The sequence below is a fragment of the Enterobacter sp. Tr-810 genome (assembly GCF_011752765.1).
Lineage (GTDB): Bacteria > Pseudomonadota > Gammaproteobacteria > Enterobacterales > Enterobacteriaceae > Enterobacter > Enterobacter soli.
In genome coordinates, this window is the sequence record NZ_VWWW01000002.1 from 568,177 (window position 1) to 625,847 (window position 57,671).

Consider the following 57,671-nt stretch of genomic DNA (forward strand, 5'->3'; position numbering starts at 1 on the left):
TCCTGGAATTCATCGACGAGGATATGTTTCCACGGACTCACAAAGCGGCCTTTTTCCAGAATGATAATGGCCTGATGGATAAGCCCTGAAAAATCGACCGCATTTTCGTCTTTCAGCGCCGTTTTCCAGGCTTTCAGCAGCGGAGCCATCAGCTTGACCCGTTTGGTGAAGATCGCGCGGATCTCTTCCGGGGCGCTTTCAATCATTTCCGCCTGAGAGCCGCCGTGCATCCGTAAAAGGCTCACCCAGCGGTCGAGGCGCGAACCCAGGCGACGCGCCAGTTTTTCATCCTGCCAGAAACTGCCTTCCGGTACGTCCCAGTTAAGTTCTTCTTCCAGCCACTGACGCCAGCCTTTTGCCTGCGCTTTTTTCTCGCTGCACTGCTGCTGCCAGGTCTTAATAAACAGCGACTGGCGGGCCTGGGTGTCGTTCTCAAGTTTGCTGATTGAAGGAACTTTTTTGCTCCCCTGCTGGATAATGTGTAACGCGAGGGCATGGAAGGTTCTGGCGGTAATATCCTGTGTGTGCAGACGCTCCTGGATGCGCTCATCCATCTCCTGCGCAGCTTTGCGACCAAACGCCAGCAGCAAAATCTGGTCGGCCACCGCTTCGCCTGTGGTCATGAGCCAGCCCGCTCGCGCCACCAGCACTGACGTTTTACCGCTCCCTGCTCCGGCAAGCACCAGCAGAGAGTGTTCGCCATTGACTACCGCGCGCGCCTGGGCCGGGTTTAGCGGCGAGGATTCTATATTGCTGAAGAAATCGGCGTACTGCGCGAGCATGGTATCCGTCCATGCCTGGTTATGGGCAAGGCGACTTTTATCGATATCGGTAAGCCATGCCTGACACTGCCGCCAGGCATCGCGGCAATTCTCAAACTCATCCAGACGGGAAACCGGCAACGGCAGTGCTGTAAGTGCGACTTTGATTTTTTGCTGCAAACCGGCGGTTTGCTGGCGCGTAAGCCATTTTTGTTGCGCATTGCTTTGCGCAATATCATCAAGAACCTGCTGCAACACCTGCGCTGCAACGGTGCTCATCTCATCGCTCCACTGGCGCCACAGGCTATTCAGATGATGGTGGAAGCGTTGCGTTTCCGCCCATTCCGTGCCGTGAAGGCGTACCACCTTTTCGGCAGGCAACACAAACTCCAGCTCGCCCCAGACCAGCCCGCGTTTGCAGTGAATCGCTAAAAGCTGATTAAACGGAATAAGATATTCGTGGCGTTCGCCAGAGACTTTTACCCCTGCATTCAGAAGGACAACCTTGTCGTAAGGATGTTGAGCCAGGCGCTTGCCCAGTGAAGTTGCTTTCAGTTCCATGTCCTGCCTGATCCACGAAGAGATAATTTACCTGACAGTTTAACTGCCAGTTTTAAGGTGCTCCAGCCTAAAAAAACGTTACAATCACTTAGCGTTAATCATATCGAAAGGAACTGAGGGTTTATGCGTACCGTTCTGAATATTCTTAATTTTGTCCTTGGCGGTTTTGCCACCACTCTTTCCTGGCTTGTTGCCACACTGGTGAGCATCGTGCTCATCTTTACCCTTCCGCTGACGCGCTCCTGCTGGGAAATCACCCGGCTGTCGCTTTTTCCTTATGGTAACGAGGCTGTACACGTCGACGAGCTCAACCCGGAAAGTAAAAACGTGCTGATGAACACCGGCGGGACGGTGCTGAACATCCTGTGGCTGATTTTCTTTGGCTGGTGGCTGTGTCTGATGCACATCTTCGCCGGTATTGCGCAGTGCATCACGATTATTGGCATTCCTGTCGGGATCGCGAATTTCAAAATCGCTGCCATCGCGCTGTGGCCAGTTGGGCGCAGGGTTGTTCCAGTTGAAGTGGCGCAAGCCGCGCGTGAAGCCAATGCCCGTCGTCGTTTTCAGTAATTAAGGACTGGCCGCGCTCATGCTAAGCCCATTGATTCGCCGCTACACATGGAACAGTACCTGGCTGTATAACGTCAGGATTTTTATCGCACTTTGCGGGACGGTCGCGCTGCCATGGTGGTTAAACGACGTTAAGCTCACTATCCCGCTGACCCTGGGCGTGGTCGCAGGAGCACTGGCAGACCTCGACGATCGCCTGGCCGGGCGGCTGCGTAATCTGGTTATCACCCTTATTTGTTTTTTCATTGCCTCCGCATCCGTTGAGCTGCTGTTCCCGTGGCCATGGCTATTTGCGTTAGGCCTGACGCTTTCAACCAGCGGATTTATTCTTCTGGGCGGGCTTGGCCAGCGCTATGCCACTATTGCGTTTGGCGCGTTGCTGATTGCTATCTATACCATGCTGGGCGTATCGCTCTACGACCAATGGTATCAGCAACCCGTCCTGCTGTTGCTTGGCGCTATCTGGTATAACCTGCTGACGCTTACCGGACATCTCATTTTCCCGGTTCGTGCCTTGCAGGATAACCTCGCCCGCAGCTATGAACAGCTGGCGCATTATCTGGAACTGAAATCCCGCTTATTTGACCCGGATATAGAAGAAGAAAGCCAGGCACCGCTTTACGATCTGGCGCTGGCAAACGGTCAGCTGGTCGCAACCTTAAACCAGACAAAAGCCAGCCTTCTCACACGCTTACGCGGCGATCGTGGTCAGCGCGGAACGCGTCGAACCTTACACTACTATTTTGCCGCCCAGGACATTCACGAGCGCGCCAGTTCGTCACACGTGCAATATGCTGCCCTGAGGGAAAAATTCCGCTACAGCGATGTGATGTTCCGTTTTCAGCGGCTGCTCTCAATGCAATCCCAGGCATGTCAGCAACTGGCTCGCTCCATTTTGCTGCGCACACCGTATCAGCATGACCCACGCTTTGAACGCGTGTTCAGCCATCTCGATGCCGCCCTTGATCGCGTGCAGGCCAGCGGTACATCTCCGGATCAGATAAAAGCCCTGGGTTTCTTACTCAATAACCTGCGAGCGATAGACGCTCAGCTGGCCACCATTGAGTCTGAACAAGCCATGGCGATGCCGAATAATGACGCAGATAACCAGCTTGCTGATGACAGTGTCCACGGCTTTAGCGATATGTGGTTACGGCTGAGCCGGAACTTTACGCCTGAATCGGCTCTGTTCCGCCACGCCGTGCGGATGTCGCTGGTGTTGTGCGTCGGTTACGCGTTTATCCAGATAACCGGGTTACATCATGGCTACTGGATCTTGCTGACCAGCCTGTTTGTTTGCCAGCCGAACTATAACGCCACTCGCCACCGGCTCGCGCTGCGTATTATCGGCACGCTGGTGGGTGTCGCCATCGGTCTTCCGGTACTTTACTTTGTCCCGTCTATCGAAGGGCAGCTTGTCCTTATCGTGATTACCGGCGTGTTGTTCTTTGCATTTCGTAATGTGCAGTATGCGCACGCCACGATGTTTATCACCTTACTGGTCTTGCTGTGCTTTAACCTGCTTGGTGAAGGATTTGAGGTCGCCCTCCCCCGCGTTATTGATACGCTTATCGGCTGTGCCATTGCCTGGGCTGCGGTCAGTTTTATCTGGCCGGACTGGCGTTTTCGCAATCTGCCGCGCGTGCTGGACAGGGCAATGAATGCCAACTGCCGATACCTGGATGCCATTCTTGAGCAATATCACCAGGGTCGTGATAACCGTCTGGCTTATCGCATCGCCCGCCGTGATGCGCATAACAGCGATGCGGAGCTGGCGTCGGTGGTATCGAACATGTCAACGGAACCGGGTGCCACGGCGGAAATCCGCGAAACCGCCTTTCGTCTGCTGTGCCTGAACCATACGTTCACCAGCTATATATCTACGTTGGGCGCTCACCGCGAAAAGTTAACCAACCCGGGTATTCTGGCGTTGCTGGATGATGCCGTTTGCTATGTCGACGATGCACTTCACCACCGACCAGCCGATGAACCCCGTGTTCGCCAGGCTCTGGATGAACTCGCCCAGCGTATTGCCCATCTTGATCCTGGTACCGACAGCAAAGCACCGCTGGTTCTTCAGCAAGTTGGCCTGCTTATCGCCCTGCTGCCGGAAATTTGTCGCCTGCAACAACTGATTGCTACATGGCGGAACGATTCTCCGCAGACTCTGGCAACGCGTTAAACCATTCCGTAAGCTCCTGGCGAATTTCCGCCGGGAGCGCCGCTTCATGCAACCCTTCTATTGCCCCCTCAAGCGCAAAGAGCACTTTAATCCCGAGTTGTTTGTTTTGCGCCCTGATTTTCAGCCAGCTCACTTTTGCCCCCAGCTCCCGTAACATTTCTTCGTTAGTGATCCCGACTTCAAAAAGCAGAACCTCAATCTGGAAGGTGAGATTGGGCAGGTCTTTAAGCCGGTTGCGCTGATACCGCTGATATCGCTCCCGCCTGGCGGCCTCAAGCGCAAAAGAAGAAAGCTGGAGTAATGTCCCCCTGTCCTGCCACAGTCCGTCATCAACCCGGAAGTAGTTAAGCAGCACAGGCCGACCCCGCTTCAGAAGGGTCAAGAAAGAGGAGGCGTGTTTCACATAGTAGGTCGCGCTTTGCTCACAGGCACGCAGATAAAGCTCCCCATCAGACACCATGGCAAAAACGGCGTTATCCACCGCCAGGGTATAACCACCAAATAGCGCGCGGTGATGAATATCACCCAGTTCCGAAAGGTATTCTTGAGATTGATAAATCCGTTCATAAGATATCTTTTTCATGATATTTCCCTTAAAAATCATACTGTAAAGAGGCTATTTCTTACTAACGGATCCGTTAGCAGGAAAATAGGCAACTTATTGCCAGTGAGCAAGATGAATTTTCTTTAGGGGCCGATCATGAGCAAAATTTGCGAGTCGCTTTCCGAAAATGAGGTTGATCTTTATGCATACAGGGGTTACTGTATATTCATACAGTAACTACAGGGCTGGAATGAATATGTACACTTCAGGCTACGCAAATCGCTCAACATCTCTCTCTTCTACCGCAGGCAATGTCGCGCAGAAATCCGTCGGGAGCGTATCGACAGGTCTTATCAGTGAAGTGGTTTATCGTGAAGACCAGCCCCTGTTGACGCAACTCTTATTACTGCCTTTATTACAGCAGCTTGGCCAGCAGTCACGCTGGCAGCTCTGGCTGACGCCGCAACAAAAACTGAGCCGTGAATGGGTTCAGTCCGCAGGATTGCCGCTGACCAAGGTTATGCAGATTAACCAGCTCTCGCCTTGCGATACGGTCGAGTCGATGATCCGTGCATTACGTACCGGAAATTACAGCGTAGTGATCGGATGGTTGCCAGACGAACTGACAGAAGAAGAACATTTCCGACTGACTGAAGCAGCCGAGGAAGGTAACGCTATAGGTTTCATTATGCGTCCGGTTCGTCCAGATTCTTACCGCAGAGGACAACTTTCTGGGCTAAAAATTCACTCAAATTTGTATCACTGAGTAAATTTAAGACTTTTCCTGGAATTTTTTTTGACCACAAGATGCGGAAATAGTTCCACGGTCTAAATCTGCGGCAAGGCTTGTCTGGTGCGGTTCCCGTTAATTTTACTGCATAAATTCCGTACAAAAAATGTTAAATAATAGGTATACGGAACTTTTTTTTTCATATGCCTGACGGAGTTCACACTTGTAAGTTTCTAGCTACGTTGTAGACTTTACATCGCCAGGGGTGCTCGGCCTAAGCCGAAGATATCGGTAGATTTATATTTGACCACGCCCCCCGGTGAAGGATTTAACCGTGATTTCTCGTCGGAGATCTTCATGGCAAATTTTGGATGATAACGAGGCGCAAAAAATGAAAAAGACAGCTATCGCGATTGCAGTGGCACTGGCTGGCTTCGCTACCGTAGCGCAGGCCGCTCCGAAAGATAATACCTGGTATGCAGGTGGTAAACTGGGCTGGTCTCAGTTCCATGACACCGGCTGGTACAACAGCAAACTGAACAACGATGGCCCTACTCATGAGAGCCAGCTTGGTGCAGGTGCGTTCGGTGGCTATCAGGTTAACCCGTATGTTGGTTTTGAAATGGGTTACGACTGGTTAGGTCGTATGCCATACAAAGGCGACACCGTAAATGGCGCTTTCAAAGCTCAGGGCGTACAGCTGACTGCTAAACTGGGTTACCCAGTAACTGACGATCTGGACGTGTACACCCGTCTGGGCGGCATGGTATGGCGTGCTGATTCCAGCAACAACCAGGTTGGCAGCGATCACGACACTGGCGTTTCTCCAGTATTCGCAGGTGGTGTTGAGTGGGCTATGACCCGTGACATCGCTACCCGTCTGGAATACCAGTGGGTTAACAACATCGGCGACGGCAACACCGTTGGTGTTCGTCCAGACAACGGCATGCTGAGCGTAGGTGTTTCCTACCGTTTCGGTCAGCAGGAAGAAGCTGCGCCAATCGTAGCTCCAGCTCCGGCTCCAGCTCCAGAAGTACAGACCAAACACTTCACTCTGAAGTCTGACGTTCTGTTCAACTTCAACAAAGCGACCCTGAAACCAGAAGGTCAGCAGGCACTGGATCAGCTGTACACCCAGCTGAGCAACCTGGATCCTAAAGACGGTTCAGTAGTGGTTCTGGGCTTCACCGACCGTATCGGTTCTGACGCTTACAACCAGCAGCTGTCTGAAAAACGTGCTCAGTCTGTTGTTGATTACCTGGTATCTAAAGGTATCCCAGCTAACAAGATCTCTCCACGTGGTATGGGCGAATCTAACCCAGTTACCGGTTCTACCTGTGACAACGTGAAAGCTCGCGCTGCACTGATCGACTGCCTGGCACCAGATCGTCGCGTTGAGATCGAAGTTAAAGGCATCAAAGACGTCGTAACTCAGCCAGCGGCATAAGTTATCGTCTTAAGAAAAAACCCCGCAATGCGGGGTTTTTTATTGTCTGAAGAAATACAGAATCTTATTTTTTACCCAGAAGCGCCTGTAGATCGTTTTTCAGCGTCGACATCTGGTTCGCGTACTTCTCTTTGTGCTCAGCATCTTCAATCAGCTGCACTACCGTTTCCGATAACGTCTTTCCACGCCGTTGTGCAAGGCCTGCCAGGCGCTGCCAGACGATAAATTCCAGATCGATAGATTTCTTGCGGGTATGCTGATGCTCGGCATTAAAATGCCGCTTGCGACGCGCACGAATAGTTTGCTTCATCCGGTTTAACAGCGCTGGATTGATGTGTTTCGCTATCCAGTTATTAACCTGTACCGGTTCGTTTTCGAGGGTCAGCAACATATCTACGGCTTCTTGCGCCGCGCTGGCTTCGAGGTAGCAGGTGATCAACTCGCCTTCACGATGTTTTTTGACCAGGTACTTCCATTTCCAGCCGCTTTCGAGATTTTCCAGTTGTTGATATTTCATTGCGATCTCAGTGTTACCACGTAACTCTGTTCAGAATATCAGTTTTTTGGCAATCTGCTGAAAAGAAATCATATCCTGTGCATCATTACAGGAGATTCCCCCGCGGAAATCCCCAATCCTGCTTGGGCAGAGCCTTCTGCTTACGGTATACTCCACGGTTTTACATCTGACTAAAAAACATCAACTTTGACCATTACGAAACTTGCATGGCGTGACCTTGTTCCCGATACAGAAAGCTATCAGGAGCTCTTTGCACAGCCAGAACTCGCAAAAGAACACGAATTTATACTTAGCGATACACAACCGCGTTTGCATTATGCGCTGGAGCAGGTGTTAAGCCCGTGGGCAACATCTCCTTTCATGCTGCTCAAAGCCCCGGAAGAAGCCGAGTATTTGACGCTTCTGGGTGATGCCATGCGCCAGTTGCAGCCAGAAACAGATGCTGTTTTTGGCGGCCAGTATCGTATCGCGGGTCATAACATTACTTTTGAACCGGCACAGCAGGCTGACGATCGTTTTGCCGCAAAAGGCGAAGTGATCACCGCCAACTGGGTCGAAGCGGAACAGCTTTTTGGCTGCCTTCGTCAGTTTAATGGTGAGCTGTCGCTTCAACCGGGGCTTGTCCATCGCGCTAATGGCGGTGTCCTGATCATCGCCCTGAGAACCCTGCTCTCCCAGCCGCTGCTGTGGATGCGCCTGAAAACAATTGTGAACCAGCAACGCTTTGACTGGGTGAGCTACGACGAATCCCGTCCTCTCCCTGTCGCAGTGCCGTCAATGCCATTGTCATTGACCGTGGTGCTGACCGGCGACCGTGAATCGCTGGCAGACTTCCAGGAGATGGAGCCAGAGCTGGCAAGCCTGGCCGTTTATAGTGAGTACGAAGACAATATCCAGATTGCCGATGCCGATGATATGGCACAGTGGTGTCAGTGGGTAATGGCGGTTGCTGAGCGCTATGAATTGCCTGTCCCGGCGGCTGACGCCTGGCCTGGTCTGATCCGCGAAGCAGTACGCTATACCGGCGATCAGGAAACCTTACCGCTCTGTCCACTCTGGATCAGCAAACAGCTACGTGAAGTGGGTGTGATAAGCGGTGACGGCGCGTTTTCCGGTGAACAGCTCGCCCAGATGCTTGCGCAGCGTGAATGGCGTGAAGGTTATCTCGCTGACCGGATGCAGGATGAAATTCTGCTGGAGCAGATCCTGGTGGAAACCGAGGGCGAGCGTATTGGGCAAATCAACGCCTTGTCCGTTATCGAGTTCCCGGGGCATCCACGTGCATTTGGCGAACCTTCTCGTATCAGCTGCGTCGTGCACATTGGCGACGGTGAATTTACTGACATTGAGCGTAAAGCTGAGCTCGGCGGCAATATCCATGCTAAAGGCATGATGATCATGCAGGCATTTTTGATGTCTGAGTTGCAGCTGGAGCAGCAAATCCCCTTCTCCGCCTCACTCACGTTTGAGCAATCCTACAGCGAAGTCGATGGTGATAGCGCCTCGATGGCAGAGCTGTGTGCCTTAATCAGCGCCCTGGCAGAAGTTCCGATTAATCAGAACATCGCCATTACCGGTTCCGTTGATCAGTTTGGGCGCGCTCAGCCAGTAGGCGGGCTGAATGAGAAAATCGAAGGCTTCTTCTCTATTTGCCAGCAACGCGGTTTGAATGGCAAACAGGGTGTTATTATCCCGGCGCCTAACGCACGCCATCTGAGCCTGAGCCAGGCGCTTCTGGACGCGGTGGAACAGGAACAATTTACGCTCTGGGCCATCGAAGGAATTGAGGATGCGCTACCCTTACTGACAAATCTGGTATGGGATGGCGAAGGTCAAACAACCCTGATGCAAACTATCCAGGAACGTATTGCTCAGGCGACACAGCAGGATGCTCGTCACCGTTATCCGTGGCCGTTACGCTGGTTGAGTTGGTTTAGTCCGAACTGATCGGACTTGTTCAGCGTACACGTGTTAGCTATCCTGCGTGCTTCACTAAAATAAGGCTTACTGAGAACATGGTAGATAAACGCGAATCCTATACAAAAGAAGACCTTCTTGCCTCTGGTCGCGGTGAACTGTTTGGCGCTAAAGGCCCACAGTTACCGGCCCCGAACATGCTGATGATGGACCGTGTCGTGAAAATGACCGAAACCGGCGGCAACTTCGATAAGGGTTACGTAGAAGCAGAACTCGATATCAACCCAGATCTGTGGTTCTTCGGTTGCCACTTTATTGGCGATCCGGTAATGCCTGGCTGCCTGGGCCTTGATGCTATGTGGCAGCTGGTTGGGTTCTACCTGGGCTGGCTCGGCGGCGAAGGCAAAGGCCGCGCGCTGGGCGTTGGCGAAGTGAAATTCACTGGTCAGGTTCTGCCTTCTGCGAAGAAAGTGACCTATCGCATTCACTTCAAGCGCATTGTTAACCGTCGTCTGATTATGGGCCTGGCGGATGGCGAAGTGCTGGTAGATGGTCGTCTGATCTATACCGCAAACGATCTGAAAGTGGGCCTGTTCCAGGACACTTCAGCGTTCTGATTGCTGATTTAAGCAACCCCAGAAAGGCGAAACCTCCGCAATGCGGAGGTTTCTTTATTTAAAGAGACGGTATCAAGCGATAAGTACCCTGTCGCCGATGGCTTCTCGCCAGCCTCCCAGCCATTGTGACCTTTGATTTATCGTCTGATAAGGACACATTTCTTTAGAGCGTCCGGCGATTCCAGCCTGATAACCACGTTGATGAGCCCGTTCCAGGCGATCTCGTTTCTGTCTCTTCATGCCTCGTTTCCCTCATTCTTTTGTCTGGTGGAAAGAAAACAGTGATTGCAAAGTGTGCAAGCACAGATAACGAATACCCCGAATAAGCCTCAGCGTCAATGTTCGAAATTCATACGGGTGTCATATTTGTGAGCTACGCGGAAGATCATTTGTACAAAAAGTGTGACCCGGCACAAGTAACAACCTGATGTCAAAACGAAAAAAAAGCCGCAATCAGAACCAGACTGATGGCGGCTTTTTACTATGAATTTTACTTATGGAAGCCGGGAAATCTCTCTGGCGATGCTGGCCGACTCTTGCGCCCAACCCTGGCCCAGGACTTTCACCATTTCATCGTATCCATCTTTTTGCTGCTTCATTTCAAGATGGAAAGGACGCTTAATCAGCTGGCCCTGATGGTTCAGCAGCCATTCACCGCTGATCACTACCGTACCGTCGTAACGGCCGTGGAAGCCCGTCACAGTGACGTTAAGGGTATCCTGGTCAGTACCGAGAGGTTGCGAGGCAACAACCCACCCCGGAAGCTGGCTTCCGAGGTTGGCCACCAGCGTGTTTCTCAGCTGCTGATCCAGCGGGCTGGCCCACAGATTGTTTGTCGCGATGACATACTTAACATCGCTCGTCTGGTAGACCACGCCGTTACCGGCAAGATAATCAGGCACGTTAACCTGCTCAACCCACAACAGGCGGTTTCCCTGGCTGGCGGTGCTTTGTCCGCCGGCCTGAGTCGCAACAGGCAGCTGATAGTAACTCTTGTTCTCTACACCGGAACTGCACGCCGTTAAAAGCAGAGCGCCAACCATCAATAGCCACTTATTCATTCTTTTGCCCTCTTCGGCTCAGGATCCTTTTTATCTTTTGCTTCAAACACCAGCGCGTTGCTCTTCTCGTTGAGCGTTTTCAGAACCGGCTGAAGTTCACGCAATACCTGATCAAGACGTTGCATATCTGCCACCATCTTGTTGTAAGCCGCAGAACCCGGCTGGAAGCCCTGCATACTGCGATTAAGTTCGCGCAGTGTTTTCTGCATATCCTGCGGCAGCTGCTGCATGGACTGGCTTGCGGTGATCTTATTGATGTTATCCAGCGTGGTTTGCAGTCGGCGCATCGTCGCCTGGCTTTCGCTGAGCGAGTTTGTTGCAGCTTCGAGCATTGGATTCAGTGGCAGATTATTAATCTTATCCAGTGTTTCCATCAGGCGCTGCTGGATCTGAGCCAGGCCGCTACTGACGGTTGGAATGATCTTGTAACCACCAAATTCACGGATACCCGTTATCGCAGGCGCTTTCGGATAGAAGTCCATATCCACATACAGCGCACCCGTCACCAGGTTACCGGTTTTCAGCGAGCCACGCAGACCGCGCTCCATCAACGCGTTAATGTGCGCCGCAATATCCTGATCCTCACCTATCTGATTGAGCAGACGTTCAGGTTCAATACGGATCAGCACCGGGATGCGGTAATCGTCATCCAGAACCTGACGCAGCCCTGGGACAAAGAATGGCACCTGACCTACGGTTCCCATACGAATGCCACGGAACTCAACAGGCGCGCCTGGCTGGAGGCCACGCACCGAATCTTTAAAGAACATCAGGAAGTCGATATGGTCGGTATAGAGCGCATCCTGAATGCTTTTCTGGTCGTCAAAGAGGCGGAAAGCTGTTTTCTCCGCAACCGGCTGACCAAGATCCAGCCCTTCCGGCACATCAAAACTGACGCCCCCACCAAACAAGGTGGTCAGCGAACCCATTTCAACACGCATCCCCGCTGAGGTAAGATCAACGGCGATCCCACTGTCTTTCCAGAACCGGACGTTGCTGGTGACTAAGCGATCGTTAGGCGCATTGATAAACAACTGATAGCTGATAGTCCTTTTTTGCGGATCAAAGGTACTCGTTTCAACGGAACCAACGCGATAGCCACGGAACAGCACCGGATCGCCGGCTGTGAGCTGGCCCGCTTTTTTGCTGTCGAGTATGACGCGGATCCCTTTTGCATCAGGTGGCGCGAGTGGAGGTGAATCCAGCAATTGATACTTTCCTGGTGGGTTCCCTTTTGTCCCTGGCTGCAACTCAATATAGGCACCAGATAAGAGTGTGCCTAAACCGCTGATCCCTTCACGTCCAACCTGCGGCTTAACGACCCAGAAGACGGAATCACTGTGCATCAGCTTTTCCATGCCAGAATTCAGACGCGCTTTAATCTCTACATGCGTCAGGTCATCGGTCAGGGTCGCACTTTCAACGACACCCACATCAACACTACGGCTCTTGATGGTGGTTTTTCCCCCTTCAATACCCTCTGCATTGGTGGTGATGAGCGTCACTTCCGGTCCCTGATGGCTGTAATGGTAAAACAGTATCCATGCACCGATCAGCGCAGTCACAATGGGGAAAATCCACACCGGCGACCAGTTTTTGACCTTCTGCACTTTAGCCTCTCCACTCTTATTTTCCATGCTCTTACTCTTCCTCATGGCTTGACTCGGGCTCACGATCCCACGATAAACGAGGGTCGAAGGTCATGGCCGCAAACATTGTCATAATAACGACCAACGCAAACATCAGCGCTCCCATAGCGGGATAAATATTCATCAGCCCCCCCATCCGCACTAACGCGGAAAGAACGGCGATGACAAACACATCAATCATTGACCAGCGTCCGACAAACTCGACAACTTCATAAATCAAGTGCATTCGCTCACTGTCACGCCTGCCGTGCCCTTTTGCATCCCAACAGAGCCAGGCTATCGCAATCATTTTTAACGTCGGCACCATGATACTGGCGATAAAAATAACCAGCGCCACCGGATAAGACCCCTCACCCCACAGCAATACGACCCCCGCCATAATGGTGGAAGGCATTTTATCGCCGAGCAAATCGGTGATCATGATGGGCAAAATATTGGCAGGCAGATAAAGCATGATCGACGTAACCAGCAGCGCCATCGTCCACTGAAGGCTGTTTTTACGCCGTGCATATCCTTTTGTTTCGCAACGCGGGCACGTGTCGAGATCGGCAGGCAGCACCGCGGTACAGCATGAGCAGGAGCGCAGTCCCTGACGAATACCCGGCACACCCACTTTTACCGTCTGCGCAAGCGTAGGTGCAGGGGCAATGTCATCCCACGCCCAGCGCCGGTCTACGCACTGAAACGCACGTAATTGCAGCACACAGTAAAGGCACCAGGGAATAAAGCTGCTCCCGATACCTACATCACCATAGGCCATCAGCTTCACGAAACTCACCAGAATACCGGCCAGGAAAATCTCGGCCATCCCCCAGCTTTTTAGTTGAAAAAGGATACGGGCAAGTTTGATTTTAAGGGGCGTGGGCATCCGGACACGGTTGACCAGCAGCAGGATCACGACCAGACAAGAGGCCGGGACAATCTGCACAAACAGAAGAAAAAAGGTCCCGAGGCTGGCGTAATCTTCCGAGAACATCACACCTGGGATTTCAAGAAGGTCAACCTGGCTGGTTATCCCTCCCACCTTCATATAAATGAAGGGGAAGAGATTAGACAGCACAAGCATAAACAGCGCGGCCAGGGCATAGGCAGTAGGACGCTGCCTGGGCGCGTCCCACTCTGTCGTTAACGTTGCACCGCAACGCGGGCAAGTTGCCTTATGTCCGTGACCCAGCACAGGCAGCGCAACGAGCATATCGCATTGTGAGCATAATATATGCCTGTCGGCATGGTGCTGGTCACACATATTTTATCCCTGTTTATGCGCCGTTTTTCAGAGACTCAAGGTACTCCCAGCGCTCAAATGCTTCTTCCAGTTCCTGCTCGGCACTGGAAAGGTCAGCCAATATTTTCTGAGTATAGTCGTGAGACTGCGTAAAGAATGAAGCATCAGCAACCTGAATTTGCAGTGCTTCAAGTGCAGCTTCCAGCTCCTCAAGACGCTTAGGCAGGCCTTCCAGCTCGCGTTGCAGGTTATAGCTTAGTTTAGCCGATGCTTTCTTAGCTGTTTCTGCTTTTGTTACAGTAGGTTCCGGGCCATTTTTGGACTTTGCTTGTTTTTGCGCCAGCGATTGCGTTTGCTGCCCACGTGCGTCGTGATAACCACCCACATACTGACCAATACGGCCTTCACCTTCGAAGATCCAGCACTCGGTCACGGTGTTATCGACGAACTGACGATCGTGGCTCACAAGCATCACCGTGCCCTGATATCCATCAATCAGCTCTTCCAGTAATTCCAGCGTTTCGACATCCAGATCGTTCGTCGGTTCATCGAGAATCAACAGGTTACTTGGCTTCAGGAACAAACGCGCCAACAGCAGGCGATTTCGCTCACCGCCGGACAGCGCGCGCACTGGCGTCATCGCACGTTTAGGATGGAACAGGAAGTCCTGCAAATACCCCAGGACGTGGCGTGGTTTGCCGTTAACCATCACCTCTTGCTTGCCTTCTGCCAGGTTATCCATCACCGTTCTGTCCGGATCCAGCTCCGCACGGTGCTGGTCGAAGTAAGCCACTTCGAGCTTGGTTCCGCAGTGAACGCGACCGCTGTCGGCCTGCAACTGACCCAGCATCAGCTTAAGCAGCGTGGTTTTACCACAACCGTTCGGGCCGATAAGGGCAATTTTGTCGCCGCGTTGTACCTGGGCAGAAAAGTCTTTCACCAGCACTTTGCCGTCAACCTGGTAATTAACATCTTCCATTTCAAAGACGATTTTACCCGAGCGGGCGGCCTCTTCGACCTGCATCTTCGCACTGCCCATCACTTCACGACGGGCGCTGCGCTCGTTACGCATCGCTTTCAGGGCACGCACGCGGCCTTCGTTACGGGTACGACGCGCCTTGATGCCCTGACGGATCCAGACCTCTTCCTGCGCAAGCTTGCGATCGAACTCGGCATTTTGCAGCTCTTCGACGCGCAGGTTTTCTTCTTTTTCCAGCAGATAGGTATCGTAATCGCCTGGGTAAGTCACCAGCTTGCCGCGATCGAGATCGACAATACGGGTTGCCATATTGCGGATAAACGAACGGTCGTGCGAGATGAAGATAATGGTGCCGTTAAAGGTTTTCAGGAACCCTTCCAGCCAGTCGATTGCTTCGATATCCAGGTGGTTGGTCGGTTCGTCCAGCAGCAGCACTTTTGGGCCACTGACCAGCGCACGGCCCAGTGCCGCTTTACGCAGCCAGCCACCGGAAAGTGACGCCAGCTCCATATCAGCATCCAGACCTAATTGATCCAGCACTTCAGTGATACGGCTTTCAAGCTGCCACAGGCCGTGATGATCCAGCAGCTCTTGCAGGCGAGCCATCTCATTGAGATTTTTTTCACTGGGATCGGTCATCACCAGATGTGAAATTTCGTGATAGCCCTTCAGATATTCAGCCTGCTCAGAAATCCCTTCCGCAACGAAATCGTAAACAGTACCTGCCACGTTACGCGGTGGATCCTGCTGCAAACGGGAAACAATCAGATCCTGTTCGTAAACAATACGCCCGTCATCCAGGCCCTGTTCACGGTTGAGGATCTTCATCAGCGTCGATTTACCCGCGCCATTACGGCCGACCAGACAAACGCGCTCGTTATCTTCGATGTGCAGCTCTGTATCATCGAGAAGTGGCGCATCGCTGAAGGACAGCCAGGCGCCGTGCATGCTAATAAGTGACATTTATTTTTCCTTTAGACCGCGGAGATCAGCCAGCAGTTATGAATTTGACGGTTACGGGCAAAGTCCTGAGACAGCGTTTTTTGGCTGATTTCTTGTGCTTTCAGTCCCAGAGCGGTCAGGCCGTCGTGATCCATGCGGAATCCGCGTTTGTTGTTCGAGAACATAATGGTGCCGCCTTTACGCAGCAGACGTTTCAGGTCGGTCATCAGGCGCAGGTGATCGCGTTGAACATCAAAGCTATCCTCCATGCGCTTGGAGTTGGAGAAGGTCGGTGGATCGATAAAGATCAGGTCGAACTGTTCATCCGTATCACGCAGCCAGCCCAGCACATCGGCCTGCATCAGACGATGCTGGCGACCGGTTAGCCCGTTCAGGCGCAGGTTACGTTCCGCCCACTCCAGATAGGTACGGGACATATCTACCGTGGTGGTGCTACGCGCACCGCCAAGCCCTGCGTGCACGCTGGCGCTGCCGGTGTAGGAGAACAGGTTCAGGAAGTCTTTGCCTTTGCTCATCTGCCCTAACATACGACGGGCAATACGGTGGTCAAGGAACAGGCCGGTATCAAGATAGTCAGTCAGGTTAACCCACAGGCGCGCGTTATATTCGCCCACTTCGATGAAGTCGCCCTTCTCACCCATCTTCTGATACTGGTTTTTACCTTTCTGACGCTCGCGGGTTTTCAGTACCAGTTTGTTTGGCGCAATCCCCAGCACCCCGATGGTGGCGGCAATCACGTCCAGCATACGCTGGCGGGCTTTTTGCGCATCGATGGTCTTCGGTGGCGCATATTCCTGCACCACCACCCAGTCGCCGTAACGGTCGACTGCGACGTTGTATTCTGGCAAATCGGCATCATACAGGCGGTAACACTCAATACCTTCCTGCTTCGCCCATTTTTCAAATTTTTTCAGATTCTTGCGCAGACGGTTGGCGTAATCTTCCGCCACACCAGAAGGCTTGCTGTCTGCGGCTTTCTCGGCCAGATGGTAGTTTTTCTGCACGCAATCCAGCGGGCCGTTTTTCGCTTTAAACTGGCGATCGGCACGCAATTGCAGGCAGCTCAGCAGTTCTGGCGAGGCGCTAAACAGCGACAGGTTCCAGCCGCCGAAATAGTCTTTCATATTGCGGCCCAGCAGGCTGTGCAGCGCAATCAGTGCAGGTTCGCTGTCAAGACGCTCACCGTATGGCGGGTTGCTGATAACCGTACCGTACGGGCCTTTCGGCAGCGGATTGGTCAGGTTAGCAACGTCTTTCACTTCAAAGGTCACCAGGTCACCGATACCCGCGCGACGGGCGTTGCTGCGCGCACGCTCAATGACGCGGGCGTCGCTGTCCGAGCCGTAGAAATGGGAAGTGTAGTCAGCCAGGCCTTTACGCGCACGCGTCTGGGCTTCGGCCTTCACCTCTTTCCAGATTTCTTCATCGTGCTGCGCCCAACCTTTGAATCCCCAATGGCCGCGGTGCAGCCCCGGCGCACGGTCGGTTGCCAGCATCGCGGCTTCAATCAGCAGCGTACCGGAACCACACATCGGGTCGAGCAGCGGTGTGCCTGGCTGCCAGCCGGAGCGCATCACAATAGCGGCGGCCAACGTTTCTTTGATCGGTGCCATACCGGTGCGATCGCGATAGCCGCGAAGGTGCAGACCCGCCCCGCTCAGATCGAGAGAAATGCTGGCGGTATCACCATTGAGCCACACGTTGATACGCAGATCGGGATTTTCACGATCGACGTTCGGGCGTTCCTTATTTTTACGCGTGAAGCAGTCCACGATGGCGTCTTTCACGCGCAGCGCGCCGTACTGGCTGTTGCGGATCTCATCGTTCACGCCGTTGAAGTGCACCGCAAAGGTCGCATCAGGGGTGAAGATCTCTGTCCAGTCGATCATCTGTACACCGGTATAGAGGTCAAGGTCGCTGTAGACCTTGCACTCTTTCATCGGCAGCATGATGCGCGACGCCAGACGGCTCCACATCAGGCTCTGGTAAATAAGCCGTGTGTCGCCCTCAAAATGGACACCACCCTGAACTACCTGGCACTCCTGTGCGCCGAGGGCTTCCAGTTCAGTTTTTAACAGCTCTTCCAGCCCGCGGGCCGTACTGGCAAACAGAGAATTCATATCGTCACTTTTACTCATAGAAAATTGTCGCGCATTATAGCTAATATGGCGTGTATGTCATAAAGTTGAAGGCTTATTTTCATTTCAGGGAGTGTGCAGTGGCGACCTTATCCAGGCTTTTTATCCATCCGGTGAAATCGATGCGCGGCATTGGCGTTTCTCACGCGCTGGCCGACATGAGCGGATTTGCCTTCGATCGTATTTTTATGGTCACCGAGCCTGACGGTACATTTATTACTGCACGCCAGTTCCCACAAATGGTTCGTTTTACCCCTTCACCTCTGCATGACGGTTTACACCTGACCGCACCAGACGGCTCAAGCGTCGTCATCCGGTTCAGTGATTTTGCGCCTGTTGATGCCCCAACGGAAGTGTGGGGGAATCATTTTACCGCGCGTATCGCCCCGGATGAAATAAACCGCTGGCTCAGTGCTTTCTTCTCGCGTGATGTGCAGCTGCGCTGGGTCGGGCCTGAGCTGACGCGCCGGGTCAAACGCCACGACGCCGTCCCGCTCTCCTTCGCCGATGGTTTCCCGTTTTTGCTGACCAACGAAGCATCGCTTCGGGATTTGCAGAGCCGCTGCAAAGCCAGCGTCCAGATGGAGCAGTTCCGCCCAAATCTGGTTGTTACTGGTACAGAGGCCTGGGAAGAAGACACCTGGAAAGTGATCCGTATCGGAAGCGTGATTTTTGATGTGGTGAAACCCTGTAGCCGCTGCATCTTTACCACCGTTAGCCCGGAAAAAGGACAAAAACACCCGTCCGGCGAGCCGCTGAAAACTCTTCAGTCGTTCCGCACCGCGCAGGATAATGGCGATGTTGATTTCGGGCAGAACTTAATCCCGCGCTCCAGCGGTGTGATCCGCGTGGGCGATGAGGTAGAAGTTCTCGCGCGCGGGCCGGGCAAAGTATATGGCTCGGGCCAGGAAGAAGAGTTTGTTGATATCGAGATGGAACCCACTTCAGTGGTGGAGATCCAGTGGCAAGGGCAAGTCATCCGGGGCAACAACCAGCAGGTATTACTTGAACAGCTAGAACAAGCAGGAATACGTGTTCCCTACTCGTGCCGCGCCGGGATTTGCGGATGTTGTCGCATCAGGCTGGTAGAAGGTGAAGTGAGTGCACTGAAGAAAACGGCTATTGGGGATGATGGCACTATCTTGTGTTGCAGCTGTATTCCGAAAACATCAATACAGCTGAAAGCTTAAACAGCCTGCTCGAGGCTGAAGGTATCAACACGCAGTTGCGGTTTCAGCCTGTCGTTCATCACTTTAATTGCGTCACCCAACTGCATCACCCGCCCGGCGATTGTCACGCCGGGTTGTGCCAGTAAACAGAGCGCGGCATTTTCGCCAGGCTCGACCACCAGCAAACTCACCTCTTCGGCGGTATCACTCAGATTGACGCTGGCGGCGTCCCCGGTGACCGGCTCCCAGTTCATGCCATGTGCCTGAAAATGCCAGCTTTTTGGCATCTGTGGCTTCAGAAAACGGATTGCGACCAGCGCGTTTAATACCAGCTCAGCACGCTGCTCTTTAGAGAGTTCCAGGTCGCGGCATTTCTCTTCAAACGAGAAATAAAGTGCGGCATCGTCAACGCAAAAGCCTGACGGCGCGAAAGCATCAGGGGTCAGCATTCGGCGGGCAAAACGCGAACGAAACAACATACCATTGGCTAAATCGAGCATCATGCGGTCATGCTCATCGCAAAAATACCAGCGCCAGTTATCGTCAGGTTTAATTCGCATTTTTCTCTCCCGTCCCCAAACACCCTGTTCTAAAAATGTCCTGATTGTGGCTTCGTTTATAACATCAATAATAAAAGACCATAATGTTTAAATAAGCAACAATGACGGAATATAAAACAACCAGGGCTGGAAATAAAGCCCTGGTTGTCTGATAAGGGAGAAAAGATTAGATGTGAGTAACGATTTCTTTAATCAACGGCGGGCCTTTAAAAATAAAGCCAGAATAAATTTGCACGATGGTCGCGCCCGCCGCTATCTTCTCGCGTGCGGCGATGACAGAGTCGATACCGCCCACACCAATAATCGGTAGACGCCCATTTAATTCGGCAGACAAGGCACGAATAATTTCAGTGCTTTTTAATTGTACTGGACGGCCACTTAAACCACCTGCTTCGTCACAGTTTTTCATTCCCTGAACCAGAGAACGATCGAGCGTGGTATTGGTTGCAATAACACCATCAATATTATGGCGAACTAAACTGTCAGCAACCTGGATCAATTCTTCGGCAGAAAGATCCGGAGCGATCTTAACCGCGACCGGAACATATTTATGGTGGATCGCCTGCAACGCATTTTGCTTATTTTTAATGGCGCTGAGCAGATCATCAAGCGCCTCGCCATATTGTAAAGAACGCAGCCCCGGGGTATTTGGTGAAGAAATGTTCACCGCGATATAACCGGCGTAGGCATAGACTTTTTCCATACAAATCAGATAGTCATCTTTACCTTGTTCAACTGGCGTATCTTTATTTTTGCCAATATTGATACCTAATACACCGTCGAAATGCGATTTTTTGACGTTCTCAACCAGATGATCAACACCCAGGTTGTTAAAGCCCATACGGTTGATCAGCCCCTCGGCATCGACCAGGCGGAACAGGCGCGGCTTATCATTACCCGGCTGCGGGCGCGGCGTCACCGTCCCGATTTCGATGGAACCAAATCCCATCGCACCGAGGGCATCGATACACTCGCCATTTTTGTCCAGCCCGGCCGCCAGGCCCAGTGGATTCTTGAAGGTCAGTCCCATGCACTGCACAGGTTTTTCCGGCACGTTCTGACGCACCAGTGCTTCCAGTGGTGTACCGGTAATACGGCGTAATTGCTGGAATGTAAATTCATGAGCGCGCTCAGGATCGAGCTGGAAAAGGGCTTTACGAACGAAGGGGTAGTACATGAACTCTCCTGGATTCCCGGTGTGCAAACCGGGAGGGGATTATGTGCGATCCTGCCCGGAAAGGGAATTGACCTGCGGCAAAAAAATCGCGCAAAACGCAATCGTTTCCCTCGCAGCACACTTCTTATGCAGTTTATGGCTTTTAAATTGCGGATAAATCATTTAGTGGAATAACCCCTCGGTGTCACACTCCTGAAAATTGTTATGAATGTTAGATAAAAGCAAACAATTAGTTATAAGGAGCAAACATGCGCGTCATTACCCTGGCAGGAAGTCCACGTTTCCCTTCTCGTTCCAGCGCGTTACTGGAATATGCCCGCGAAAAGCTGAATAGCCTGGATATCGAAGTCTGCCACTGGAATCTGCACAACTTCGCCCCGGAAGACCTGCTTTACGCCCGCTTTGACAGCCCGGCGCTCAAAACCCTGACCGAGCAGCTCAAAGGCGCAGACGGCTTAATTGTGGCAACCCCTGTTTATAAAGCCTCTTTTTCTGGCGCCCTGAAAACGTTACTCGACCTGCTGCCTGAACGCGCGCTGGACGGCAAAGTGGTGCTGCCCCTGGCGACGGGCGGTACGGTTGCACATTTGCTGGCGGTGGATTACGCCCTGAAACCGGTACTGAGTGCGTTAAAAGCACAGGAGATCCTGCACGGCGTCTTTGCTGATGATTCGCAGGTTATCGACTATCAGCATAAACCGCACTTCACGCCGAATCTGCAAACCCGCCTGGACAGCGCGCTGGAAACTTTCTGGCAGGCCCTGCACCGCCGCGACGTTCAGGTACCTGCGTTTAACCAGCCGCAAGGAGTTGCTCATGTTTAAACATCTCACCCGCATTGGGTTGGCCGGATTACTGACCCTTTCTGCGCTGGCTCACGCGGCAGAAACCGCGCCAGAGAGCCTGCGCATTGGTTATCAGAAAGGCAGCGTCAGTATGGTTTTAGCGAAAAGCCACCAGCTGCTGGAAAAACGCTTCCCGAACACAACCTTCTCCTGGGTGGAATTCCCGGCCGGGCCACAGATGCTGGAAGCCCTTAACGTGGGCAGTATCGATCTGGGCAGTACCGGCGATATTCCGCCTATTTTCGCGCAGGCTGCCGGTGCAGACCTGGTGTATGTCGGTGTAGAGCCGCCCAAGCCAAAAGCGGAAGTGATCCTGGTGCCAGAAAATAGCGCCATTAAGAACGTTGCTGAACTTAAAGGCCATAAAGTGGCGTTCCAGAAAGGTTCCAGCTCGCACAACCTGCTGCTGCGCGCATTGCAGGAGGCCGGGCTTAAATTCACCGATATTCAACCGGTTTATCTGACTCCTGCCGATGCCCGCGCGGCCTTCCAGCAGGGCAACGTTGATGCATGGGCTATCTGGGATCCGTACTATTCAGCGGCGTTACTTCAGGGCGGCGTACGGGTGCTGAAAGACGGCAGCACGCTGAAACAGACCGGATCGTTCTATCTTGCCGCGCGTCCGTATGCGGAAAAGAACGGTGCCTTTATTCAGGGTGTTCTCGACACCTTTACTCAGGCGGATGCACTGACCCAAAGCCAGCGCCAGGAAAGTATCACGTTGCTGGCCAAAACCATGGGATTACCTGAACCGGTTATTGCCAGCTACCTGGATCACCGTCCGCCCACCACCATTACGCCTGTCGACGCACACGTGGCGGCACTCCAGCAACAAACCGCCGATCTCTTTTATCAAAACCGCCTTGTTCCAAAACAGGTGAATATCCGCGAACGCATCTGGCAACCTACAGCACAAGGAACGAAATCATGAGTCTGAATCTTTTCTGGTTTTTACCCACCCACGGTGATGGACACTATCTTGGCACAGAAGAGGGTTCCCGCCCGGTCGATCACGGTTATTTACAGCAGATAGCCCAGGCGGCAGACCGCATCGGTTTTACCGGCGTACTGATCCCTACAGGGCGCTCCTGTGAAGATGCCTGGCTGGTGGCCGCGTCGATGATCCCGGTGACCCAGCGTTTAAAATTCCTGGTCGCGCTGCGTCCGAGCGTGGTCTCTCCTACCGTGGCAGCACGTCAGGCCGCCACGCTGGACAGACTTTCCAACGGACGCGCCCTGTTTAACCTTGTGACCGGAAGCGATCCGCAGGAACTGGCAGGTGATGGCGTTTTTCTGGATCACACTGAACGTTATGAAGCCTCGGCAGAATTTACCCACGTGTGGCGACGCCTGCTGGAAGGGGATACCGTCACCTATGAAGGCAAACATGTTCACGTTCGGGATGCGAAACTCTACTTCCCGCCGGTGCAACAGCCGCGCCCGCCGCTCTATTTTGGCGGTTCATCCGACGTGGCGCAGGATCTGGCCGCCGAACAGGTTGATCTCTATTTGACCTGGGGCGAACCACCTGAACTGGTAAAAGAAAAAATAGCCCAGGTGCGCGCCAAAGCGGCGGCGCATGGTCGCAAAGTGCGTTTTGGTATTCGCCTGCACGTGATTGTGCGCGAAACGAATGCCGAAGCCTGGCAGGCGGCCGACCATCTGATCTCGCATCTGGATGAGGACACCATCGCCAGAGCGCAGGCAGCCTTTGCCAGAACGGATTCCGTGGGCCAGCAGCGGATGGCGTCATTGCATAACGGCAAGCGCGAGAATCTGGAGATTAGCCCCAATCTGTGGGCGGGTGTGGGTCTGGTTCGCGGTGGCGCTGGTACTGCGCTGGTGGGCGATGGCCCGACCGTCGCGGCACGCATCAACGAATATGCTGAGCTGGGTATCGACAGCTTTATTCTCTCTGGTTATCCGCATCTGGAAGAGGCGTACAAAGTGGGCGAACTGTTATTCCCGCATCTGGATGTCGCCATCCCGGAAATTCCACAGCCTCGTCCGCTCCAGCTTCAGGGCGAAGCGGTCGCCAATGAGTTTATTCCGCGAAAAGCCGCGCAAAGCTAAGGAGCGCCAATGTCTGTCACCGCACAAAAATGGCTGCTGCGTGCCGCCCCCTGGTTTTTGCCCATTGGCATTGTCGCTATCTGGCAACTGGCCTCGTCAACCGGCTGGCTGTCGAGCCGCATTTTGCCCTCCCCGGAGGGCGTCGTGGAAGCGTTCTGGTCACTCAGCGTGAGTGGCGAGCTATGGCAACACCTGGCTATCAGCTCCTGGCGTGCGGTGATTGGCTTTTCGATTGGCGGGAGCATTGGCCTGACGCTTGGGCTTATCAGCGGGCTGTCTCGCTGGGGTGAGCGTTTGCTGGACACCTCAATCCAAATGCTGCGTAACGTGCCGCATCTGGCGTTGATCCCGCTGGTTATTTTGTGGTTTGGCATTGATGAAAGTGCCAAGATTTTCCTTGTGGCGCTGGGGACGCTGTTCCCGATTTACATTAATACCTGGCACGGGATCCGCAATATTGATCGCGGGCTGGTGGAGATGGCGCGCAGCTACGGATTATCCGGCTTTGCCCTGTTTATCCATGTAATCCTGCCAGGCGCCCTGCCCTCCATTATGGTGGGCGTGCGCTTTGCGCTCGGCCTGATGTGGCTGACGCTGATTGTGGCGGAAACCATCTCGGCCAACTCCGGTATCGGCTACCTGGCGATGAACGCCCGTGAATTTCTTCAAACCGACGTGGTGGTCGTTGCCATCATCCTTTATGCCCTGCTCGGCAAACTTGCCGACGTCAGCGCCCAGTGGCTTGAACGTAGCTGGCTGCGCTGGAATCCGGCTTATACATCTCAGGAGGCAAACGCATGAATACCGCCAGACTGAACCAGGGAACGCCGCTGTTGCTCAACGGTGTGACGAAACGCTACGGTGAGAACACTATTCTTAACGCACTGGATCTGCATATTCCCGCTGGGCAATTTGTGGCGGTTGTGGGGCGCAGCGGCGGCGGGAAAAGTACGTTGCTACGGCTGTTAGCCGGGCTGGAAACGCCAAACGGCGGAGAGCTGTTGGCCGGAAATACCCCACTTGCCGACATTCAGGATGATACCCGGATGATGTTCCAGGACGCGCGTCTGCTGCCGTGGAAAACGGTTATCGACAACGTCGGGCTGGGTCTGAAAGGCAACTGGCGGGACGAGGCCAGACAGGCGCTGGCCGCCGTTGGGCTGGAAAATCGCGCGGGGGAGTGGCCGGCGGCATTGTCCGGCGGGCAGAAACAGCGCGTGGCGCTTGCACGGGCACTGATTCACCGCCCCGGCCTGTTGCTGCTGGATGAACCGCTCGGCGCACTGGATGCCCTGACGCGTATCGAAATGCAGGATTTGATTGTCTCTTTATGGCAGGAGCACGGATTTACGGTATTGCTGGTAACGCATGACGTCAGCGAAGCCGTGGCGATGGCTGACCGTGTGCTGCTGATAGAAGAGGGAAAAATTGGGCTGGATCTGACGGTGGATATTCCGCGCCCACGTCGCGTGGGATCGGCAAAACTGGCAGAGCTGGAAGCGGAAGTGCTGGAGCGGGTGATGAAGCGTGGGGTGAGTGAGCGGGTATTGATTAAGGCTAATGCCTGATGCCCTCACCCCGGCCCTCTCCCACGGGGAGAGGGAGAAAACACTAAAAACGGCAACCGAGGTTGCCGTTTTGCTTTTACCTGCCCACCGGGCAATTTTTTATCACGCTAAGGCTTTAGCAATCTTCTCGTAAAGATCGCCAGACAGGTTTTCCAGCCCTTTCAGCTGCTCCAGCGCGGCACGCATCTTCGCCTGACGCTTCGCATCGTAGCGTTTCAGGCGGATCAGCGGCTCAATCAGACGTGACGCCACCTGCGGGTTACGGCTGTTCAGCTCGGTCAGCATCTCAACCATAAACTGATAACCGCTGCCGTCTTCAGCGTGGAAGGCTGCCGGGTTGCTGCTGGCGAACGCACCAATCAGAGAACGGACGCGGTTCGGGTTGCTCATGGTGAATGAGCGGTGTTTCAGCAGGCTGCGTACGGTGTTCAGTGCATCTGACGCCGGGCTCGTGGACTGAAGAATGAACCATTTGTCCATCACCAGGCCATCCTGATGCCACTTATCGTCGTATTCCTGCATCAGCGCATCACGGCACGGCAGTTCTGCAGCAACGCTTGCCGCCAGGGCAGCCAGTGCATCAGTCATGTTGTCGGCGTCATGGTACTGTTTACTCACCAGCGTGTTCGCCAGTTCGACTTCACCAAAGGCCAGGTAGCGCAGGCAGGTATTACGCAGCGAACGCTTGCCAATGTCGGCATGTTCCACACGGTACTCCGCCAGTTTATTCGCGTTGTAAACCGCCAGGAATTCGTCAGCCAGTTCTGCGGCCAGCGTGCGGGTCAACGCCTCACGAACGGCCACGATCGCAATCGGATCGATAATCTCGAACAGCTCAGCAATTTCCCCTGCCGACGGTAACGTCAGAATTTCCGCTGCAAGCGCCGGGTCAATCTTCTCGTCCAGCAGAACCGCGCGGAAGGCATCGGCCACATGCACCGGCAGCGATAACGGCTGGCCCTGCTGATGGCGATTCACGTTCAGCTTGATGTAAGTTGCCAGCAAGCTTTGCGCCGCATCCCAGCGGGAGAAGTCGTTGCGCGCATGACGCATCAGGAACGTCAGCTGCTGATCGCTCCATTTATATTCCAGCTTCACCGGTGCGGAGAATTCACACAGCAGCGCCGGAACAGGCTGGAAGTAGACGTTATCGAAGATAAAGGTCTGCTCAGGCTGCGTCACATTCAGTACGGAATGCACCGGGTGACCGCCCTTCTGCAATGGGATCACTTTGCCTTCGTTGTCATACAGTTCAATGCTGAATGGAATATGCAGCGGATGCTTCTCTTCCTGCTCAGCCGTCGGCGGCGTGCGCTGGCTGATGGTCAGCGTGTACTGCTCGGTTTCCGGGTTGTAATCATCTTTAACGGTCACAATCGGCGTACCGGCCTGGCTGTACCAGCGGCGGAAATGGGACAGATCGACGTTAGAAGCATCTTCCATCGCCTGGACAAAATCGTCGCACGTGGCGGCGCTGCCGTCGTGGCGTTCGAAGTAGAGCTGCATCCCTTTCTGGAAGTTCTCTTCACCCAGCAGGGTGTGGATCATACGGATAATTTCAGAACCTTTCTCATACACCGTCAGGGTGTAGAAGTTGTTCATTTCAATCACTTTATCCGGACGAATCGGGTGCGCCATTGGGCTGGCATCTTCTGCAAATTGCAGGCCGCGCATGGTGCGCACGTTGTTGATGCGATTAACCGCGCGTGACCCCAGGTCAGAGCTGAACTCCTGATCGCGGAAGACGGTTAAGCCCTCTTTCAGGCTCAACTGGAACCAGTCGCGGCAGGTGACACGGTTACCGGTCCAGTTGTGGAAGTACTCGTGACCAATCACGCGTTCAATATCGAGATAATCTTTATCGGTTGCGGTATCGGTACGCGCCAGCACGTATTTGGAGTTAAAGATGTTCAGACCTTTATTCTCCATCGCGCCCATATTAAAGAAGTCGACGGCAACAATCATATAGATGTCGAGATCGTATTCGAGGCCAAAGCGCTCTTCGTCCCACTTCATCGAATTGATAAGCGACGTCATCGCCCACGGCGCACGGTCGAGATTACCGCGGTCAACAAACAGTTCCAGCGCCACATCGCGGCCGGAACGGGTTTTAAAGGTATCGCGCAGGACGTCGAAATCCCCCGCTACCAGCGCAAACAGGTAGCATGGTTTTGGGAACGGATCCTGCCACTGTACCCAGTGACGGCCATTTTCCAGCTCGCCTTCGCCCACACGGTTACCGTTCGAGAGCAGGAAAGGATAAAGGGTTTTATCGGCAATAATTTTGGTCGTGAAGCGCGCCAGCACGTCCGGGCGGTCCAGATACCAGGTAATGTGACGGAAACCTTCCGCTTCGCACTGCGTACACAGCGCCACGCCCGACTGGTAAAGTCCTTCCAGCGCGGTATTGGCAGCCGGGCTGATTTCATTCACGATGCGCAGCGTAAAGCGCTCCGGCAGGTTGTTAATGACCAGCTGGTTGCCTTCTTCTTTATAGTCAGTCCAGGCTTCGTCATTAATATGCAGGGATACCAGCGTCAGGTCTTCACCATCAAGACGCAGCGGTACTGCGGTCGCGCTTTGGCGCGTCACCTGGCTGACCGCCGTGACAACGGTTTTATTGGCATCCAGGTCAAAAGTCAGATCGATATCGCTAATCAGGTAATCCGGCGCACGGTAGTCGTGGCGGTATTTGGCTTGTGGCTGTTGTGTCATAGAAAACCTTATGCATCGTTTGTCGAGTAACGATTCAATATATTCCTGTTGTGTAAAACGCGCTATGCAGAATGTTCATCTTTTCAGGTGCAAAGCCCCTTTTTGCTACATTTTTATAACACGGGGCACGAAATGCCCTCGACCATAACTACAGCTTATGTTGTGATCGGGGTTCAATAAATCGCTAAACAAGGTATACTCCAGCGGTTTCTGTAGTTGTTTATTGTACTAAACGCTCCTGTGAGAGGATGCTACTGCGCACCTATGACTCAATTCGCTTCTCCTGTTCTGCATACGTTGCTGGATACCGATGCGTATAAACTGCATATGCAGCAAGCCGTTTTCCACCATTATTATGACGTCCATGTTGCGGCCGAATTTCGCTGCCGGGGCGACGACTTGCTGGGTATCTACGCAGATTCCATTCGTGAACAGGTCGATGCTATGCAGCATCTGGCTCTGCGGGACGATGAATACCAGTGGCTTGCTGGCCTTCCTTTCTTTAAAGCCGACTATCTGAACTGGCTGCGTGATTTCCGCTATAACCCGGCGCAAGTGACCGTGACCAACGATAACGGCAAGCTGAACATCCGCCTGGAAGGCCCGTGGCGCGAAGTGATTATGTGGGAAGTGCCGCTGCTGGCAGTGATCAGTGAGCTCGCTCACCGCTATCGCTCGCCCGAAACGGGCGTTGAACAAGCCGTTGCGTCGCTGGAAAACAAACTTGTTGAGTTCTCCCAATTGACCGAAGGGCTGGATATGTCCCGCTTCCGCCTGATGGATTTTGGTACGCGTCGTCGTTTCTCCCGCGAAGTGCAGCAGGCCATCGTTAAGCGTCTGCAACAGGAGTCCTGGTTCGTTGGCACCAGTAATTACGATCTGGCACGCCGCCTGAATCTGACCCCGATGGGTACGCAGGCTCACGAATGGTTCCAGGCACATCAACAAATTAGCCCGGATCTGGCCACCAGCCAGCGTGCTGCACTGGCAGCATGGCTGGAAGAGTATCCAGACCAGTTAGGGATCGCGTTGACCGACTGCATTACGATGGATGCCTTCCTGCGCGATTTTGGGCCAGAATTTGCCACGCGCTACCAGGGCTTACGCCATGATTCAGGGGATCCGGTGGAATGGGGTGAAAAGGCCATTGCCCATTACGAAAAACTGGGTATCGACCCGATGAGCAAGGTATTGGTCTTTTCCGATAACCTGGATTTAGCCAAAGCGGTCGATCTTTATCGTCATTTTTCCGCCAGGGTTAACCTGAGCTTCGGTATTGGCACCCGTTTAACCTGTGATATTCCTCAGGTGAAACCTCTGAACATTGTCATTAAACTGGTGGAATGTAACGGCAAGCCGGTAGCGAAACTCTCCGACAGCCCGGGCAAAACTATCTGTCACGACAAGGCATTTGTGCGTGCATTGCGTGAGGCCTTCGATCTGCCTCAGATCAAAAAAGCCAGTTGATTCCTCAAAAAAAAGCGCCCATCCACAGGCGCTTTTTTTATCCCTCTTTTACTTACTGCGGCAACCGAGTTCTGACGATTTCGGCAAAATATTCCGCACCGGTCAGTAAAATCTCATCGTTGAAGTCATAGCAGGCATTGTGAAGTGGCATATTTCCCTGTGGATCCGATGCATCGCCATTTCCTAGAAAGACAAAGCAGCCGGGGATTTTTTGCAGGAAAGCGCCAAAATCTTCTGAGATCATCATCTGCGCAACGCTACCCTCGACACGCTCCGCGCCCACAACGTTTACCGCCGCATTAACAGCCACATCCACGCATTGTTGCCAGTTCACCGTCGGCGCAAATTCATGGGTGTAGCTAAACTCGCACTGCGCGCCATGCATCGCACATATGGCTTCACTGATGGTACGCATCCGCTCTTCCAGCAGAATCTGAACGTCCGCTGAATAGCTGCGAGTATCGCCCTTAATTTCAACATGGGTGGGGATCGCATTCCGAATACCGTCGGTATGCAGCTCCGTGCACGAGATAACGGCCGGGACGTTCGGGTCGACATTACGCGAAACAATGGTTTGCAACGCCAGAATGATCTCCGCGGCAATCACCAGCGGATCTTTCGCCATATGCGGCCGGGCGGCATGTGCCCCTTGCCCTTTAATGCGAATAATAAAGTTGTCTTCGCTGGCCATAATGCCCCCCACCCGGGTAGCGATGGTCCCGGCTTTCATACCCGGCATATTATGGAGGCCGTAAATCTCCTCAATGGCAAAACGCTCAATGAGACCATCATCCATCATCGCCCTGGCACCGTAGCCCGGCTCTTCGGCTGGCTGGAAAACAAAGCAGACAGTACCGTTAAAATTCTGCCGCTGTAGCAGCAATTGCGCCGCGCCCAACGCAATGCAGGTATGCCCGTCATGCCCGCAACCATGCATCCTTTCAGTGGTGCCGGAACGATAAGACAGCTCGCTCTGCTCCGTCAGTTGAATGGCGTCGATGTCAGCCCGAATAGCGATAACGCCCTGACCATCGCCACATCTGAGCACACCCACCAGCCCGGTCTGGCCAATATTACGATGCACCTCAATCCCCATAGCCTCGAGTTTTTCGGCAATGAACTGCGCCGTTTTTACCTCTTCAAAGGCGCTTTCCGGGTTGGCATGGAGATGATGACGCCATGCGATTAGCTGCTGTTTTAGCTGTTCCTGATCCATACTTCGCTCCTGTAAAACGTTAAGCCGTGCGCTGTGCGCGTTGTAATACCACCTGCAGCAGCACATTCGCGCCAGCGATCAGGTCTTTAGCTTCACTGTGTTCTTTTACGTTATGACTAATGCCGTCTACACAGGGGACGAAAATCATCCCTGCGGGACAAACGGAAGCCATAAACTGTGCATCATGCCCTGCACCGCTCGGCAGCCGGCGCCAGCTCAGTGCCTGGCGCCTGGCTTCGCCTTCCACGGCATTCACAATTTCATCGGCAAAAATGACCGGATTAAACCGAACCAGCGAACGACGGGTTATCTCAACGCCCTCTTCTTGCGCCATTTTCGCGACAAACTCTGCCAGCCGTTTTTCCGCCAGCGCTAAGATGTCGTTATCCGTATTGCGTAAATCCACCGTCATCACCACGTGGTTGGGAATGACGTTAATCAGATTGGGTTTGACACTGATATGCCCTACGGTTGAAACCTGGTCGCCACCCAGGCTCAGCGCCAGCTCACGGGCATAAACGGCAATTTTCGCTGCCGCAAGCCCGGCATCACGACGCATGGACATCGGCGTGGTGCCCGCGTGATTAGACACACCAGTCAGCGTCAATTCCTGCCACGATATTCCCTGCACGCCGGTGACCACACCAATATCGATACCTTCTTTATCAAGGATCGGTCCCTGCTCGATATGCAGTTCCACGTAGCTATCTACCGACAGGTCGCCAGGCTGACGTGCACCTTTATAGCCAATTTCGCGCAATGCCTCGTCAAGGGTCACACCATCGCGGTCTTTGGCCGCCAGGGCCTGCTCAAGAGGGTACTCACCTGCAAAGACAACGCTGCCCATCATATCGGGCTGGAAGCGCACCCCTTCCTCATTGGTAAAGAAGGTGACGGCCAGCGGACGTCGGGGGCGGATCCCCGCGTCCTGAAGCGTGGCAATCACTTCCAGTCCGGCCATCACGCCATAGTTTCCGTCATACAATCCGCCAGTGCCGACGGTATCAATGTGCGACCCCATCATCACCATCGGTAATTCCTCTTCCCCGGCATAAATACCCGTGACGTTACCGATAGCATCGATACTCACCGCCAGGCCCAGGGCTTTCATTCTGGCTACCACAAAGTCCCTTCCGGCTTTATCTTCTGCCGTTGCCGCAAGACGGCAGACGCCACCGCCTTCCAGCGCGCCGTATTCGCCGAGCGCGAACAGAGAATCGATAAGCCGCTGGCCGTTAATGTGCAGATAATGACTCATAAAACATCTCGCTATTCATCGTGGTTACTGGAACATGCCGTAAAAAATGGCAGATACGGTTATCAGCCCGATCAGGGTGACAAAGATGTTGCTGGCTTTCCCGCGATACGGTGCCAGCACCGGTAATTTATGGATTGCGTACATCGGTAACAGCAGCAGGATCGCCGCCCCCGTGGGGCCGCTAATACATTCAATAATTCCGAGGATGCTTGGATTTTTATAGGCGGCGAACCAGCATGTCAGGATCATAAAAATCAGGACAACGGTGTTCACCGAGCGAATATCTGGTTTTTTACCCTTCGTGGCCGCCGCCTCAACGATCACATCACGCAGCGATTCATACGCACCGATGTAGTGTCCCAGGAAGGATTTGGTAATGGCGACAAAAGCAATAATCGGCGACAGCCAGGCAATGACGGGCGTATCAAACTGATTGGCAAGATATGAAAGAATGGAGAGATTCTGCGCCTTCGCTTCCGCCAGCTGCTGAGGCGACAGGCTCAGCACGCAGCTCAGAACGAAAAACAGCACGACGACCGTCATCAACAGCACACCGTAGCGCTGGATCTGGCCGCATTTCTGCTCCGCAAGCGCCAGGCCGTAGCGCTGTTTCTGGCGCACAACCATTGGTGAAATAATCGGGTAATGATTGAATGACATCACCAGCACCGGGAAGGTCATCCACAGCGTCAGCAAAATGCCATGCCCATCTCCCATCGCGCTTACGCTAACGGTGTCCAGGATTGCGCCGTTCCAGTGCGGGATCAGAAACAACGCCATAAATATAAGCGAGATAATAAAAGGATAAACCAGGGTGCTCATCACCCGCATGATCAGCCGCTGCCCCATTCGAACAATAAACATCAGCCCGAGGATCAGCACAATCGACACAAGCGCCCGCGGGGGTTCGGCCATCCCGAGCTGGTGAGTCATAAAGCTCAGCGCCGTATTGGTCAGTGCCACCGCATACATAATCAAAATGGTATACACGGCGAAGAAATAGATAACGGTAAATACCTTGCCTGCCAGCACACCAAATTGCTCACCAATAACATCGGTAATGCTGCTTTCGGGCGTGTTTGACGCATAAATGAATCGCGCCAGTCCACGGTGAGCAAGCCAGGTAATCGGGAAAGCCAGGGCAAAAACGATAAGCAGCGGCCAAAAACCGCCAATCCCAGCGTTAATTGGCAGAAACAGCACGCCGGCACCAATTGCCGTACCGAACAGGCCCAGCACCCATACAGTATCTTCGTTATGCCATTTTGCGGGATCGCAATATTCTCTCTCTGTAACAGCATTGTCAGTATTCATCGGTCATGTTCTCTCTTTGCATTACGCGTTATCGCGTATGTTTTTTTGTCAGAACGCGTGTCATACCGAGGGCCTGTAGGGTAGGTAAGATTGCCCTCTTGCTACTGTCGTTAGTGGTTAGCCATTACGACCAAACCAGACGATGTCTTCATAGACATCCGGGGAAGTGTCCCCTTCGGTGCTGATGAGCAGGACATGGGCATCAGCATTCAGGCGCAGTGATTCAGCCAGCTCACGATACTCAGGCCGGGTCATGAGCGCATACAGCACGCCCGTGCCAATGGCCCCGGACTCACCAGAGATAAAGGGTTCGTCTGTTCCCGGGCGTGGCGCGGCCAGCAGGCGCATACCATTGGCTGCAAGATGGTCATCGGCGGAGATAAAACAGCTGGCGTGGTCACGCAGCATCGGCCAGCTGGTGATATTGGGTTCACCGCAGGCAAGCCCGGCCATCAGGGTCGACATGTCACCGCCGACGCTGTGGGGTTGCCCGTCGTTGATGGTTGCCGAGCGGTACAGGCAGTTCGCTTTATGCGGTTCGACAATGACGATGGTCGGTGCCAGATGCTGCATCTTTTCGACAAAATAGCCCATGATGCTGCCTGCGAAAGAGCCAACACCCGCCTGCAAGAAGAGATGTGTCGGTCGCGAGGCTCCGCTCTGCGCAAGCTGTTCCCAGGCTTCAACGGCGAGGGTCATATAGCCTTGCATAATCCAGGTTGGGATCTGTTCGTAGCCCTGCCAGGCGGTATCCTGGAGCAATACCCAGCCCTGCTCTTTGGCCATTTTATCGGCCAGCCGTACGGTATCGTCGTAGTTGAGTTCGGTTATGGTGCACTCAGCGCCGTGTTGACGAATATTCTGTGCCCGCACCAGTGATGACCCCTTTGGCATATAGACCACTGCCCGCAGTCCAAGCTGCTCCGCCGCCCAGGCAACACCACGCCCGTGATTGCCATCAGTGGCCGTCACAAACACGATATCTTTGATGCGCGCGTTCATTTCCGGTGAATTCAGGTCGGCAAAGCTCAATGTATTAATATCTCGCCCAAGCTGGCTGGCGAGATATTTCCCCATGGCATAAGAGCCGCCCAGTCCCTTGAAAGCATTCAGGCCAAATCGCTGTGCTTCATCCTTAATATGCAGCGATCCCAGCCCCAGCCGCTGGCTTAAAAAGCGCAACTTACGCAGCGGTGTCACCCGGTAGTCAGGGAATTTTTGATGGAATGCCAGCACCTCATCGCCAGTGCGCTCGTTGAGCAAGGACAGGTCTGCGCCCTGTCCGTAGGGCTGACGCCTGGCATTGAGTTGATATTTAATCGTGTCCGTCATAAATGCACCTTTATATCCCTATCGTCCTGAGACGATGAATAAATCCACGCCCCACTCCACCCAATTTCAGGCGCAGAGATCCGCGCGGCCAGTTAAGAAATGGTCGAATAAACGTGTTCAGATAATGGTGGGGGTGGCTTCCTGGAGCGATTTAACGCTTTCCCACTGCCTGAGATGGTACACTGCGCCCGACGATTAAATGGCGCAAAATTGTCCGGCAATACGCAACTTTCACCCTCATTTGCCATTTTTATGCAACAAAATTGCATTAGTGAGGTCGATCACATGCTTTCAGGGCCGCAAATACAATGAAACTGGACACCTGGGATAAAAAAATCCTCACGCTGGTACAACGTAATCATCGCCTTTCGCAACGGGAAATCGCCGATCGTGTCAGCCTGTCGCCTTCAGCGGTCAATCGGCGAATTGCGGCGCTGGAAGAGGCTGGCATTATTAAGCACACGGTCAGTGTGGTCGACGCCAGTAAGGTAGGCCGCCCGATCACCATCATGGTTCAGGTCACCATTGAGAATGAACGTCTCGATCTGCTGGAAGAAGATAAGCAACGGTTTGTTAGCTGTGCTCAGATACAGCAGGTCTACTACGTTACCGGCGATTTCGATTTCCTGTTGGTGATGAACGTCCGCGATATGGCGGAATATGAGGCTCTGACTCGCGAGCTTTTTTTCGCATCGGGGAACATCAAATCCTTTCGCACCATCGTATCGATGCAAAATGCCAAGCAGGAAATGACGGTAGTCATCGAGTAAGGTGCGTGAAAGACCGTGGAGAAAGGAAAGCGACAGGTCCGCGAGGCATTTATTTCCGATTTCTTCTCTTTTGACTGCGAAATCTGCTTGTCTGATGGCAGATGCCAGGTAACATAGATATCCCCCCATAAGGGGTGGACAAGTGTCTATTTTTTCCGACTATTAACAGAGAGAATATTATGAGCGTTGTGCCTGTAGCCGACGTACTCCAGGGCCGTGTCGCCGTTGACCAAGAAGTCACCGTGCGCGGATGGGTGCGTACTCGCCGAGATTCTAAAGCTGGCATCTCCTTCCTTGCCGTCTATGACGGTTCCTGCTTTGATCCTGTACAGGCCGTCATTAATAATTCTCTGCCCAATTACAATGATGACGTCCTGCACCTGACCACGGGTTGTTCCGTTATCGTGACCGGCGTCGTGGTTGCCTCTCCGGGCCAGGGTCAGAGCTTCGAAATCCAGGCGTCTGCCATTGAAGTGACCGGCTGGGTTGAAGATCCTGATACTTATCCGATGGCGGCAAAACGCCACAGCATCGAGTACCTGCGTGAAGTGGCGCACCTGCGTCCGCGCACCAACCTGATTGGTGCGGTTGCTCGTGTCCGTCATACGCTGGCGCAAGCGCTGCACCGTTTCTTTGACGAGCAGGGTTACTTCTGGGTTTCTACCCCGCTGATTACTGCCTCCGATACCGAAGGCGCAGGTGAGATGTTCCGCGTTTCCACGCTGGATATGGAAAACCTGCCGCGTACGCCGGAAGGCAAAATCGATTACGACAAAGACTTCTTCGGTAAAGAGGCCTTCCTGACGGTGTCCGGCCAGCTCAACGGCGAAACTTACGCCTGTGCGCTGTCTAAGATTTACACCTTCGGCCCAACTTTCCGTGCTGAAAACTCCAACACCAGCCGCCACCTGGCGGAATTCTGGATGCTGGAGCCAGAAGTGGCGTTTGCCGATCTGAATGATGTTGCGGGTCTTGCAGAAGCGATGCTTAAGTACGTGTTCAAAGCGGTTCTGGAAGAACGTGCTGACGACATGAAATTCTTCGCTGAGCGTGTAGATAATGACGCGATTGCTCGTCTGGAGCGCTTCGTTTCGGCTGACTTCGCGCAGGTGGATTATACCGACGCCGTTGCCATCCTCGAAAAATGCGGTGAGAAGTTCGAGAACCCGGTTTACTGGGGCGTCGATCTCTCTTCCGAGCATGAGCGTTACCTGGCAGAGAAACACTTCAAAGCGCCAGTGGTCGTGAAAAACTATCCGAAAGACATTAAGGCCTTCTACATGCGCCTTAACGAAGACGGTAAAACCGTTGCTGCGATGGACGTGCTGGCCCCGGGCATTGGTGAAATCATCGGTGGCTCTCAGCGTGAAGAGCGTCTGGATGTGCTGGATGCCCGTATGGAAGAAATGGGTCTGAATCCGGCTGATTACAGCTGGTATCGCGACCTGCGTCGTTACGGCACCGTGCCTCACTCCGGTTTCGGACTGGGCTTCGAGCGTCTGATCGCTTACGTGACCGGCGTCCAGAACGTGCGTGATGTGATTCCATTCCCACGTACCCCGCGTAACGCAAGCTTCTAATTCCGCGTTAATTAAAATGGCCAGCAATTGCTGGCCATTATTTTATTCTGCTTTGTCAGTTTTCGTCAGTTGAAAGTCAGCATCTTTAAACTACAACCCCGTCATAACCTCTACCTGTTACGTTTTGTTTCCACGAAATATCTGTGAACAAAAAATAAGCCGCACTCTTATTGCGATTAATACACATCTTACGTATTAGCACAAATTTCAACCACATCCACAGCCATCCAGAAGTCTGGTAACAGTCATAAGAAAAAACGAGTCGTTTAACTTCTGTTTATATGAATTGCCTTTATCCAAATTAAGCATAAGCAATTCATATACATAGGAATGAATCAGACTTTTAATTAGCCAATCAGTTCTGAAATATGAGGTGGTTCACAAAGTTCCTTAAAATACACAAAATCTTACACATTATTTCTTTTTGTTACTCAATCTTGAGAATTGTAGCATTTTCAGGCTAGCGAAACGGTTCTATGAATGGAAAGATGCCTGTCAGATACATAAAGACACCAAACTCTCATCAATAGTTCCGGAAATATTTATTGACAGAATTTATTGACGGCAGTGGCGAGTGTCATAAAAAAACCAATGAGGGTAATAAATAATGATGAAGCGCAATATTCTGGCAGTGGTTATCCCTGCTCTGCTGGTAGCCGGTGCAGCTAACGCTGCAGAAATCTATAACAAAAACGGCAACAAACTGGATCTGTACGGGAAAGTTGTTGGTGAGCACGACTTCGTTACCTCCGGTGACAACACCGACAGCAGCGACGCTACCTATGCTCAGATCGGTTTCAAAGGCGAAACTCAGATCAATGACCAACTGACTGGTTACGGTCAGTGGGAATACCGTGCCCTGGCAAGCCAGGCAGAAAGCAACCAGACTCAGCGTACCCGTCTGGCGTTCGCTGGTCTGAAAGCCGGTGATGCTGGTTCCATCGACTACGGCCGTAACTACGGTATCGTATACGATGTAGAAGGTCTGACCGATATGGCACCTTCTTTCTCCGGTATGACCTGGGCTAACTACTCTGATAACTTCATGACTGGCCGTACTACTGGCGTTCTGACCTACCGCAACACCGACTTCTTCGGTCTGGTTGATGGTCTGAGCCTGGGCCTGCAGTATCAGGGTAAAAACGAGCGTGACGACGTTAAAACCTCTAACGGTGACGGCTTCGGTACCTCTGTTGGTTACGAATTCGGCGAAGGTTTCGGCCTGATCGGTGCATACAGCAACTCTGACCGTACTAACGCTCAGGCTGCTGATGGCAAAGGCGAGAACGCTGAAGCATGGGCTGTTGGTGCTAAATACGATGCGAACAACATCTACCTGGCAACCACCTATGCTGAAACCCGCAACATGACCCGTGAAGCTGACGGTACATTCGCGAACAAAACTCAGAACTTCGAAGTGATCGCTCAGTACCAGTTCGATTTCGGTCTGCGTCCTTCCGTGTCTTACGTTCAGTCCAAAGGTAAAAACCTGGCTCAGCGTGGCACCTTCAATGGCGGCGATGCTGACCTGCAGAAATTTGTTGAACTGGGTGCAACTTACTACTTCAACAAAAACTTCAACATCTATGTTGACTACCAGCTGAACCTGATCGACGACACCTCTTACTCTCGTAACGTTGGTATCGTGAACGGTAAAGACGACCAGGTTGCAATGGCTGTGACCTACCAGTTCTAATCAATACACCACTTTGTTATATGCTTAATGAACAGGGCTTCGGCCCTGTTTTTTTATGTCTGATAGTAAAAAATGGCGACTTTTGAAAAGCCGCACGCTTTTCGTCGCAAACGGTTGGCATTTTGTAAATCTACCGTTAACCTGATAGCGGATTTCACTTCTGTAATCACAATGGAACTTCGTCATGTTTGAGAACATTACCGCCGCTCCTGCCGACCCAATTCTGGGCCTGGCCGATCTGTTTCGTGCCGACGACCGCCCTGGCAAAATCAACCTGGGTATTGGTGTATATAAAGATGAAACCGGCAAGACTCCGGTACTGACCAGCGTTAAAAAAGCTGAGCAGTATCTGCTGGAAAACGAAACCACCAAAAACTACCTCGGTATTGATGGTATCCCTGAATTTGGTCGTTGCACTCAGGAACTGCTGTTCGGAAAAGGCAACGCTATCGTGACCGATAAGCGTGCCCGCACTGCACAGACCCCTGGCGGTACTGGCGCGCTGCGTGTTGCGGCGGATTTCCTTGCAAAAAATACCTCCGTTAAACGCGTGTGGGTCAGCAATCCAAGCTGGCCGAACCACAAAAGCGTGTTTAACTCTGCGGGTCTGGAAGTGCGTGAATACGCCTACTACGACGCGGCAAACCACTCTCTCGACTTCGACGGCCTGCTGGCCAGCCTGAGCGAAGCGCAGGCTGGCGACGTGGTACTGTTCCACGGCTGCTGCCATAACCCAACGGGTATTGATCCTACGCTGGAACAGTGGGAACAACTGGCTAAACTGTCCGTTGAAAAAGGCTGGTTGCCGCTGTTCGACTTCGCCTACCAGGGCTTTGCTCGTGGTCTGGAAGAAGATGCTGAAGGCCTGCGCGCCTTCGCTGCTGTGCATCAGGAACTGATTGTTGCAAGCTCCTACTCCAAGAACTTCGGCCTGTACAACGAGCGTGTCGGTGCATGTACGCTGGTGGCTGCTGATGAGCAAACTGTTGATCGCGCATTCAGCCAGATGAAGTCTGTGATCCGCGCGAACTACTCTAACCCACCAGCACACGGCGCATCTGTGGTTGCCACCATCCTGAGCAACGATGCCCTGCGTGCAATCTGGGAACAAGAGCTGAACGATATGCGTCAGCGCATCCAGCGCATGCGTCTGCTGTTTGTGAATACCCTGGCTGAGAAAGGCGCGGACCGCGACTTCAGCTTTATTATCAAACAGAACGGCATGTTCTCTTTCAGTGGCCTGACCAAAGAGCAGGTTCTGCGTCTGCGTGAAGAGTTTGGCGTTTACGCGGTGGCTTCAGGCCGTGTTAACGTTGCCGGCATGACGCCAGACAACATGGCGCCGCTGTGCGAAGCGATTGTCGCTGTGCTGTAAAAATCCTGTCGGGTGTTTTCACTCACCCGACAAATAAAAAAAGCCTGCATCATGCAGGCTTTTTTTATTTAATCTGGTTTACCAGACAGGCATTTCATCCTGGAGGAACGGGTTGTGTATACGCTCATAACCCAGTGTCGACATCGGGCCATGTCCAGGGATAAACGTCACATCATCACCCAGCGGCAATAATTTCTGTTTAATCGCCTGAATCAGCTGACCGTGGTCGCCGCGCGGGAAGTCGCTGCGTCCTACGCCACCTTTGAAAATCACATCACCGGAAATCAGCAAACGCGATTTATCATCAAAGAAGACGATATGGCCTGGCGTATGCCCAGGACAATGCAACACCTGTAAAGTCACATTCCCTACGGTAACGCTCTCTCCTTCGTTCAGCCAACGATCGGGTGTCAGAGGTTGACACTCATCAAGGCCAAACATGCGGCTTTGGGCAGGTAACCCTTGCAGCCAGAACTCATCTTCTTTTTCCGGGCCAATCACCGGCACACCGTAGTGTTGCGCCAGCTCCGCCGCAGCCCCCACATGATCAAGATGACCATGGGTCAGCAAAATCTGCATCAGCGTCACACCCGACGCTGCGACTTCTTGCTTGATTTTCTCGGCGTCACCACCGGGATCGACAAGCGCGGCCAGTTTGGTTTGTTCGCACCAGATTAATGAACAGTTCTGGGAGAACGCGGTAACCGGAATAATACGATAGTTCATACTGCTCCTGTATTTCGTTATTACCAGTGCCGAACGGGCCCGGTATCAATATGCACAAAGTTGCTGCTGGGGTAATATCCTACACCACCTGCACGCATAGATAACGCAGCTTTGCGAATATTGGCTAACGAAACGCCTTCAATATGAAAATCCATCGCCTGTCCTTTAGTGTGATAGCTTTTTTTAGCTACCCCACGGCTATGGGCGCGCAGTTCATTATTGGTATCAAGAGAACGATAACCGGAAACGAGTTGCACTGGCTTGCTGGTTCCGAGCAGGCCCTGGAGGCGGAAAAGCTGATCAAATAATCCAGGATCGATGGCTTTTATTTTATTCGCGCGGAAATCACGGAAAAAATGGTTTAGTTTTGCTAATTCATCCTGAATATAGCCTCTGCCATCGAAAAATTCCGCTTTAAGCGACTCACCAGTATGCAGATTGTTGAGCGTTAAAATACGCGGACGAGGTGTCGAGAGGGTGGCAAATGCTGGCGTAGGCAAGATGGCCGCTGCGCCAAGCGCAACACCACCTAACGCCAGCAGTTTGCGGCGATTAGCGTCAAATTTGTCCATGATAATCAGGTCTACAGGTCAATGTTTATCGTATATATGCTTAGCGCACGAAGGGCACCTTAACTGGCAAAACAACCTACGTCAAGGCGCCCAACCCCAGTAAACACGCGGCCTACAGCCATATTGCCACGCATCCACCATAACTTACGACAATCGATTTTCCCGAACTACTTCATTTACCTGATTAATTGTTCAGCTTTTGGCAAAATTTGTGCGCCCGATCGCGCAGTGAGATCGTAATTGTAAATATCTGTACGATACTGGGTACGCCCATCTTCGCCAACAAACGCGGTCAGATAGTAAAGATTAACCGGAATATTGTGTCGGATATTAACGTAGCGCGTATCCCCTTGTTTCAGCGCATCAGATATCCGCGTATCGTTCCAGCCCGCATCCTGCAACAGCATATTCGCAAGCTCGGAAGCTTTATTGACGCGAACACAACCAGAGCTCAGCGCACGGGTATCTTTCTGGAACAGGTTGTGGTTTGGCGTGTCGTGCAGATAAATCGCTTCCGAACTCGGCATGTTGAATTTGTAACGCCCAAGCGAATTATGTGCGCCAGGTGCCTGCTGGAAACGGAACGGCAGGTTTGACGCCGTAATGGTTGACCAGTCAACCATGTAAGGGTCAATCGCCTCTTTGCTGTTCCAGCCGCGCATTACGGTATAGCCATGACGTTCCAGATAGCCCGGATCATTCCACACTTTCGGCAGAATATCCTTGCGGGCAAGCGTTGGCGGTACATTCCACGGCGGATTAACCACGACGTTATTCAGGGCGCTGCTCATCATCGGCGTTTTGCGGTCCGGGCGACCCACAATCACGCGGGAGGCCAGAACCTCACTGCCGTTCTGGTAATACACCAGCGAGTACGCCGGAATATTCACCATAATGCCGGTCGATAGCGTGCCTGGCAGCAGGCGCAGACGCTGGATATTCAGCGCCAGTACACCTGCTCGCTGCGCTGGAGTGACGTTCAACCAGTCGCGCGTTGATTGACCAATGACACCGTCGGAACCCAGCCCTTGTGCAGTCTGGAATTGCTTCACGGCAGCCACCAGCTCGCGATCGTAAGCCGCTGGCTTATCACTGACAGGCTGCACTTTTTTCTCTTTCGCAGGTGCTGACGGGCTTACCACTGCGCTTTGCGGGTCGTCCCCAGGTAAGGCAATTTTTGGCCCGCCGTCCAGGATACCTGAGCGCCGGAGAATTTCGCGCAAGGCTGGCACATCACTGCTCCACTGCCCCGGACGCAATGAGCCCGCGCCACGTAGCTGCGGCCACGGACGGGTGTCAGACACCAGCGTGAGTAACGACTGATGCATAGGGGCATACTGCAGGTGCGCAGGTGCAAGGCTCGCAATAAAGCCCGGCAAATTGCCGTTATCCAGCGACAATTGCCACTGGTTAATCACCGATAACGCGGGGGTTGCCAGCTTGTAAGGCTTGTCGCTGTAGAGCCAGCGATTCCCATTGACCGGAATTCCGGCGACAAACTGAAGGTAGCCCATCATGGCATCTGACAGCACGATATCACGCGCCTGGCCGGTCACGGACGGGTCAGTCAGCAGTTCAACCCAGGCGGTAAATTGCGGCTGAAAACCGGCGATAGCCACCTCTGCCAGCTGTTGCTGGAAAGCACGGACCGCATCGCGATTATCCCACATAGGCTTCATATCGCGCGCAGCGTAGAGCAGCGTTAGTTGATTAAGATACGCAGGTTTGTAACCCGAAGGCAGCCCCGTCAGAAGCTGTTGCTGGAGTGATTCAATGTTTATGCCTTCCGGCAGCGGCTTAATACCGGCCATGATAGCCGTCGCCGGAGATTGCTCCAGCGGCTGAGACAACGATGTTGGCTGCGCGCCTGTCGTTGCAGAGCTGTCAGTCGGCACAATTTCAGGCTCATCAGCCTGTGCAGTTAACAGTGGAGCAAACATCACTGCCAGGCACAAACTCAGTGCAGACAGTTGACGACCACGACTTTTCTTTAGCAACATCCCTTGCCCCCTGTTTTCTTACGACATGCCCATCACATTGGGGCTTTTCTTCAGTATAGGAAGGCATAAATAGTGTTGCCTTACCTTATGTAAAGAAGTTTAAAGATAACGCAGCCGTAAGCACAAGTTAAGTGAATAAAAAAAGCGGCGCTTCTGCGCCGCCCTTTGTAACAAAACGCGTTAAGACGCGTCTGCCGTTCCTGGCATCGACTCCGGCGGCTGCGGTGCGAAACCGCGCAACCCGACCACGTGTACGTGTTCGCTATTCTGGAACACTTTACGCACCAGCTTATAGGTTGTGCCTTTTTCCGGGCTGATGTTCTCAGGCGCTGCGATGATGAGCTGCATATCAAGACGATCGCAGAGCTCAAACAGCGTGGCAATGGAGCGGGCATCAAGACGTGCCGCTTCATCAAGGAACAGCAGACGGCATGGAGAGATATCTTTGCCGCGCAGACGACGCGCTTCATCTTCCCAGCTCTGAACAACCATCACCAGAATCGACATACCCGTACCGATAGCTTCACCGGTAGAGAGTGCGCCAGATTCCGCACGCAGCCAGCCGTCTGAACCACGGTTAACCTCAACTTCCATTTCCAGGTAGTTACGGTAATCCAGCAACTCTTCACCAATGGTTTGCGGCGTACGTTGGCCCATATCGATCTGCGGATTCAGGCGCTGATACAGCTTCGCCAGCGCTTCCGAGAAGGTCAGGCGGTTGCTGTTGAACAGGTCCTGATGCTGCTCATGCTGTTCAGACAACACATCCAGCAGCGTGGCGTGGGCTTCACGCACGTTCACGTTCAGGCGCACGCTGTTCACCTGGCCAAAGGATACGCTTTGCAGCCCCTGGTTCAGCTGACGAATACGGTTCTGCTCGCGCTGGATAGTCTTACGAATAATGTTTGCCACGCTGCGGGAGCTGATCGCCAGTTTCTGCTCACGTGAGGTCAACTCTTCCGTCAGACGGCCCAGTTCGATTTCCATCTGTTCGATGGCTTCGACCGGATCGTCGGTACGGATGATATCCTGACGAATACGCTCGCGCAGGTGCTGGTAAACGGCCACGAAGAACTGAATTTTACGCTCAGGACGTTTTGGATCTTCCGACATACGCAGCACATCGCGCAGGTGTTCGTTATCCGCTACCGCCAGACGCAGGGCACCCAATGCCTTATCCGACATAGAGCGCAGTTCGTCCGCAGACAGGTAGGCCAGCTCACGACGGTGCAGACGACGTTCAACGTTATTGTCTTTCACCATGCGCATCACCGCGCACCAGCCCGCCTTCGCGGTTACTACCTGCTCACGCATCTCAAAGTAATCGCGCTCCAGCTTGCGCAGACGACGGGTCAGGTTATCCATCTCCGCTTCGCAGAAGGTCAGTGCTTTTTCCAGTTGATTACGGCGCGCGCGGTTGTTGCTGAGCTGGCTATGCAGCTCGTCACGACGAATACGCGCACGCTCTTCGGCGCCGCTGTCGGCACGCACGCCAATATCCTGGAGCTCTTTATGCAGGTCGTTTAACAGCTCTTTCTTGGTGTCGAACGAGCTTTTCAGCGAGGCCATGACCTGACTGTACTGGCTAAGCTGCGCGGCGTGGCTACGCATCGCTTCACGGGCACGGGTACGTTCTGCTTCGGCGTGCTCAAGACGCTGGCGCAGCTTCTCGTTAAGATCGCTGTTGCCGCTCAGCATTTCTGCTGAATCAGAGTAGCCAAAGTGAGCACGACGCTGAACGACTTCGGTCAGCGCAAATGCCTGCTGACGTGCTTCGCGCTGTACCTGCTGAGACCAGGCGTAATCTTCTTTTAACTGTTCAAACTGTTCAGGATCGCTCTGCAATACCGAAACGATCGGCTCCAGTTTCGCCAGCTGGTTGCCATGCTGCTGCACAAAGCGTGCAGCTTCCTGTGCTTCGTCCAGGCGTTCCTGAATTTCATCCACACGGTCAGCAAGGGTGTCGTCTGCCAGCAGGTTCAGGCGCGGCAGAATGCGGTTTAGCGCGGCAACGCCCTCTTTCGCCTGCTCAAATTGCGCACGGCTCTGCTGGTTATCACTTTCATGATTGGCAATGGCACGCTCCAGCTCACCACGACGCGTGCTGAGCTTGCGAATTTCGGCTTCCGGATCCGCTTCAAAAGCAACGGCCAGATGGCTACCGATAAAGCGGCTGAACGCCTGGTGCAGACGCTGGGTTTTCTGTACGTCAAACGACAGGGTCGCAAAACGCTCAGAGAGCGTTTCACGCTCGGCGTGCAGACTTTCGATGCGGTTTTCACGCGCTGCGCGGCCAAACAATGGCAGTTCAGGGAAGCGGGAATAACGCCACTGACGGTCAGCGATTTTCACCACTACCGCTTTTTCCAGCTCATCCACGCTGAACACGCTGTCATCGAACGACTGTGGATCCCCTTCGATCAGATAGAGGTCTTCCGGGCAATCTTCCAGACCGGCAAGCTGATCGGCAATCAGCGACAGATCCGGGACGACAATCGCGTTGCGGGACGGGCCATACAGCGCAGAGAAGTACGGCGCATCATCCAGACCCACGTCATCGTAAATCTCGGACAGCAGCACGCCGCCAAAACGTTCTGCCAGGGTATTCAGGCGTGCGTCTTCCGCACCACCCGGCTGACTTAAACGTTCAATTTCGTCATCAACATCACGCTTACGTGCGCCGACTTCATCACGCTCAACAATTGCCTCGCGCTCGCGCTCCAGCAGTTGTTGCAGATATTCGGTGACTTGCTGACTGGACTCAAACTCTTCACCGCACTGCTCGCTGAGCTGGCTCAGGCTGCTTTGCGCGGCAAGCCAGACTGGCGCACGCTGCAACAGCGTCTGAGAATGGGACTGAAGTTGTTCCATCTCCTGGCGCAGCGTCATACGCTGTTCGCTGGCGCTGGATACGGTGTCGGAAAGCGCGGCAATACGTGCTTCCAGCTCCTGATGCAGTGTCTCGAGAGAGTCGATATCGTAATGTTTGCCCTGACGCTTGCAGAAATCGGCCAGCAGACGCTCGGCTTCCTGCTGTTCGCGCAGACGCTGTTCCAGTTCGTTCAGGCGCATCCGCAGTGGCTGAACCTGCTCGGCCAGATGGCGCTGGTTTACGCCATCGCGCAGCAATTCACGGGCAACGTCCCACGCTTCGTTACGCGCCAGTGGGCCGTTAATGGCCACAACCAGTTGATACGCTTGCTCAAACTGGCTGTGCGCCGTTTGCGCCACGCTCATTTTCTGATCGAGCGACAGCAGTTTTTCGGTCGCTTCCTGCTCTTTCGCCTGGAAGGTGTCCAGCCATTCGTCAGCGCTTTCCGGCGTTAAGTCCGGCAGATGGCACAGCTCTTTCGCACGTTGTAATGCCTGCAATGCCTGGTTGTACTGAATGGCACGCGTCTGCTGAACGTCCAGCGCCTGCTGGTAATCAGCAAGCTGGCTTTTCAGCTCATCCACTTCCAGCTCGGCGGCTTCGGCGCGGGCTTCGTTCTCTTCCTGCATGTCGGCGGCTTCAGCCACCACTTCATTTTGCTCTTCGAGACGAATTTGCAGCTCATCAAGATCCGCTTCGTAGCGCTCGATTTTTTCCTGCTGACGTAGCGCAGTTTGCACCAGGTTCAGGTGATCGCTGGCGGCCTGATAATCGGCCTCCAGGTCCCCTTCAGCACCATTGTGCTCGCCCAGTTCACGCGCCATTTCAACGTGTTTGTACTGTTCAGCCACCAGCTGTTTGCGGGAGGTGAACAGTTCACGACGATACTCAAGCGCCTGGTCGAGATGCACCCGGCGCTCGTTGGCATGACGCATGTAATCAGCGGCCACGTAGTTAGTGGCTTCGCTGATCAAATGTTTAAACAGGTCGCGATCGGACTGAGTCACGCGAATGGCTTCCAGCGTCATGCGGTTTTCACGCAGCGCCGCTTCCATATCCTGGAAAGCTTTACGCACGCCGCTGTTTTCCGGCAACAGATAGTCGCGCAGCGAGCGGGTAATGGCACTGGAAATACCGCCGTACAGCGAGGCTTCAATCAGACGGTAGTATTTGCTACGGTCAGACGCAGTGCGCAGACGACGAGCCACCACGCCCAGGTCGAACATCAGCGAGTGGTAATCGGTAATCGAGTTGAACTGCTTGAACTGCACGCCTTCGATAGTTTCGAGCTTATCTTTTAGCTCTTGCAGCGTCAGCACGCGCGCCTGGCGCTCGTTCAGTGTTTCCGTCAGCAGCGCAGTCGGCTGCACAGACGTTGGCAACCCCTGAATCGCAAAAGGTTTGATATCCACTTTACGGTCGCGCCCGGCAACCTGCTGTAAACGCACACCCACGACAACACGCTGGTGTCGGGAGTTGATCACGTCCAGCACGGAATAACAGACACCGGCTTTCAGCTTACCGTGCAGGCCTTTATCACGAGAGCCGCTGGTTGCCCCTGCTTCGGTGGTATTACGGAAGTGCAGCAGCGTTAAATCCGGGATAAGCGCTGTGACAAACGCCGCCATGGTCGTGGATTTACCCGCACCGTTACCGCCGGAGAGCGTCGTAACCAGCTCATCCAGATCGAAGGTTCGGGCAAAGAAGCCGTTCCAGTTAATCAGCGTTAGTGAGCGAAATTTACCGCGTTCAATCATTACTCTTCCTCCCCGCTATCCGCCTGGTTCTCTTCATGCTCTTCATTGAGCTGCAATTGGTTTTCCACCGGCATCGCTTCACCATCACGGATCATGCGCAGCTGCGCTTCACGGGCATCGTCGCCCGCACGCACATCAGCGCCAAAGCGGAAGACGGATTCGGTGATGCGGAACTTGCTGCTGTCATGGCCCATAAACCAGACCATACCCAGACGACGCAGACGGTTCAGGGAAGAACGCACTTTTTCCTGTAATTTCTGACGATCGAGATCCGAACCCGTAGAGCGGTTATTCACCAGCTTGAGCAGTTTGCTTTCATCTGCCAACGACAGTAGCTCGTCGTAAAGCTCCTGCTGGGTGAAGATCCCTTCATTTGCCAGACGTTCCGGGCTGAGATAGAGATAGCAAAGAATTTTACCAACCATCATATCCAGCTCTGAAAGCACTGAGCGAGGGATAAGCGTAGTGGAACGCGGGCGCAGGTAGAAAAAACCTTCCGGCGCACGGATAAGCTCAACGTTATAACGCGCGTAAAATTCTTCCAGGTACTCCTGGAAATCCATCAAAAAGGCGTGATTATCCAGCTCGTCAAGGCCAATGTGACGACCGGCACGCAGCTGGCTGTCCAGCGCCGGAAACAACGGATTCGCCAGCGCCTGTGCCAGCTTAACTGGCATCACTTGTTCAATATTTGTCAATGACATGCGCCTGTACCTTGGCTCCGTAATCGTTAATCGGCTGCCATTTCGGCGGCAGGCCGGTGAAATCTGCTTGTGCTACACCCAGGCGAACCGCCTGATCGACAACAATACGTGCAATATCGAAATGGCGTGCCCGTGGATATTGCGCCAGATAGTCGCGCACCACGAGCCCGAGATCCAGCGGCACTTGTCTGGTTTTGTAGACCGCGAGCTGTTCTTCGATCATCGCTGCAAGTTGTTCACGAATTTCGTTGAATTCTTCGTATTCGAGATCCGGTGGCAGTTCCCCTGTCACCTCTTCATCGCGCAGCGCCATCTCTTCGTCACGCATATCGAGCAGACGGTCAGCGTTGGCGTAGGTCAATGCCCATGGCGCATCAAAATAGGTTTGCACCGACTGGCGCAGACGCTGGGCAAAGACGCGGTTTTTGTCCATATCGATCGCGGTACGGATAAATTTATGCACGTGACGATCGTAGCCAATCCACAAGTCGATAGATTGCTGACCCCAGCTGATAATACGGTCGAGCTTACTTTGCAGATCAAAGACCAGACGATCGACAAAATGCAGATCGTCATGTGCCAGCGTCGCATCCTGAATGCGCAGCAGGTTGGCCTGAAGCTTATCGCCTGCTGCTTCCAGCGTATCCTGCAATTCACGCAGCGTACCGGACGTTTCTGACAGCAAAAGTTCACAGCTGGAAATCGCCGCTCGCCAGTCTTTATTCAGCAACTGGGCAATATCGTCTTTAACCTGCTGCTGCTGTTCGTCCATCAGACGCTGGGTCAGGTCGATACTGTCGAAAATTTCCGCCACCGAATATTTCAGCGGCGCATAAACATTGCGGTGCCAGTGGAACTCATCACCGTTTTCATCCGCCGCATCTGCCGCGCGCTTAAGCTCGCCTGCCACGATGGACAGCTGCATAGAAAGGCGCAGCGTCGAGAATTCGCGCTGGCGGATGTAGTAATCGGTGATACCGATGCCCAGTGGCGTCAGACGATAAATGGCGTTTCCTTCCGCCTGCTCGCTGGTAAAGCGGTTCAGCAGACGTTGACGCACCATATCGTTGATCGCGTTGTTGGCACGCACGCTAATGGTTTCGCTGGTTTGCTCAAACGCATCACTGACATGGCGGAACGCATCCACCAGTTCACCCTCGCTCATTTCTCCATCCAGACGCTCGCCGTTCAGCGTAGCAACCGCCAGCAGGAAAGAGAGACGGTCTACCGGCAGCGTGATGGAGAAATCATTTTTCCTGGCCCAGGCAACCAGTTCGGGGACTGTCTGGGAAAATTCACTCATAGATTATCCTTGCTCTGCGGCTTACGCGCGGTGACGTGAATGTAGCGGCCAAGGCTCAGGTAAGGCTCCTGGCGGCAATACCGCGTTTCTATTTCTGTTAAGGCGTCTAAACAGTCATGCTGTTTTTGTTTATCACGCAGATAATCATGAAACACCCTCACGCCTGTTTTACCGGTGATCTCCCAGCCGATCTCCTCCAGCCAGCCGTAAACCTGCTGCGGTTCGCGCGGGAAATCCGGTGAAAGCGTGCGTCGTTTCTTTTTATACATACCCTGCTGCACGTAGCCAAAATTGCCCACCAGGACGTTACGCATCAGCAGGCCATTTGCATTGTAGAACATCAGCGATAACGCACCGCCGGGGCACAACATCGACCACAACGTTTTTAAGACCGCTTGCGGTTCGGCCACCCATTCGAGCACAGCATGAAACAATATCAGATCAACCTGAGTTTCCAAATGCTGCGGGATGTCCTGAGCGGCGCAATGTATAAAATGCATGTTGTCGCTCACACCTTTCTCTTCTGCCGCACGTTGCGCGCGCGCAACCATCTCAGCGGACAAATCGCAAAGCGTGACGTGATGACCCCGCTGTGCCATCAGAATGGCAGTCTGACCTTCCCCGCCACCGGCATCCAGCACGCGCAACTTGCGGTCACCGAAATCAGCAAGCAGCTTGTCCAGATCCTGCCAGAGGATCGTCTGCCGTAGCTGACCTTTGGTGGTGCCATAAATGTTGCGCGAAAACTTTTCCGCGATGTCATCAAAATTGCGATCCCGCATTGGGAGAGTTCCACTCGCTAACAGCAAAACCGCTATTTTGTCATACCCGGGCGGAGAATGAACCTCTCTGGTGTAAGATCACAGGTAATCGCCTGCTGTATGGTCAAAAAAGGAACCAAAAAGGATGCTTTTTACCCTGAAAAAAACCATTGGAGGCATGATGCTTCCCCTTCCGTTGCTGCTGATGCTTATCGCCCTGGGCCTGGCGCTGGTGTGGTTTAGCCGCTTTCAGAAAAGTGGCAAATCGATCATTACGCTCGGCTGGCTGGCGTTGCTGCTGTTAAGCCTGCAACCCGTCGCGGATAGCTTATTGCGCCCGATTGAAAATAAGTACCCGACCTGGCAGGGAAATCAGAAAATCGGATATATCGTGGTGCTGGGTGGCGGTTACACCTGGGATCCACAGTGGGCGCCAAGCTCGAACCTGATCAATAACAGTCTTCCCCGGCTAAACGAAGGCATCCGCCTGTGGCTGGCAAATCCGGGAGCAAAGATGATTTTTACGGGGGCGGCGGCAAAAACGAATCCGGTCAGCACGGCAGAAGCTGGCGCAAGAGTAGCTGAATCGCTGGGCGTACCGCGTACATCGATCATCACGCTGGACAGCCCAAAAGACACGGAAGAAGAAGCGGCTGCGGTGGAACAAGCCATTGGCGATGCGCCATTCTTACTGGTGACATCGGCGTCGCACTTACCCAGAGCGATGATTTTCTTCGAGAAACAGGGTTTACACCCGCTGCCGGCCCCCGCCAACCAGATGGCTATCTCTGCGCCTCTTAACCCGTGGGAACGGGCGATCCCGTCCCCGGTATGGTTGATGCACAGCGATCGCGTGGGCTACGAAACGCTCGGGCGCATCTGGCAGTGGCTAAAAGGCTCGTCAGGCGAGCCAGGGCAGGAGTGATTTTGTCGCGAGATCGAAGTTGGCGCGATTAAATCGCCCGGTATTAACCAGTTGCGCCACTTCATCCCATAACAGATAGAGCCAGCGTCGCCAGATAAACGCCTCAGCAACTGGCGCGCGTTGCAGGTAATGCCACAGCAACCCTTCTGCGAAAGCGCTGTCGTTTAGCCTGAACAGCTCGAACTCACGGGGTGCCCAGAGCATGACTCCGGGCCCTACCATCGCCAGCAGCTGATCGCTGCGGGAATCTTTTAACATACTGCGCAAGGTAAAATTGCCATGGATCAGCACGCAGTTGTCGTTAAACCCTTCAAACAAGGCCGGTAAGCATTCGCGGGTGCGAAACAGAATACGTTTATCCTGCATGGTCAGGCCGGTATTGCTGAACTGGTTTAGCGTTCCCCATAACACTTCAACCCGCTGGCGATACCAGAGAGGCCACAAATTTTCCTGTGTGCTATCGACAGCCCCCACCAGACCGCGGCTATCCTGTCGATGCCATGCGAGCAGCGCTTCAACAATCTGATCTTTTAGTTGCTCCCAGCGTTCCGGCGTACGCGCCGGGGCTTCAACGGACACTCCACGTAACCGTTCAATCAAAAGCACATCCGGGCCGGGGTGTTCTTCGTGCGTCATTACGCCGTAAACCGTTGGCATCCGCACCGTTCCTTCCCTTGCCAGCATCGACATTTTCCAGGCCAGCTGTCTGGCGACACCCGGCGAGGTAAAACTTCTGGCCATCAGCGGCATTGGGTTTCCCTGACTGTCATACAATGACCATAGTGCGGTGTCTGCCTTCTCATTCACGCACTCAACCCGGCTTAATTTCTCGCCAAGCAGATGGCTAAGTTCGGCACGCAGCTGTTCCATATGAGATTACCCCCATTAAGACTACTGCTTTTATAATGAGCGTGCTGGCGACGGTTGTCACCCGAATGAGATCAATTATGGGAAAGAAAAAGGAGAAAAGCCCAGGCGGTGAAACATCCCCCCTGGCGAGGGGATGCTGAGAGATTAACGCAGCTCTGCGCGAACGCGTTCGAGATCTTCTGGCGTATCAACCCCTGTGCCAGGGACTTCCTGAGCGACGGCAACGTGGATCTTCTCGCCGTACCACAGCACGCGAAGCTGTTCGAGCATTTCGATATGTTCCAGCGGACTTGGCGCCCAGGTGACATAGCGGCGGATAAAGCCTGCGCGGTAGCCGTAAATCCCCAGGTGGCGCAGGAAGGTATCGCCAATCGCCTCTTTCGACGCGGCAAAACGATCGCGATCCCACGGGATCGTCGCACGGGAGAAATAAAGCGCGTAGCCTTCTGCGTCCATCACCACTTTCACCGCATTCGGGTTGAACGCTTCTTCCGCATGGTGAATCGGCACTGCAAGCGTGGCCATTCCTACCTTACGCTGGGCCAGGTTTTCCGCAACCTGGCGGATAATCACCGCCGGGATCATCGGCTCATCGCCCTGCACGTTCACAATGACGGTATCGTCACTGAAACCGCATTTTTCGACCACTTCAGCCAGACGCTCGGTACCAGACTGGTGATCGACACGGGTCATGCACACTTCGCCACCCGCTGCTTCTACCGCACGGGCGACATCAGGGTGATCGGTTGCCACGATAACGCGATCGGCACCCGATTCGCGGGCGCGATCGAGGACATGCACAATCATTGGCTTACCGTTGATATCCACCAGCGGTTTACCTGGCAGGCGTGTTGAAGCATAGCGCGCAGGAATAATGACAACAAAACTCATGGTTTGCTCTCTTCTGCCACCAGTGAACGGGATTCGTTTTCCAGCAGAACCGGAATACCGTCACGCAGAGGGAAAGCCAGGCTGTCCAGTTTGCAAATCAGTTCTTGTTTATCCTGGCTGTAGTACAGTTTGCCGTTGCACACCGGGCAGGCAATAATTTCAAGTAAACGGTGATCCATAGTTCCTCCGTATGGGTAATCCCTAAAGCTTATCACAATCCCTTTTCAGGGAGTGCCTGTTTCCCAGCCACTTCGACAGGCGGTAAACAGTCCGTCAGGTAAACGCCCCAGCGTCACTTCCCGGGCGCCCTGCCAGACGGCAAAATCCGTCATTGCGGTGGCTAACCCTTTATCCAGCGTCGCGGTCACTTTTATCCCCTCTTCAAGATAGAGAGCGATAACCTCGAGTACGCCCGTTTTGCGGTGCATCTTGGCATCCATACGCCCGACCAGTTGCCCTTTATGCAGCAGCGGTAAAACGAAATAGCCGTACTGACGTTTTGGCGCCGGGGTGTAGCACTCCAGCCGGTAGCTGAAGTTAAACAGCTGCTCGGCACGTTTTCTGTCCCAGACCACCGGATCAAAAGGTGAAAGCACCGCGCTGTGCGTCGCCTGGAGCTTACCCTTCTGCGCCTGCGGCAACAGGGGCAGCAAATCGGCGTCCAGCCACATCTCACCGAGCGTTTCGACTTCAACTGGAATAACACGCTGCGCCTGTTGCCACATGTCCAGCAGCGGTTTTAGCGCTGGCTGGCGAAGCCGGTAGTAATCCGCCAGCCACTGCGGGCGAAAGATCCCCAGACTGCGGGCGCTGTTTGCCAGCATGATGGCTTCGGCATCCCCCTGCGAGAGCAGGTCTCGCTGGTCATCCCAGTGCGGCATTACGCGGTGCGTGAGGTCATACACTCGCTGAAAATTGCGACGTTCTATCACCATCACCTTTCCTGAGGTAAACAGCCCTTCAAGATGGCGCTTGTGCGGTTTCCACTCCCACCAGCCGCTCGCGCCTTTTCGTGGATGCTCAAAATCAACCGAACGAACCGGGCCGTTTTCCTGAATATGGGCAATCAGTTGTTCGATTTCCGCAGCGTGCTCCCGCATCCACTCCTGACGGTATTTCCAGCCCATTTTATCCGGGGAGAGCATCCGGTGACGTACCAGCGAAAAATCGCTGCGTGGCAGGAAACAGGCTTCATGCGCCCAGTATTCCATTAACTCGCCCTGGCTGAGCGCGTTGTCCAGCCACTGAGGCTGATACGCTCCCAGACGGCTAAACAGCACCAGATAGGGGCTACGGGCCACGATGTTAATGGTGTCAATTTGCAGCAGCGACATGCGCTGCACGGTGGAAAGGATATCGGAAGGTTGTGCGCGGCGACGGGGCTTTTTCAGCAGCCCCTGCGCGGCAAGGTGTAGATTACGTGCGGCTGAGAGTGAGAGTTGCGGTAAAGACATGCGTTTTCCTGTCAGTCAAAGCGCCACCAGAACCGCGTTTGCGATTAATGCATCAACGCAATCAGGTCCTTTAGCAATTGTTCCGGTTGCTCACCGCTGAGTTCAGCGTCAACCGGCAGATACCACCAGTTCTCTTTTGCAAAGGCGCGGCATTTCACTGCGTCTTTTTCTGTCATGATAAGCGTCTGCCCGGGAACGGCAAATGCTGCAACCTGTTCCGGCACCAATGCCTGATGGTCGGCCAGTGGAACACGCTTCTCAATCCTTGCCCCGCATTGCTCCAGAGTAGCGAAGAAACGAGGTGGATGCCCAATCCCCGCCATCGCGACCAGAGCAGGAAGTTGCGCAACAGCCTTGCGTTCCCCGGTCAGCAAATTCACGGCCAGACCAGGATGGAGATGCATAGGAATTTCACCCTGCTGCGCCACGCCACCATTCACAATGACCGCATCAACTGACTTGAGTCGGGAAGCACGTTCGCGCATCGGCCCGGCGGGTAACCACCAGCCATTGCCAAATCGACGAACGCCATCAATGACCACAATCTCTTTGTCACGCGCCAGCGCGTAATGTTGCAGACCGTCGTCAGTGATGATGATTTGTACGTCATGTTCAGCGAGGAGAGCCTGAACCGCTTCGCTACGTACAGGCGACACCGCAACAGGCGCACCTGTTCGCTGGTAGATTAAAACAGGCTCATCACCTGCTTCACTCGTCAGCGTGTCGGATGTCAGCAACAACGGATACTTAGCCGCTTTACCACCGTAACCGCGCGATACTACCCCAACGCGAATACCGCGCGCTTTAAGCTGTTCCACCAGCCAGATAACGACCGGCGTTTTGCCATTTCCACCGGCAGTCAGATTACCGACCACCACAACAGGAACCGGCGCACGCCAGGCACGTTTTATCCCCAGACGATAAAGCAGGCTGATGACACCGCTCACCAGACCGTAAAGCCAGGAGAGCGGCAGAAGCAACAGCCACAGTGGGGATTCACCTGACCAGATGCGTGCGATCATTCGCCAAACTGCATCTTGTGAAGCTGGGCGTAAACGCCACGATGTGCCAGCAGATCGGCATGGCTGCCACGTTCGACAATCAGGCCATCTTCAACAACAACGATTTCATCCGCCTGCTCGATAGTCGACAGACGGTGCGCAATCACCAGTGACGTGCGGTTCTTTTGCAGTTCATCCAGCGCAGACTGAATGGCTCGCTCAGATTCCGTATCCAGTGCTGAGGTCGCTTCATCGAGGATCAGGATTGGGCTATCGCGCAGCAGCGCACGCGCAATGGCGATACGCTGACGCTGGCCACCCGAGAGCAGGACACCGTTCTCACCGATGACCGTATCAAGCCCGTTATCCATCTTGTTGATAAAGTCCATCGCGTAGGCCATGCGTGCAGCGTTTTCAATCTGCTCGCGGCTGTACTCCTCAGTACGTGCATAAGCGATGTTGTTGGCAACCGTATCGTTAAACAGATGGACGTTCTGGGACACCAGCGCAACCTGATTACGCAGCGATTGCAGTGTGTATTCCCTGAGGTCGTGGCCGTCTAACAGGATCTCACCTTCGTTAATGTCGTAGAAACGCGTGATCAGGCTGGCAATAGTAGACTTACCTGAACCAGAACGTCCCACCAGCGCAACGGTTTTACCCGCCGGAATATTCAGGCTGATGTTGCGCAGCGCAGGGGTTTCGCGGCCCGGGTAGGTGAAGGTGACGTTACGGAATTCAACGTCACCCTGGGCGCGCTCAATAACGCGTTTGCCTTCGTCTTTTTCCTGTTCGGAATCCAGGATGCTGAACAGTGTCTGACAAGCCGCCATACCGCGCTGGAACTGCGCGTTCACGTTGGTCAGAGATTTCAGCGGACGCATCAGCGCAATCATCGAGGAGAAGACCACGGTGATGGTACCGGCAGTCAGGGTTTCCATCACGCTTGGGAAGCTTGCAGCATACAGGACAAACGCCAGCGCCAGAGACGCAATCAGCTGAATGACCGGGTCGGAAATTGAGGAGGCCGACACCATTTTCATCCCCTGGAGACGCATCTTGTTGCTGACCTTATCAAAGCGTTTTGTTTCGACTTCCTGACCGCCGAAAATTAACACTTCTTTATGCCCTTTCAGCATCTGCTCCGCGCTGGTCGTCACCTGCCCCATGGTGTTCTGCATGTTCTTACTGATATTACGGAAACGCTTAGAAACCATGCGGATCGCAATAGAGACAATCGGTGCCAGAACAATGAGGATGATCGACAGCTGCCAGCTGTAATAGAACATCATGATAAACAGGCCGATGATCGACGCACCTTCACGCACAACGGTAATCAGTGCGCTGGAGGAGGACGACGCAACTTGCTCTGAGTCGTAAGTGATACGTGACAACAACGTCCCGGTAGACTGCTTGTCAAAGAAAGAGACAGGCATCCCCATCATATGACTGAACAGTCGACGACGCATGGTCATAACCACTTTTCCCGACACCCATGAAATGCAGTAGCTGGAAATATAGCTGGTGATACCGCGTAAGATCATCAGTCCGATAACCACCAGAGGCATCCATAGCAGCACTGAGCGATCCGTTTTACCAAAACCGTCATCCAGTAACGGTTTGAGAAGCGATAGCATAAAAGTATCGCTGGCTGCGTTGAGGATTAACGCTACACCCGCCACGATCAAGCCTGTTTTAAAAGGTGCAATCATCGGCCAGAGTCGGCGGAACGTTTGCCACGTGGAGAGATCTTTGTCGTTATGCATTCAAAAAACCAGCACTTGTTGAAATAGCCGCATATTCTACCCGTTATCTACTGGCTCGCCAAACCACTGATGATACCAACGCTGTAAATATTG

Annotated in this window: 48 protein-coding genes (2 of these 48 only partly in view); 18 read left to right on the top strand and 30 right to left on the bottom strand. The window is 53.6% G+C overall.

Annotation, left to right across the window (positions count from 1 at the left end; all coding sequences use genetic code 11):
* Positions 1 to 1,322 carry the 5' portion of a DNA helicase IV gene (gene helD / locus F3J30_RS09330; RefSeq protein WP_166717052.1) on the bottom strand. 733 nt of this gene lie to the left of the window's left edge, so only the first 1,322 of its 2,055 coding nucleotides appear in the window; its start codon is at positions 1,320 to 1,322; its stop codon lies beyond the left edge, outside the window.
* Between the two features lie 123 nt (positions 1,323 to 1,445).
* On the opposite strand from helD, the gene F3J30_RS09335 reads away from it, so the two are divergent.
* Together F3J30_RS09335 and yccS are read left to right on the top strand one after the other, a co-directional pair.
* Positions 1,446 to 1,892, top strand: coding sequence for a YccF domain-containing protein (locus F3J30_RS09335; protein WP_014069630.1), 447 nt, complete (start codon positions 1,446 to 1,448; stop codon positions 1,890 to 1,892).
* A gap of 19 nt (positions 1,893 to 1,911) precedes the next feature.
* Positions 1,912 to 4,074: a YccS family putative transporter gene (gene yccS / locus F3J30_RS09340; RefSeq protein WP_166717053.1), complete on the top strand. Its 2,163-nt coding sequence runs from the start codon at positions 1,912 to 1,914 to the stop codon at positions 4,072 to 4,074.
* On the opposite strand, the gene F3J30_RS09345 is transcribed toward yccS, so the two are convergent.
* Positions 4,031 to 4,657 carry a TfoX/Sxy family DNA transformation protein gene (locus F3J30_RS09345; RefSeq protein ID WP_166717054.1) on the bottom strand — a complete coding sequence of 209 codons (627 nt, stop codon included), beginning with the start codon at positions 4,655 to 4,657 and terminating at the stop codon, positions 4,031 to 4,033. The two genes, yccS and F3J30_RS09345, sit on opposite strands and share 44 nt — an antisense overlap.
* 217 nt (positions 4,658 to 4,874) lie before the next feature.
* Here F3J30_RS09345 and sulA point away from each other — a divergent pair, with 217 nt between their 5' ends.
* Together sulA and ompA are read left to right on the top strand one after the other, a co-directional pair.
* The gene (gene sulA / locus F3J30_RS09350) at positions 4,875 to 5,384 is read left to right on the top strand and encodes an SOS-induced cell division inhibitor SulA (RefSeq protein ID WP_166717157.1); all 510 of its coding nucleotides are present in this window, start codon (positions 4,875 to 4,877) and stop codon (positions 5,382 to 5,384) included.
* A gap of 355 nt (positions 5,385 to 5,739) precedes the next feature.
* Entirely contained in the window at positions 5,740 to 6,795 is a 1,056-nt protein-coding gene (gene ompA / locus F3J30_RS09355) for a porin OmpA (protein ID WP_014069626.1), read from the top strand.
* 64 nt (positions 6,796 to 6,859) lie between these two features.
* On the opposite strand, the gene matP is transcribed toward ompA, so the two are convergent.
* Positions 6,860 to 7,312: a macrodomain Ter protein MatP gene (matP, locus tag F3J30_RS09360; RefSeq protein ID WP_014069625.1), complete on the bottom strand. Its 453-nt coding sequence runs from the start codon at positions 7,310 to 7,312 to the stop codon at positions 6,860 to 6,862.
* Positions 7,313 to 7,498: 186 nt separating this feature from the next.
* Here matP and F3J30_RS09365 point away from each other — a divergent pair, with 186 nt between their 5' ends.
* Together F3J30_RS09365 and fabA are read left to right on the top strand one after the other, a co-directional pair.
* On the top strand, positions 7,499 to 9,259 hold the full coding sequence (locus tag F3J30_RS09365; RefSeq protein WP_166717055.1) for a Lon protease family protein: 1,761 nt from the start codon (positions 7,499 to 7,501) through the stop codon (positions 9,257 to 9,259).
* 68 nt (positions 9,260 to 9,327) lie between these two features.
* Positions 9,328 to 9,846, top strand: coding sequence for a bifunctional 3-hydroxydecanoyl-ACP dehydratase/trans-2-decenoyl-ACP isomerase (fabA, locus tag F3J30_RS09370; protein ID WP_013097260.1), 519 nt, complete (start codon positions 9,328 to 9,330; stop codon positions 9,844 to 9,846).
* 72 nt (positions 9,847 to 9,918) lie between these two features.
* Here the strand turns inward: fabA and rmf are convergent, their stop codons facing one another.
* The 6 genes from rmf to rlmKL form a co-directional block, all read right to left on the bottom strand.
* Positions 9,919 to 10,086, bottom strand: coding sequence for a ribosome modulation factor (gene rmf / locus F3J30_RS09375; RefSeq protein ID WP_014069623.1), 168 nt, complete (start codon positions 10,084 to 10,086; stop codon positions 9,919 to 9,921).
* Positions 10,087 to 10,340: 254 nt separating this feature from the next.
* Entirely contained in the window at positions 10,341 to 10,907 is a 567-nt protein-coding gene (pqiC, locus tag F3J30_RS09380; protein WP_166717056.1) for a membrane integrity-associated transporter subunit PqiC, read from the bottom strand.
* Entirely contained in the window at positions 10,904 to 12,544 is a 1,641-nt protein-coding gene (gene pqiB / locus F3J30_RS09385; protein WP_166717057.1) for an intermembrane transport protein PqiB, read from the bottom strand. Before pqiB ends, pqiC begins: the two co-directional genes overlap by 4 nt.
* A gap of 4 nt (positions 12,545 to 12,548) precedes the next feature.
* Positions 12,549 to 13,802 (bottom strand): membrane integrity-associated transporter subunit PqiA, encoded by a 1,254-nt coding sequence (gene pqiA / locus F3J30_RS09390; RefSeq protein WP_166717058.1) that lies wholly within the window; start codon positions 13,800 to 13,802, stop codon positions 12,549 to 12,551.
* A gap of 13 nt (positions 13,803 to 13,815) precedes the next feature.
* Positions 13,816 to 15,723, bottom strand: a complete 1,908-nt coding sequence (locus tag F3J30_RS09395; protein WP_166717059.1) for an ABC transporter ATP-binding protein — start codon at positions 15,721 to 15,723, stop codon at positions 13,816 to 13,818.
* An 11-nt stretch (positions 15,724 to 15,734) separates the two neighbouring features.
* Positions 15,735 to 17,843: a bifunctional 23S rRNA (guanine(2069)-N(7))-methyltransferase RlmK/23S rRNA (guanine(2445)-N(2))-methyltransferase RlmL gene (gene rlmKL / locus F3J30_RS09400; protein WP_041162205.1), complete on the bottom strand. Its 2,109-nt coding sequence runs from the start codon at positions 17,841 to 17,843 to the stop codon at positions 15,735 to 15,737.
* Positions 17,844 to 17,941: 98 nt separating this feature from the next.
* On the opposite strand from rlmKL, the gene F3J30_RS09405 reads away from it, so the two are divergent.
* On the top strand, positions 17,942 to 19,051 hold the full coding sequence (locus F3J30_RS09405; protein WP_166717060.1) for a YcbX family protein: 1,110 nt from the start codon (positions 17,942 to 17,944) through the stop codon (positions 19,049 to 19,051).
* Here the strand turns inward: F3J30_RS09405 and zapC are convergent.
* Together zapC and pyrD are read right to left on the bottom strand one after the other, a co-directional pair.
* The gene (zapC, locus tag F3J30_RS09410) at positions 19,048 to 19,590 is read right to left on the bottom strand and encodes a cell division protein ZapC (protein ID WP_014069616.1); all 543 of its coding nucleotides are present in this window, start codon (positions 19,588 to 19,590) and stop codon (positions 19,048 to 19,050) included. The two genes, F3J30_RS09405 and zapC, sit on opposite strands and share 4 nt — an antisense overlap.
* Before the next feature lie 166 nt (positions 19,591 to 19,756).
* The gene (pyrD, locus tag F3J30_RS09415) at positions 19,757 to 20,767 is read right to left on the bottom strand and encodes a quinone-dependent dihydroorotate dehydrogenase (protein ID WP_014069615.1); all 1,011 of its coding nucleotides are present in this window, start codon (positions 20,765 to 20,767) and stop codon (positions 19,757 to 19,759) included.
* A 248-nt stretch (positions 20,768 to 21,015) separates the two neighbouring features.
* Between pyrD and ssuE the strand changes: the two genes are divergently transcribed.
* From ssuE to ssuB, 5 genes are read left to right on the top strand one after another with little or no spacing between them, the layout of a single operon-like run.
* Positions 21,016 to 21,591 (top strand): NADPH-dependent FMN reductase, encoded by a 576-nt coding sequence (ssuE, locus tag F3J30_RS09420; RefSeq protein WP_014069614.1) that lies wholly within the window; start codon positions 21,016 to 21,018, stop codon positions 21,589 to 21,591.
* Complete coding sequence (locus F3J30_RS09425; protein WP_166717061.1) at positions 21,584 to 22,543, top strand: sulfonate ABC transporter substrate-binding protein; 960 nt, start codon at positions 21,584 to 21,586, stop codon at positions 22,541 to 22,543. Before ssuE ends, F3J30_RS09425 begins: the two co-directional genes overlap by 8 nt.
* Positions 22,540 to 23,685, top strand: a complete 1,146-nt coding sequence (gene ssuD, locus F3J30_RS09430) for an FMNH2-dependent alkanesulfonate monooxygenase (RefSeq protein WP_166717062.1) — start codon at positions 22,540 to 22,542, stop codon at positions 23,683 to 23,685. Before F3J30_RS09425 ends, ssuD begins: the two co-directional genes overlap by 4 nt.
* Positions 23,686 to 23,694: 9 nt before the next feature.
* Complete coding sequence (ssuC, locus tag F3J30_RS09435; RefSeq protein WP_166717063.1) at positions 23,695 to 24,486, top strand: aliphatic sulfonate ABC transporter permease SsuC; 792 nt, start codon at positions 23,695 to 23,697, stop codon at positions 24,484 to 24,486.
* A complete protein-coding gene (ssuB, locus tag F3J30_RS09440; protein ID WP_166717064.1) occupies positions 24,483 to 25,253 on the top strand; it encodes an aliphatic sulfonates ABC transporter ATP-binding protein in 771 nt (256 codons plus the stop codon). Before ssuC ends, ssuB begins: the two co-directional genes overlap by 4 nt.
* Positions 25,254 to 25,355: 102 nt before the next feature.
* On the opposite strand, the gene pepN is transcribed toward ssuB, so the two are convergent.
* Positions 25,356 to 27,968 carry an aminopeptidase N gene (pepN, locus tag F3J30_RS09445; RefSeq protein WP_166717065.1) on the bottom strand — a complete coding sequence of 871 codons (2,613 nt, stop codon included), beginning with the start codon at positions 27,966 to 27,968 and terminating at the stop codon, positions 25,356 to 25,358.
* A 264-nt stretch (positions 27,969 to 28,232) separates the two neighbouring features.
* Here pepN and pncB point away from each other — a divergent pair, with 264 nt between their 5' ends.
* Positions 28,233 to 29,435 (top strand): nicotinate phosphoribosyltransferase, encoded by a 1,203-nt coding sequence (gene pncB / locus F3J30_RS09450; protein WP_014069608.1) that lies wholly within the window; start codon positions 28,233 to 28,235, stop codon positions 29,433 to 29,435.
* Positions 29,436 to 29,487: 52 nt separating this feature from the next.
* Here the strand turns inward: pncB and F3J30_RS09455 are convergent, their stop codons facing one another.
* The 4 genes from F3J30_RS09455 to dpaL all read right to left on the bottom strand — a co-directional run bounded on the left by F3J30_RS09455 (position 29,488) and on the right by dpaL (position 34,555).
* Positions 29,488 to 30,651, bottom strand: a complete 1,164-nt coding sequence (locus F3J30_RS09455) for a M20 aminoacylase family protein (protein ID WP_166717066.1) — start codon at positions 30,649 to 30,651, stop codon at positions 29,488 to 29,490.
* A gap of 19 nt (positions 30,652 to 30,670) precedes the next feature.
* The gene (locus F3J30_RS09460; protein ID WP_166717067.1) at positions 30,671 to 31,909 is read right to left on the bottom strand and encodes a Zn-dependent hydrolase; all 1,239 of its coding nucleotides are present in this window, start codon (positions 31,907 to 31,909) and stop codon (positions 30,671 to 30,673) included.
* A gap of 24 nt (positions 31,910 to 31,933) precedes the next feature.
* Positions 31,934 to 33,223, bottom strand: coding sequence for an aromatic amino acid transport family protein (locus tag F3J30_RS09465; protein ID WP_166717068.1), 1,290 nt, complete (start codon positions 33,221 to 33,223; stop codon positions 31,934 to 31,936).
* Between the two features lie 117 nt (positions 33,224 to 33,340).
* On the bottom strand, positions 33,341 to 34,555 hold the full coding sequence (gene dpaL / locus F3J30_RS09470) for a diaminopropionate ammonia-lyase (RefSeq protein ID WP_211053187.1): 1,215 nt from the start codon (positions 34,553 to 34,555) through the stop codon (positions 33,341 to 33,343).
* Positions 34,556 to 34,863: 308 nt separating this feature from the next.
* Here dpaL and F3J30_RS09475 point away from each other — a divergent pair, with 308 nt between their 5' ends.
* The 4 genes from F3J30_RS09475 to F3J30_RS09490 all read left to right on the top strand — a co-directional run bounded on the left by F3J30_RS09475 (position 34,864) and on the right by F3J30_RS09490 (position 39,976).
* Positions 34,864 to 35,325 carry an Lrp/AsnC family transcriptional regulator gene (locus F3J30_RS09475; protein ID WP_166717069.1) on the top strand — a complete coding sequence of 154 codons (462 nt, stop codon included), beginning with the start codon at positions 34,864 to 34,866 and terminating at the stop codon, positions 35,323 to 35,325.
* A gap of 179 nt (positions 35,326 to 35,504) precedes the next feature.
* A complete protein-coding gene (asnS, locus tag F3J30_RS09480; RefSeq protein ID WP_014069602.1) occupies positions 35,505 to 36,905 on the top strand; it encodes an asparagine--tRNA ligase in 1,401 nt (466 codons plus the stop codon).
* Positions 36,906 to 37,512: 607 nt separating this feature from the next.
* Positions 37,513 to 38,601: a porin gene (locus F3J30_RS09485; RefSeq protein WP_014069601.1), complete on the top strand. Its 1,089-nt coding sequence runs from the start codon at positions 37,513 to 37,515 to the stop codon at positions 38,599 to 38,601.
* Between the two features lie 184 nt (positions 38,602 to 38,785).
* Positions 38,786 to 39,976 (top strand): amino acid aminotransferase, encoded by a 1,191-nt coding sequence (locus F3J30_RS09490; RefSeq protein WP_166717070.1) that lies wholly within the window; start codon positions 38,786 to 38,788, stop codon positions 39,974 to 39,976.
* Positions 39,977 to 40,054: 78 nt separating this feature from the next.
* Here F3J30_RS09490 and F3J30_RS09495 read toward each other — a convergent pair whose 3' ends face one another.
* From F3J30_RS09495 to cmoM, 7 genes are all read right to left on the bottom strand, one after another.
* On the bottom strand, positions 40,055 to 40,702 hold the full coding sequence (locus tag F3J30_RS09495) for an MBL fold metallo-hydrolase (protein ID WP_014069599.1): 648 nt from the start codon (positions 40,700 to 40,702) through the stop codon (positions 40,055 to 40,057).
* Between the two features lie 20 nt (positions 40,703 to 40,722).
* On the bottom strand, positions 40,723 to 41,274 hold the full coding sequence (locus F3J30_RS09500; RefSeq protein ID WP_014069598.1) for a YcbK family protein: 552 nt from the start codon (positions 41,272 to 41,274) through the stop codon (positions 40,723 to 40,725).
* 176 nt (positions 41,275 to 41,450) lie between these two features.
* Entirely contained in the window at positions 41,451 to 43,274 is a 1,824-nt protein-coding gene (gene ldtD, locus F3J30_RS09505) for a L,D-transpeptidase (RefSeq protein ID WP_166717071.1), read from the bottom strand.
* A 180-nt stretch (positions 43,275 to 43,454) separates the two neighbouring features.
* Complete coding sequence (gene mukB / locus F3J30_RS09510; RefSeq protein ID WP_166717072.1) at positions 43,455 to 47,903, bottom strand: chromosome partition protein MukB; 4,449 nt, start codon at positions 47,901 to 47,903, stop codon at positions 43,455 to 43,457.
* Entirely contained in the window at positions 47,903 to 48,607 is a 705-nt protein-coding gene (gene mukE / locus F3J30_RS09515) for a chromosome partition protein MukE (protein WP_014069595.1), read from the bottom strand. Before mukE ends, mukB begins: the two co-directional genes overlap by 1 nt.
* Entirely contained in the window at positions 48,588 to 49,910 is a 1,323-nt protein-coding gene (gene mukF, locus F3J30_RS09520) for a chromosome partition protein MukF (RefSeq protein WP_014069594.1), read from the bottom strand. Before mukF ends, mukE begins: the two co-directional genes overlap by 20 nt.
* Entirely contained in the window at positions 49,907 to 50,692 is a 786-nt protein-coding gene (cmoM, locus tag F3J30_RS09525; protein ID WP_014069593.1) for a tRNA uridine 5-oxyacetic acid(34) methyltransferase CmoM, read from the bottom strand. The genes mukF and cmoM overlap by 4 nt, the downstream gene beginning before the upstream one ends.
* Before the next feature lie 124 nt (positions 50,693 to 50,816).
* Between cmoM and elyC the strand changes: the two genes are divergently transcribed.
* Positions 50,817 to 51,596 carry an envelope biogenesis factor ElyC gene (gene elyC, locus F3J30_RS09530; protein WP_166717073.1) on the top strand — a complete coding sequence of 260 codons (780 nt, stop codon included), beginning with the start codon at positions 50,817 to 50,819 and terminating at the stop codon, positions 51,594 to 51,596.
* On the opposite strand, the gene F3J30_RS09535 is transcribed toward elyC, so the two are convergent.
* From F3J30_RS09535 to F3J30_RS09565, 7 genes are all read right to left on the bottom strand, one after another.
* Entirely contained in the window at positions 51,573 to 52,466 is an 894-nt protein-coding gene (locus F3J30_RS09535; RefSeq protein ID WP_166717074.1) for a YcbJ family phosphotransferase, read from the bottom strand. The two genes, elyC and F3J30_RS09535, sit on opposite strands and share 24 nt — an antisense overlap.
* 144 nt (positions 52,467 to 52,610) lie before the next feature.
* Positions 52,611 to 53,357 carry a 3-deoxy-manno-octulosonate cytidylyltransferase gene (gene kdsB, locus F3J30_RS09540; RefSeq protein ID WP_014069590.1) on the bottom strand — a complete coding sequence of 249 codons (747 nt, stop codon included), beginning with the start codon at positions 53,355 to 53,357 and terminating at the stop codon, positions 52,611 to 52,613.
* A complete protein-coding gene (ycaR, locus tag F3J30_RS09545; RefSeq protein ID WP_014069589.1) occupies positions 53,354 to 53,536 on the bottom strand; it encodes a protein YcaR in 183 nt (60 codons plus the stop codon). Before ycaR ends, kdsB begins: the two co-directional genes overlap by 4 nt.
* A 45-nt stretch (positions 53,537 to 53,581) precedes the next feature.
* The gene (locus F3J30_RS09550; protein ID WP_166717075.1) at positions 53,582 to 54,811 is read right to left on the bottom strand and encodes a winged helix-turn-helix domain-containing protein; all 1,230 of its coding nucleotides are present in this window, start codon (positions 54,809 to 54,811) and stop codon (positions 53,582 to 53,584) included.
* A gap of 44 nt (positions 54,812 to 54,855) precedes the next feature.
* Positions 54,856 to 55,833: a tetraacyldisaccharide 4'-kinase gene (gene lpxK, locus F3J30_RS09555; RefSeq protein ID WP_166717076.1), complete on the bottom strand. Its 978-nt coding sequence runs from the start codon at positions 55,831 to 55,833 to the stop codon at positions 54,856 to 54,858.
* Positions 55,830 to 57,578 carry a lipid A ABC transporter ATP-binding protein/permease MsbA gene (gene msbA, locus F3J30_RS09560; RefSeq protein ID WP_014069586.1) on the bottom strand — a complete coding sequence of 583 codons (1,749 nt, stop codon included), beginning with the start codon at positions 57,576 to 57,578 and terminating at the stop codon, positions 55,830 to 55,832. Before msbA ends, lpxK begins: the two co-directional genes overlap by 4 nt.
* A gap of 36 nt (positions 57,579 to 57,614) precedes the next feature.
* Positions 57,615 to 57,671 carry the 3' end of a ComEC family protein gene (locus F3J30_RS09565; RefSeq protein ID WP_166717077.1) on the bottom strand. 2,208 nt of this gene lie beyond the right edge of the window, so 57 of the gene's 2,265 nt are visible here — the last part of the coding sequence; its start codon lies beyond the right edge, outside the window — the gene reads right to left on this strand; its stop codon occupies positions 57,615 to 57,617.

Coding starts and splice junctions, on each gene's coding strand:
- ldtD (WP_166717071.1), bottom strand. CDS start 43,274: ATGTTGCTAAAGAAAAGTCGTGGTCGTCAACTGTCTGCACTGAGTTTG.
- pncB (WP_014069608.1), top strand. CDS start 28,233: ATGACTCAATTCGCTTCTCCTGTTCTGCATACGTTGCTGGATACCGAT.
- cmoM (WP_014069593.1), bottom strand. CDS start 50,692: ATGCGGGATCGCAATTTTGATGACATCGCGGAAAAGTTTTCGCGCAAC.
- pyrD (WP_014069615.1), bottom strand. CDS start 20,767: ATGTACTACCCCTTCGTTCGTAAAGCCCTTTTCCAGCTCGATCCTGAG.
- F3J30_RS09335 (WP_014069630.1), top strand. CDS start 1,446: ATGCGTACCGTTCTGAATATTCTTAATTTTGTCCTTGGCGGTTTTGCC.
- mukB (WP_166717072.1), bottom strand. CDS start 47,903: ATGATTGAACGCGGTAAATTTCGCTCACTAACGCTGATTAACTGGAAC.
- F3J30_RS09475 (WP_166717069.1), top strand. CDS start 34,864: ATGAAACTGGACACCTGGGATAAAAAAATCCTCACGCTGGTACAACGT.
- F3J30_RS09485 (WP_014069601.1), top strand. CDS start 37,513: ATGATGAAGCGCAATATTCTGGCAGTGGTTATCCCTGCTCTGCTGGTA.
- yccS (WP_166717053.1), top strand. CDS start 1,912: ATGCTAAGCCCATTGATTCGCCGCTACACATGGAACAGTACCTGGCTG.
- rlmKL (WP_041162205.1), bottom strand. CDS start 17,843: ATGAATTCTCTGTTTGCCAGTACGGCCCGCGGGCTGGAAGAGCTGTTA.
- kdsB (WP_014069590.1), bottom strand. CDS start 53,357: ATGAGTTTTGTTGTCATTATTCCTGCGCGCTATGCTTCAACACGCCTG.
- fabA (WP_013097260.1), top strand. CDS start 9,328: ATGGTAGATAAACGCGAATCCTATACAAAAGAAGACCTTCTTGCCTCT.
- F3J30_RS09500 (WP_014069598.1), bottom strand. CDS start 41,274: ATGGACAAATTTGACGCTAATCGCCGCAAACTGCTGGCGTTAGGTGGT.
- ssuC (WP_166717063.1), top strand. CDS start 23,695: ATGTCTGTCACCGCACAAAAATGGCTGCTGCGTGCCGCCCCCTGGTTT.
- F3J30_RS09345 (WP_166717054.1), bottom strand. CDS start 4,657: ATGAAAAAGATATCTTATGAACGGATTTATCAATCTCAAGAATACCTT.
- rmf (WP_014069623.1), bottom strand. CDS start 10,086: ATGAAGAGACAGAAACGAGATCGCCTGGAACGGGCTCATCAACGTGGT.
- F3J30_RS09455 (WP_166717066.1), bottom strand. CDS start 30,651: ATGGATCAGGAACAGCTAAAACAGCAGCTAATCGCATGGCGTCATCAT.
- ompA (WP_014069626.1), top strand. CDS start 5,740: ATGAAAAAGACAGCTATCGCGATTGCAGTGGCACTGGCTGGCTTCGCT.
- elyC (WP_166717073.1), top strand. CDS start 50,817: ATGCTTTTTACCCTGAAAAAAACCATTGGAGGCATGATGCTTCCCCTT.
- msbA (WP_014069586.1), bottom strand. CDS start 57,578: ATGCATAACGACAAAGATCTCTCCACGTGGCAAACGTTCCGCCGACTC.
- asnS (WP_014069602.1), top strand. CDS start 35,505: ATGAGCGTTGTGCCTGTAGCCGACGTACTCCAGGGCCGTGTCGCCGTT.
- F3J30_RS09490 (WP_166717070.1), top strand. CDS start 38,786: ATGTTTGAGAACATTACCGCCGCTCCTGCCGACCCAATTCTGGGCCTG.
- sulA (WP_166717157.1), top strand. CDS start 4,875: ATGTACACTTCAGGCTACGCAAATCGCTCAACATCTCTCTCTTCTACC.
- ssuD (WP_166717062.1), top strand. CDS start 22,540: ATGAGTCTGAATCTTTTCTGGTTTTTACCCACCCACGGTGATGGACAC.
- mukE (WP_014069595.1), bottom strand. CDS start 48,607: ATGTCATTGACAAATATTGAACAAGTGATGCCAGTTAAGCTGGCACAG.
- F3J30_RS09460 (WP_166717067.1), bottom strand. CDS start 31,909: ATGAGTCATTATCTGCACATTAACGGCCAGCGGCTTATCGATTCTCTG.
- pqiB (WP_166717057.1), bottom strand. CDS start 12,544: ATGGAAAATAAGAGTGGAGAGGCTAAAGTGCAGAAGGTCAAAAACTGG.
- dpaL (WP_211053187.1), bottom strand. CDS start 34,555: ATGACGGACACGATTAAATATCAACTCAATGCCAGGCGTCAGCCCTAC.
- F3J30_RS09535 (WP_166717074.1), bottom strand. CDS start 52,466: ATGGAACAGCTGCGTGCCGAACTTAGCCATCTGCTTGGCGAGAAATTA.
- pqiC (WP_166717056.1), bottom strand. CDS start 10,907: ATGAATAAGTGGCTATTGATGGTTGGCGCTCTGCTTTTAACGGCGTGC.
- mukF (WP_014069594.1), bottom strand. CDS start 49,910: ATGAGTGAATTTTCCCAGACAGTCCCCGAACTGGTTGCCTGGGCCAGG.
- ssuE (WP_014069614.1), top strand. CDS start 21,016: ATGCGCGTCATTACCCTGGCAGGAAGTCCACGTTTCCCTTCTCGTTCC.
- F3J30_RS09425 (WP_166717061.1), top strand. CDS start 21,584: ATGTTTAAACATCTCACCCGCATTGGGTTGGCCGGATTACTGACCCTT.
- F3J30_RS09495 (WP_014069599.1), bottom strand. CDS start 40,702: ATGAACTATCGTATTATTCCGGTTACCGCGTTCTCCCAGAACTGTTCA.
- zapC (WP_014069616.1), bottom strand. CDS start 19,590: ATGCGAATTAAACCTGACGATAACTGGCGCTGGTATTTTTGCGATGAG.
- ycaR (WP_014069589.1), bottom strand. CDS start 53,536: ATGGATCACCGTTTACTTGAAATTATTGCCTGCCCGGTGTGCAACGGC.
- matP (WP_014069625.1), bottom strand. CDS start 7,312: ATGAAATATCAACAACTGGAAAATCTCGAAAGCGGCTGGAAATGGAAG.
- F3J30_RS09550 (WP_166717075.1), bottom strand. CDS start 54,811: ATGTCTTTACCGCAACTCTCACTCTCAGCCGCACGTAATCTACACCTT.
- F3J30_RS09395 (WP_166717059.1), bottom strand. CDS start 15,723: ATGTCACTTATTAGCATGCACGGCGCCTGGCTGTCCTTCAGCGATGCG.
- pepN (WP_166717065.1), bottom strand. CDS start 27,968: ATGACACAACAGCCACAAGCCAAATACCGCCACGACTACCGTGCGCCG.
- lpxK (WP_166717076.1), bottom strand. CDS start 55,833: ATGATCGCACGCATCTGGTCAGGTGAATCCCCACTGTGGCTGTTGCTT.
- F3J30_RS09465 (WP_166717068.1), bottom strand. CDS start 33,223: ATGAATACTGACAATGCTGTTACAGAGAGAGAATATTGCGATCCCGCA.
- pqiA (WP_166717058.1), bottom strand. CDS start 13,802: ATGTGTGACCAGCACCATGCCGACAGGCATATATTATGCTCACAATGC.
- ssuB (WP_166717064.1), top strand. CDS start 24,483: ATGAATACCGCCAGACTGAACCAGGGAACGCCGCTGTTGCTCAACGGT.